Here is a 57,671-nt window from a genome sequence, read left to right as displayed (position 1 = left end):
GCTGCAAGCCCACGAGCACTTCCCGGTCCTGGGCAAACAGCTGCACCGCTTCGCTGACCGTCAGCGCCAGCACATCGGCCACATGCAGGCTGCGGCCGCCGCGTTCGAGCGTGACCTCCAGCACCTCCGGCCGGTAGCGCCGGCCATCGCAATCGGGGCAGCGCAGGTACACGTCGCTGAGGAACTGCATTTCCACGTGCTCGAAGCCCGAGCCGCCACACGTGGGGCAACGCCCGTCGCCGCTGTTGAAGCTGAATTTGGCCGCCGTATAGCCGCGCTGCTGGGCCAAAGGCGTGCTGGCGAACAGGTCGCGAATGGCATCCCACGCACCCACGTAGCTGACCGGGTTGGAGCGGGCCGTCTTACCAATGGGCGATTGATCGACGAACACCACGCCGCTGAGCTGCTCGGCGCCGAGCAGCCGGTCGTGGGCGCCGGGCGTTTCGGTGACCTGCCCGAAATGGCGCATCAAGGCCGGCACCAGCACATCCTGTATCAGCGTGGATTTGCCGGAGCCCGATACCCCGGTAACCACCACCAGCCGCTGCAAGGGGAACGCCACCGTGAGATGGCGCAGATTGTGCTCGCGCGCGCCCTCCAGCACGAGCCGGGGCGTGGCCTCGGTGACCATGCGCTTGAAGCCGAAACCCACCTGCTTGCGCCCGCCCAGGTAGGCGCCGGTGAGGGTATCGGCCTCGCGCAGTTGGGCCACCGTGCCGTCGAACACGATGCGTCCGCCACGCTCGCCGGGGCCGGGGCCCATGTCGATGATGCGGTCGGCCGCCAGCATGACGGCGGGGTCATGCTCGACCACGACCAGGGTGTTGCCAGCGTCGCGCAAGCGATGCATGGCCTGGTTGATGCGGTGCATGTCGCGCGGGTGCAGGCCGATGCTGGGCTCGTCCAGCACGAACAGGGTGTTGACCAGCGAGGTGCCCAGGGCGGTGGTGAGGTTGATGCGCTGCACTTCGCCGCCGCTCAAGGTACGGCTTTGCCGGTCGAGCGTGAGGTAGCCGATGCCCACATCGCACAGGTATTTCAGGCGGGCGGTGATTTCGTCGAACAGCAGCTTGAGGGCTTGGGCTTCGCCGGCTGGTGGGCTGGCTTGGGTACTCGACGGGTGTTTCTCGGTGGGCCTCTGGTGGGGCGACGAGGGTACGGCGGACGCCTCATGCGGCAAGCCAAAATCGTCGCCCGCCGTACCCTCGCCGCCCTGCGTGGCGGCATCGGCGCGCAGTGGGTCAGATACCATGCGTTCGCCCGTACCCGCTGAGGTGGGGGGAGTGCCGGGCACCGATTTTTGGCCGCGCAGCGGACGGCATGAGGTGCTCGGTACTCCCCCCACCTCAGCAGCAAGCGCCAACCAACCGTCGGCCCCCTCGGCCGCTCCTTTCAACAGCGCAAAAAAACGGCGCAACCGCTCGATCGGCAACTGCATCAGGTCGTGCAAGCACAGGCCCGGCAGCGCCTCCAACTGCTCGCGCGTCCATTCCACCCCCACCGGCATGAAGCGCTGGGCAGGTGGCAGCACCGCATCCGCATCGGCCTTGGTGCCTAGGCGCCAGAGCAGGCTCTCGCTCTTGAGCCGCGCCCCCCGGCAATCCGGGCACTCGGTGTAGCTGCGGTACTTCGACAGCAACACCCGAATGTGCATCTTGTACGCCTTGCTCTCCAGATAGTCGAAAAAACGGCGCACCCCATACCACTGCTGGGTCCAGTTGCCGCTCCATTCGGGCGAGCCCTCGATGACCCAGGCCTTTTGCGCCTCGCTCAACTGGTACCACGGCGTATCGCGGGGAATGCCGGCGGCCTCGGCATGGCGCATCAGGTCGTCTTGACACTCCTTCCAGGCGGGCGTCTGCATGGGCTTGATGGCCCCCGCGCGCAGCGTGAGCTTGTCGTTCGGGATGACCAGCCCCATGTCCACCCCGATGACGCGGCCAAAGCCGCGGCACGTCTCGCACGCCCCCACCGGCGAGTTGAAAGAAAACATCGAAGGCACCGGCTCGGCATAGCGCCAATCGCTGTCTGGGCAATGCAGGCCGGCGGAAAATCGCCAGCACTCGGCGCCATCGTCTGGCGCGGCAGGCCCACCCGCATCGCCCGATGCGGCCTGCGCCCCTTCATCACGCAAGGCATAGACCGTGAGTTGCCCATGGCCCCGGTGGAGCGCCAGTTCCAGCGCTTCGATCACGCGGGCGCGCTCGGCGCGGCTGAAGCGAAAGCGATCGGCCACCACGTCCAGCACCCGCACCTGCGCCGGAGCCGCCGACGGAGCCCGGCCGCGCTTGGCGGTTTTGGCGGAGCGGGCCGCCTCGGGGGCCGACGCCCGGGTGACCAGCCGCTCGGCCTGCACCCGGGTAAAGCCGCTGGCCGCCAGCCACTGCTCGATGTCTTGCGGCGTGGCACTGGCGGGCAATTCCACCGGAAAGGTGATCACCAGCCTCGGGTCGCCCGCGGCCTCGGCCCGCTGGCGCAAGGTCTCATAAATGGTGTCGGGGGTATCGTGACGCACCGGCTGCGCGGTGCGCCGGTCGAACAACTGCGCCGCGCGCGCGAACAGCAGCTTGAGGTGGTCGTTGAGTTCGGTCATCGTGCCCACGGTGGAGCGCGATGAACGCACCGGGTTGGTCTGATCGATGGCAATCGCTGGCGGCACCCCCTCCACCTTGTCCACCGCGGGCTTGTCCATGCGGTCGAGGAACTGGCGGGCGTAGGCGCTGAACGTCTCGACATAGCGGCGCTGCCCTTCGGCAAACAGGGTGTCGAACACCAAGCTGGACTTGCCCGAGCCACTGGGGCCGGTGACGACGGTCAACTCGCCGGTGCGGATGTCCAGATCGACGTGCTTGAGGTTGTGCTGGCGCGCGCCACGGATGCGGATGACCCCCTGCCCAGCCGCCGCGGCGGGCAAGGAGGCATCGGTGACGGCGTCGGAGGAAGAAACCGGGTGTTCGGACATGCAAGCCCCTGGCACGATGAGGCCAACATTCTAGGAAGCCCCCGCGCCACGGGCCGCCCGGCCGGGCCAATGCCCTTGCGCCGCGCTGGGCATGGCGCCCAGCGGTTGGCCATGCTCAGGGCTTGACGATGAGCACCGGCACTTTGGCGTGGGTCAGCACTTTTTGGGCCACGCTGCCCAGAATCAGGGCCTGCACGCCTTTGCGGCCGTGCGAGCCCATGACGATGAGGTCGCACCCCTCGGCGTCGGCCGTCTCCAGGATGCCCTCGTAGGTCACATTGCGCTCGATGGTGTCGCCGGCAAAGGTCACGCCACGCGCTTCACAGCACTGGCGGATGTCATTGAGGGCGCGGTCGGCCGCAGCCTGGGCTTCGGCCATGTAGGCCTGCAGGCCGGCGGCGGAAGCGTCGCCGATGCCGATGTAGGGGAAGGGGTCGATCACATACAGCCCCACGACCTGCGCGCCGTGGTGCTTGGCCAGATCGGCGGCGAACTCGGCGGCGCCGTGCGCGAGCTTGGAACCGTCGGAAGGCACGAGAATTTTGTTGAACATGCAAAGCTCCATGGGTAGGGATCGAGCCACCAGGCCGATGGCCTGACGCCATCCTAACAGGGAGTGTGCCGCAGACCCTTGCGCCAGATCAAGCCGCGCCGGCCGGCGCATGCGCAGCGATGCGCACCGCGCAGTATTTCACCTCCGCGATCTTGCCGACCGGGTCCAAAGCCGCAATGGTCAGCAGATTGGCAGCCGCCTCCACATAGGCAAACGGCATGAAGGCCACATGGGGCTGGATGCCCTCGTCGGCGCGCACGCGCACGTGCGCTTCGCCACGGCGGCTGGTGATGCGCGCCCAGGCCCCGGGCTGCAGACCGAGCCGCTCGATGGTCGCCGGGTGCAGGCTGACGGTGGGGGCGGGCTCCAGCGCGTCCAGCACATCGCTGCGCCGGGTCATGGAGCCGGTGTGCCAGTGCTCCAGTTGGCGGCCCGTCACCAGCACGAGGGGGTATTCGGCATCCGGGCGCTCGGCCGGCTCGCGCAGGCCCACGGGCACCAGCCTCGCCTTGCCGCTGGGGGTGGAAAAGCGATCCATGAACACGATGGGCTGGCCGGGGTCGTCTTCGCTGCGCACCGGGTGTGTGACGGCGCCGGCCTGCAGCAGCCGGCGCCACGAGAGTCCGGCAATCGACGGCATGAGAGCGCGCATCTCCTCGTACACCCGGCCGATGCCGCTGTCGGGCTCGGCGCCGCTGCCGTCGGCCGCGATGCCGTAGGCCCAGGGCAGCCCCAGCCGCTGGGCCAACTGCTCGGTGATCCACGCATCGGCGCGGGCCTGGCCGGGCGCGGCCACGGCTTTGCGGCCGAGTTGCACGGTGCGGTCGGTGTTGGTGACGGTGCCGGTCTTTTCAGGCCAGGCGGTGGCAGGCAGCACCACGTCGGCCAGCGCCGCCGTCTCGGTCAGGAAGATGTCCTGCACCACCAGGTGCTCCAGCCGGGCCAGCGCTTCGCGGGCATGGGTGGCGTCGGGGTCGCTCATGGCGGGGTTTTCGCCTTGGATCAGCATGGCGCGGATTTGCCCGTCGTAGGCGGCGTCGATGATTTCGACCACCGTCAGGCCGGGTTGGACATCAAGCGCCCCTGGCGGCAAACCCCACAGGCGTTCGGCCTGCTCGCGGGCGCTGGCGTTGGCCACGCCCTGGTAATCGGGCAGCACCATGGGGATGAGCCCGGCGTCGCTGGCGCCCTGCACGTTGTTCTGGCCGCGCAAGGGGTGCAGCCCGGTGCCGGGGCGGCCGATCTGGCCGGTGACCATGGCCAGCGCGATCAGGCAGCGTGCGTTGTCGGTGCCGTGGGTGTGCTGGCTCACGCCCATGCCCCACAGGATCATGCTGCTTGGGGCGGTGGCGTAGGCGCGGGCCACTTCGCGAATGGTCTCGGCGTCGATGCCGCAGATGGGCGCCATGGCTTCGGGGCGCCAGTCCTCGCCCCCGTGTTCCGGGCCGTTCAGAATGTGGTCGCGCAGCCGCGCATAGTCCTGCGTGCGCTCGGCGATGAAGGCGTCGTCGGTCAACCCCTCGCTGAGGATGACGTAGAGCATGGCGTTGAGCAGCGCCACGTCGCTGCCGGGCTGGAAGGTGAGCGTGCGCCAGGCGTGGCGGGCAAGCTCGGTGCGGCGCGGGTCGGCCAGCACCAGCCGGGCACCGCGCTTGACGGCGTTCTTGATCCAGCTCGCCCCCACCGGGTGGTTGACCGCCGGGTTGGCGCCGATGAGGAAGATGAATTCGGCATGCGCCACGTCGCGCAGCGGATTGCTGACCGCGCCAGAACCGATGCCCTCCATCAGCGCGGCCACGCTGGAGGCGTGGCACAGGCGCGTGCAGTGGTCCACGTTGTGGGTATGGAAGGCGCTGCGGATCAGCTTCTGAAACAGGTAGGCTTCCTCGTTCGTGCCCTTGGCGGAACCGAAACCGGCCACCGCTGCGCCGCGCCCTTTCGCGGGCTGGGCGTCGCGCACCCGCATCAGCCCCTCGGCCGCCAGCGCCAGCGCTTCGTCCCAGGTGGCTTCGCGGAACTGGGCGCGCACGGCGGCCATGTCGGTCCGGCCACCGGGGCCTTGGGTGAGGAGGGCCGGGTTTTTCGGCGCGTCGGCACGGCGCACCAGCGGCACGGTGAGCCGGTCCGGGTGGTGGATGTAATCGAAACCGAAGCGGCCTTTGACGCAGAGCCGCCCGTCGTTCGCCGGACCGGCGCGGCCCTCAACCCGGTCGATGCGCTCGCCTTGCACGTGGTAGGTGAGCTGGCAACCCACGCCGCAGTAGGGGCAGACGGAATCGACCTGCCGTTCGGCCACGCGGGTGTAGGCGCCGTTGGCCGGCGCGATGGCCCCGGTCGGGCAGGCCTGCACGCATTCGCCACAGGCCACGCAGGTGCTCTGGCCCATTGGGTCACCCTGGTCGAAGACGACCTGCGCCTGAGCGCCCCGCAACGACAGGCCCAGCACGTCGTTGCCCTGCACGTCGCGGCAGGCGCGGATGCAGCGCGTGCACTGGATGCATGCATCCAGGCTGACGGTCATGGCCGGATGGCTGGTATCCGGCCCCTGGGCGGCCCTCTGCCGCTGCGACGGCCCGCGTGCCGGGAAGCGCTGGCCATCGGCATGCAGCCGCTCGGCCCATCGCGCCAGCTCGCTGTCGTGCTTCAGGCGGCGGGTGTCGGGCGCATCGGCCTGCAACAGTTCCAGCACGGTGCGCTGGGCGCGTTGCACGCGGGGGGTGTCGGTGCGCACGGCCATGCCGGCCCGAGGGAAGCGGCAGCACGAAGGCGCCAGCACGCGCTCCCCTTCCACCTCCACCACGCAGGCGCGGCAATTGCCCGCCGTGGGCAGACCCGGCTGGTGGCACAGGTGCGGAATGGCCACCCCCAGGCGCTGGGCCACCTGCCACACGCTTTCGCCGGGCAGGGCCTGGGCGGGCGTCCCGTTCAGGGTGAAATCGATCAGGGGCAGATCGGACGCGCTCATGCCTGCACCTCCTGCGGGAAGAAGCGCAGCACGCTGTCGAAAGCGTTGGGCGCGGCCTGGCCGAGCCCGCAGATGGACGCCTCACGCATCACGTGCGACAGGTCGCCCAGGCGCTCCGCGTCCCACAACGGAGCTTGCATCAAGGCCACCGATTGCGTGGTGCCGGCCCGGCAAGGGGTGCACTGGCCGCAGGACTCGTGCTCGAAAAAACGCATGAGGTTCAAGGCCGCGTCGCGCACCCTATCGTGCTGACTCAGCACCACCACCGCCATGGAGCCGACGAAGGCGCCATGTTCGGCCAAGGTGTCAAAGTCCAGCGGCACATCGGTCAGCGCGGCCGGCAGGATGCCGCCCGACGCCCCACCGGGCAGGTAGGCATACAGGGTGTGGCCCGGCGCCATGCCACCCGCGTATTCGTGCAGCAGCTCCTGCAGCGTGATGCCCGCCGGCGCCAGATACACCCCAGGCTTGGCCACCCGCCCCGACACGCTGAAGCGCCGCAGGCCGCTGCGCCCGTGCCGCCCTTGTCGAGCCAGCCAGGCACCGCCGCGCGCCAGCACCGTGGGCAGCCACCACAGCGTCTCGACGTTGTGCGCCAGCGTGGGCCGGCCAAACACCCCATTCAGCGCCACGATGGGCGGCTTGAGGCGAGGCATGCCGCGCTTGCCCTCCACCGATTCAATCAGCGCCGATTCCTCGCCGCAGATGTAGGCTCCCGCGCCGCGCCGCAGTTCCACCTCGGGGAACGTGATGCCTGGGTGCGCCTCCCGCCAGCCCTCGATGCGCTGCGCCAGACGCGCCAGTTCCGCCTGCAAGAGCTGGCGAACGTCGTGGTATTCGTCGCGCAGGTAGATCCAGATGTGCTCGGCGCCCACCACGTGCGCCGCGATCAGCATGCCCTCCAGGAAAGGGCGTGGCTCGTGGGCCAGCACATGCCAGTCCTTGAAGGTGCCCACTTCCCCCTCGTCGATGTTGACCACCATGGCCCGGGGCCCGGGCTGGGCACGCACCGTCTCCCACTTGCGCCAGGCGGGAAAACCGGCGCCGCCCAGGCCACGCAGGCCGGACGCCTTCAGCTCGGCCAGCACCCGCTCGACCGACCATTCCCCGCGCAGCAGGCGCTCGAACTGCGCAAAATCGGCTGGCGCATCCGGGGCCTGGCTGGCGGGCAACGTTCTGGGCCCGATGTCGCCACGGGCCAGCATATCTCGCACCGCCTGGGCATCGGCCGCCCCCATCTGCCGCTGGCCCACACAGACGGCCGGCCCCGCATGGCACTGGCCCATGCACGGCGCCTCCACCACCCGTACGCCGGGCTCGCCGGCCAGCCGATCCCGCAGTTCGCGCCACAGCCTTTCCCCGCCGGCCATCGCACAGGGCAGGCTGGTGCACACCCGCACCGTGTGGCGGGGCAGCACGGCATCGTCCTCCACCACGTCGAAGTGGTGATAGAAGGTTGCCACCTCGTACACCTCGACCTGGCTCAGCCGCAGCCGCTCGGCCAACGCGGCCAAATGCCCCTTGCGCAAACCGCCCTCGGCATCCTGCAACCGGTGCAGGTGCTCGATCAACAGCGCCCGCTGGGGCGGCAGATCGGCACACAGCCGCGCCACCCGTTCCCGATCGTCCGGGCGGACTTGGCGCCCTTTGGGCGTGCTTCGGGCCAGCCGGCCTTGCGCCCGCATCCACGTCACAGACGATGCACTCTGATTCATTGTCTTACAAATGTAATTTGGGTTTATGCACAAAAATGCATATTACTGCATTTCTCGCCCCGCCAACAGCGCACCCAATACGGAGTACAGTGGCATATTGATCATGCCGCTGTTCTTGCTTTCCATCCACCGCTTGTTGAAGCCCTCTGGGGCTGCGCGTCTTGCAGGTCTGCCGGCATGGTTCCTGAAGGGGTGGTGGATGCTGGGACTGCTGACGCTGCTGTGGGCAAACGCAGCACTGGCGCAGGAAACCGTGGTGCTGCAACCACGGGCCGAAGGGGTGTGGCTGCAAGGCCGGGTCGCGGTGCTGGAAGACCGTGAGGGGCACCTCACCCTGGAGGACATTCGGCAATCCACGCCCGGCCAGTCCTGGCAAGTGCCCCCAGGCCCGCTGCGCCTGCACGGCCCGTCGGCGTGGTGGCTGCGCATCCAGATGACCACAGGCACGCGAGACGACCAGTGGGTCCTGACTTTTCCCACCACCGCCATTCGCGACATTGCGTTTCACGGCCCATTCGCCAGCGACGGCTTGAACTGGGGCAGCGGCGCGCAAACCGGTCTGATCCGCCCGTATGCCAGCCGCCCCCTGGGCATGGAGCGCATCACTTACCCCTTTCACCTGCCCTTTGCCGGGGACTATACGCTTTACGTGCGGGTACAGAACACGATTGCGCAGAACATCACCCCTGCCATCTGGGAAATCGGGGATTACGTGAAAAACCGCCAACACAAAAAGCTGTTCGATGGCGTCATCTACGGCGTGTTGCTGGCACTGCTGATCTACAACCTCACGCTGGCCGGGGTGTTTCGTGACGCGGCCTATCTGCACTACGTCCTGACCTGCCTCACCGCGCTGCTGACCATCGCCACCTTCAATGGCCATACCGCGCACTACCTCTGGCCCGGGTCACCGTGGTGGATCGAGCACAGCTATGTGATCTGGCCCGCCTTGTGGCTGGCCAGCAGCGCCGGCTTTGCCAGAGCCTTTCTGTCCACCCGGGTCGTGGGCAGGGCGGCGGACGGGCCGGTGTTGGCGATGGCGGGCGTGGCGCTGGCATCGGCCGCCATCGGTGCCGCAGGCCACACGGCCCTTTCGCAACAACTCAACGAAACCCTTGCCCTGGTCGGTATCGCTGGCATCACGGCCATCGGTCTGTGGATCTGGCGCCGCGGACAGCCGAGCGCGGGCTGGTATTTGCTGGCCAAACTCACCCTGTTTGCCAGCGTCATCGGCGTGGTGGCCGTGGCGCGTGGCTGGTGGCATGCCCCGGTGGTGCTGTCCTACGGGCTCCAGATCGGCATGGCCGCCGAGATGGTGGTCTTTGCCATTGCACTGAGCGCGCGCATCCGCGCCATCCAGCGTGAAAAAACCGTGCTGAGCCTGCGTGCCGCTCACCTGGCCCGCGCCGCCATGACCGATGCGCTCACCGGACTGGCCAACCGCCGCGGCTTGGCCGATGGCACCCAGCGCCTGCTGGCCCAGCCTGGGCGGCATGCAGTGCTGTTGTTCGACCTGGACCGCTTCAAGCCGATCAATGACCGTCACGGCCACGAAGTGGGCGATCAGGTGCTGGTGGAAATCGGGCGCCGCTTGCTGCAACACAGCCGCGACAGCGACATCGCGGCCCGACTGGGAGGCGATGAATTCGTTGTCGTGCTCGGACATTGCCCGGGCCGGCCGGCGCTCGACGCGATGGTGCAGCGTCTGTGCGACGCGGTGGCGGCCCCGATGCAGATCGACGGACTCAGCCACCAGGTCAGCGCCAGCGTGGGCGTGGCGCTGGCGCCAGAGCAGGGCCGAGACCTGCAAACACTGCTGCGCGTGGCGGATCAGGCCATGTATGCGGCCAAGCGCCAGCCATCGCGCATCGCCTTCGCCGAGGTCCCCGCCGTCAGGCCGTGACACCAGCCTCGCGCTGGCGAGCCATGATCCGCTCCCAGCAGGCGGCGCGTTCGGCCTCGTCCATCACACTCCACTGGCGGATTTCGTCGATCGTGCGCCAGCACCCTTCGCACCAGCCCGACCGAGGCGACATGCGACACACATTGACACAGGGGGAAGGAAAAGCCCCTCCCTTGCGCTGGCGGGCATCGGCCAGCGACACGGGAGCGGGAACAGGGGGGCGGACCGGCATGCCCGCACTCTAGCGCACCGTCACGTCGGCCACGGGCGCGCCGGTCAAAGCCCCCAGGTCCTGCGGTGACAAAGGAAAAACCCCATTGGGATGCCCCGCCGCGGCCCAGATGCGCTCGAAGCGAAACAGTTCTTCGTCGATCAGGGTCACGGGCGTCTGGGCATGGGCCACCGGCGAGACGCCGCCAATCGCAAAGCCGGTTTTGTTCCGCACGAATGCGGGCGTCGCCCGGCCCAACGACTGGCCCGGGCCGCACACCAGCGCCTGCACCTTGCGCTCATCGACCCGGCGATCCCCGCTGGTGATGACCAGCACAGCCACTTCATCGGGCTGACGACAAAAAATGATGCTCTTGGCGATCTGGCCCAGCGCCACGCCAAGCGCATCGGCCGCTTCCTGGGCGGTGCGCGCCGCGCTGTCCAGCATCACCGGGGCATGGGGATGGCCCAGCCGCATGAGTGCCGCGGCCACGCGCTGCACGGCCTCGGGCAAGGGTTGAAGTTCGGAACCACACATGGGCGAGGATGATAGCGGGGGCACGGGCGCAGGCGCGGCCGCCCGAGGGCTTCAGGCCGCAGCCCGCTTGACCATGAACAGGCTGGCCCCCATGGCCATGAGCACCCCGCCGAACACCCGGTTCTGCGCCCGGCGCGCGCGGGCCGACGCGAGCCAGCGCTGGGCCCGCGAGGCCAACCAGGCATAACCGTGCATCACCACCAAGTCCACCGCGACGGACGTGACCAGCAGGATGAGCAACTGCAACCACAGCGGCCGATGCGGGCTGATGAACTGTGGCAGCACCGCCACCATGAACACGATGCCCTTGGGGTTGGTGACATTGGTGAACAGGCCCAGGACGAACCGTTGCCGCGCCGACGGCAGCCCCGGCGGCAGCGCGCTGCCCCCCGGTGACGCCTGCGATGAGGCGCTCGGGGCATCGGCAGCGACCGGCGCCACCCATTGCCGCCAGCCCAGCCACAGCAGGTACGCGGCCCCCAGCACCTTGATGACGGTAAACGCCGTGGCCGACGCCACCAGCAAGGCGCCCACCCCCACGCCCGCCACCAGCAGCACGATGGACAGCCCCGCCTGCAAGCCCAGGATGGTGACGCTGGCATGGCGCACGCCATAGGCCAAGCCATGCGTCATCGACAGCACCGCCCCCGAACCGGGGGAAATGGCAATCACCCAAGCCGCGACGAAATAAGCCAACCAGACGTGCAGATCCATAAGGCGTCAGTGTACGCGCTTGGCCAGCAATGCGCGCCCGACGCGAGAGGCGCTCGGCCGCCCGAGCTGCGCGCTGATCCAGGCCCCGGTGTCCACCAGCGCCTCCAGGTCGATGCCCGTGTCGATGCCCAGGCCGTGCAGCAGATAGACCACGTCCTCGGTCGCCACATTGCCGGTCGCGCCTTTGGCGTAAGGGCAGCCGCCCAGCCCCGCGACCGAGGACTGGAAGTTCCACACCCCCATCTGCAGCGCCGCCAGCGTGTTGGCCAGCGCCTGGCCGTAGGTGTCGTGGAAATGGCCGCTGATGTGGTCGATGTCGTAGTGCGCGAGCGTCGCCTCGATGGCGCGCTGCACCTTCAGTGGCGTGCCCACGCCGATGGTGTCGGCCACGTCCACGCGCTGCACGCCGATGTCCTTCATCAACTGGGCCAGCATGCCCACGCGCTCGGGCGCGATGTCGCCCTCATAGGGGCAGCCCACGGTGCAGCTCATGGCGCCGCGCACGGCGATGCCAGCCTTGCGCGCGGCCTCCACCACCGGCGCAAAGCGCTCGATGCTCTCGGCGATGCTGCAATTGATGTTTTTCTGGCTGAACGCTTCGCTGGCCGCGCCGAACACCACGATCTCGTCCGGCCGGTCGGCCAGCGCCGCCTCGAAGCCCTTGAGGTTGGGCGTGAGCACGGAGTAGCGCACGCCCGACTGGCGGGTGATGCCGGCCATGACCTCGTGGTTGTCGGCCATCTGCGGCACCCACTTGGGTGACACATAGCTGGTGACTTCGATCTCCCGCAGGCCCGCGGCCTGCAGGCGGTGCACGAGCTCGATCTTGACGGCCGCGGGCACGGGCTGCTTTTCGTTTTGCAGGCCGTCGCGCGGGCCGACGTCGATGAGACGTACTCGTGGGGGCAAGTGGGTGGTGTTCAAGGTGATGCCTTTCTCAAAAAACTTTTCCGCATGCATGGGCAGACTCGACCCGCCGCGATGCAACGGCTTCATCAATCAGGCCACCGCCTTGCGCGGCCGCCCGCCTTTTGCCCCGTTGGCGCGGGCCGCTGAGGCCTTGGCCGGCGATGAGACGCGGCCCGCCTTGGCTGCCCATTCGCGCATCCAGGCACGGCTGCCAAATGCGCCTGCCAGCAAACCCTCGACGGTCAAGTCCGCGTCGAGTCGCGGCCAGTGCAGGCCCGTTCCCATCGGGCTGATTTCAATGACCGCAAGGTCTGCGGCACTGGCTCCCGCCAAACCTTGTGCCAATGCCGGCGGAAAGGCAAACCAGGTGCCATTGGCCAATTCCACCACCACCCGCTTGCGACGAGCGTCGTAGCGAGCCGCCACGGCACGCAAATCCGGCCGATCGGCGGCAAGACCACGCGCAGCGGCTTCCGGTACGCGCTCCAGTTCGGCACGCACCCAATCGGGCAATGCAGGCTTACTCATGCAAATCCCTCCATCGTTGGCGAAGAGTCCCCAGGTGATCGCTCACCGCCATCAACGCCACCGCAATATCGCCGGTTTTTGCTTTGCCACTGACCGTCATCAATGCAGGGGGGCGGGAAAGCTCGATTCGCAACTCCCAGCCTGGCCCAAGCACGTGGGCATGGGGTGGCGGATGGTCATTCGGATACACCACCAGGCGAAGATGGTTGACACGGATGCTGGACATGCCAGATATTAACCCAACAGGTTGGGTTTTAATAACCCCGCGCCCGATCGACCACGCCGGCAATGGGCTGGCCTTGCTCCAGGGCGCGGATCTTGCGGGCGATCTGGGCGATGCTCTCGTCGCGCAGGGTGCGGGCGGCCGTGTGCGGCGTCACGGTGATGCGGGGGTGGGCCCAGAAAGGATGCTCGGGCGGCAGGGGCTCGGTGCGGAACACATCCAGCGTGGCGCCGGCCAGATGGCCGCTGTCGAGCAGCGCCAGCAGATCCTCCTCCACCAGATGCGCGCCGCGCGCCACGTTGATGAGGTAGCCGCCGGGTTGCAGACGGCTCAGGGTGTCGCGGTTGAGGATGTCGCGCGTCTGTGGCGTCAGCGGCAGCAGGTTGACCAGCACGCGGCTGGCCGCCAGGAAACGGCGCAGGCCGTCCCCTTCGCCGTGGAAGGTGCGCACGCCTTCCAGCGCCTTGGGGCTGCGGCTCCAGCCATGGACCGGAAATTCAAACGCCCGCAACGCCTGCGCCACGCGCGTGCCCAGCACGCCCAGACCCATCACCCCCACGGCAAAATCCTCGCGCCGCTGGGGCTTGCGAAAGGCCCATTCATGGCGGGCCTGCGCTTGCCGGTACGGATCCAGTTCGCGGAAGTGGCGGATGACGGCGTGGCACACGTATTCGGCCATCTGCACGGCCATGCCCGCATCGTCGAGCCGCACCACCGGCAAACCTGGAGGCAGGCGCAAGCGCAACAGGGCATCGACCCCGGCGCCGATGTTGAACAGGGCTTTGAGCCGCGGCTGCGAGTCGATGAACGCCTGCGGCGGGGCCCAGACGACGGCATAGTCGGCGCTGGCCGCCTCGGTCGCGACGCCCAGGGGCTCCGGCACAGGCCGCCAAAGGGTGACCTGCGCTTCGGGCAACGCCGCCTGCAAGCCCTCCAGCCAGGGCTCGGGACGGGTATCGGTGCAGCAAAACACAATGTTCATGGTCAGGGTTGCTTCATGGATCAGCCCATACCATACACGGCTCGCTGCGGCCCTGCCGTCCCCAGGGCGAGCCGGCCGATGGCCATGCGCCCCGGCGGCCGGGTGGGCCGGCGGCGGGGCGCTGGCTCAGGCCGGGGCCAGCTTGAGCAGTTCGGCGCCTTCGGCCACCTGGTCGCCCGGGGCGTACAGGAGTTCGGTGACGGTGCCGTCGGCAGGCGCGGCGATGGTGTGTTCCATCTTCATGGCCTCCATGACGGCCAGCGGCTGGCCTTTCTTGACCACTTCGCCGGCCTGCACCGCGAACGACACAACCTTGCCGGGCATGGGCGCGGTCAACCGCCCGCCTTCGGTCGCGGCATCGCCCGCATGGGCCAGCAGGTCCACCTCCACCACCTGCCGCGCCCCCTGGGGGGTGAACACATGGGCGCGCTCGCCTTGCATGTACACGGTGGCGCGGACGCGCTCGCCGGCAAAGCACAGGTCCAACGCCCAAGGGGGGGCATCGGCCAACGGGCTGGCCGATGCGGCGGGATGCGCGCTGAACACCAACTCGCCGGTCACCGCGTGCGCGCCTTCCCCCACGGTCAGGCGCAGGCCACCCCCATGCCCATAGGCCAAGACGGCGGGGACATGGGCATCGCCGTCCTCGAACGCGAAGCGGCGCTGGAACTGGCCGTGACTGCGCCAGCCGTCGGTTTTGCTGAAGGGGTCGGTGGTTTCGCCGGCGCGTTCCTGCACCAGCGTGTGCGCCACCGCGGCGGCCACGGCCAGCGGCAGGCTCACAGGCTGCTGGTGGAACAAGGCCGCCTGCTCGCGCTGGATCAAGGCCGTGTCCAGCCGCGCCTGGGCAAACGACGCACTGCGCACCGCGTGGCGCAGGAACTGCACATTGGTCGCCAGCCCCACGATGTGGGTCTGCGCCAGGGCATCGTCGAGCCGGGCCAAGGCCTGTTCGCGGCTGTCGCCGTGCACGATCAGCTTGGCCACCATCGAGTCGTAGAAGGGGCTGATGGTGTCGCCTTCGCGCACGCCGTCATCGAAGCGCACCGGCCCGCGCTGGAAGCTGACGTGCGCCGGCTTGCGGTACACGGCCAGCGTGCCCGTGGCGGGCAGGAACTGGTTGTCGGGGTTTTCGGCGCAGATGCGTGCCTCGATGGCATGGCCGTGGATGCGCAGGTCTTCCTGCTTCAGCGGCAAGGACTCACCCGCGGCGACGCGCAATTGCCATTCGACCAGGTCCAGCCCCGTGATGGCCTCGGTGACGGGATGCTCCACCTGCAAGCGGGTGTTCATCTCCATGAAATAAAAGCGCATCTGCTCGGGGTGGTCGTAGCCGGCCGGCTGCTCGACGATGAACTCCACCGTGCCTGCCCCCACATAGCCGACGGCGCGGGCCGCGGCCACGGCGGCTTCGCCCATGCGGGCGCGCAGTTCGGGGGTCATGCCGGGCGCGGGGGCCTCCTCCAGCACTTTCTGATGACGGCGCTGCACGGAGCAGTCGCGCTCGAACAGGTACACGCAGTTCCCATGGGTGTCGCCAAACACCTGGATTTCGATGTGGCGCGGGCGCTGCACGTATTTCTCGATGAGCACCGCGTCGTCGCCAAAGCTGTTGAGGGCTTCGCGCTTGCACGATTGCAGCGCGGCCAGGAAGTCCTCGGGCCGGTCAACCGCGCGCATCCCCTTGCCGCCACCGCCGACACTGGCCTTGATGAGCACAGGGTAGCCGATGCGGTCGGCCTCGCGCTGCAACAGGGCCGGATCCTGGTCCGTGCCGTGGTAGCCGGGCACGAGCGGCACCTGGGCTTGCTCCATCAGCCGCTTGGATTCGGCCTTGAGGCCCATGGCCTGAATAGCAGACGCCGGCGGCCCGATGAACACCAGCCCCGCCTCCGCGCATGCGCGGGCGAAATCTTCGTTTTCGCTCAGAAAGCCGTAGCCCGGGTGAACGGCCTGCGCGCCGGTGGCACGGGCGGCATCGAGAATGGCCTGCCAGCGCAGATAGCTGTCCTTGGGCGCGCTGCCGCCGATATGGGCCGCCTCGTCGCAGGCAGCCACGTGCTTGGCCTGGGCGTCGGCGTCGGAGTACACGGCCACGGTCTTGACGCCCAGGCGCCGGGCGGTGGCGGCCACGCGGCAGGCGATTTCGCCACGGTTAGCGATGAGGATTTTTTTAAACATGGTGCGTCTCCCTCAGCCCAGCCATTGGGGCGGGCGTTTGTGCAGAAAGGACTGGACGCCCTCCTTGCCTTCGGCGCTGGCGCGGATGTCGGCGATGCGCTGCACGGTGGATTCGATCAAGGCGGCATCGATGGGGCGTTCGGCCACGTCCTGCACCAGCCGCTTGCAGGCCCGCACGGCCGCGGGGCCGGCGCTGCTGAGCGCGCGAACCCATTCATCGACCTGGGCATCGAGCCGGTCGGCCGGCACCACTTCGTGCACGAAGCCGATGCGGCGCGCCTCGGCAGCGCTGAAGCGTTCAGCCGTCAGGAAGTAGCGGTGGGCGGCTCGCGGCCCCATGGCGCGAATCACATAAGGGGCGATGGTGGCCGGAATCAGCCCGAGCTTGACTTCGCTCAGGCAAAAGCCGGCCGTCTCGGCACTCACGACCAGGTCGCAACAGGCCACCAACCCCATGCCACCGGCGTACACGTCGCCCTGCACGCGGGCGATGGTGGGCCGGGGGCACTCGTAGAGGGTGCGCAGCATCGCTGCCAAGCGGCCCGCGTCGGCCAGGTTGTCTTGGCGGCTGTAGTCGGCCATGCGGCGCATCCAATTCAAATCGGCCCCGGCACAAAACGCCGGCCCTTCGGCCGCCAGCACGATCACGCGCACGTCGTCGCGCGCGCCGAGTTCGGCAAACGCCGCCGTCAGGTCGGCGATGACTTCGTCGTTGAACGCATTGCGCAGCGCCGGACGGGTCAGCGTCACGGTGGCGCGATGGGCCTGGACGTTCACGGTCAGGTTGCTCATGCCACGCTCCTCACATGCGGAAGACGCCGAAACGGGTGTCGGGGATGGGGGCGTTGAGCGCGGCCGACAGACCCAGCGCCAGCACGCGGCGCGTGTCGGCGGGGTCGATCACGCCATCGTCCCACAGGCGGGCCGTGGCGTAATAGGGGTGCCCTTGCTCCTCATACTGGCGCCGGATCGGGGCTTTGAACGCTTCCTCCTCCTCCATGCTCCAGCTGCCCCCCTTGGCTTCGATGCCATCGCGCTTGACGGTGGCCAGCACGCTGGCGGCCTGCTCGCCGCCCATGACGCTGATGCGCGCGTTCGGCCACATCCACAGAAAGCGCGGGCTGTAGGCACGGCCGCACATGCCGTAGTTGCCCGCGCCGAAGCTGCCCCCGATGATGACGGTGAACTTGGGCACCTGGGCGCAGGCCACGGCCGTGACCATCTTGGCGCCGTTGCGGGCGATGCCTTCGTTTTCGTACTTGCGGCCGACCATGAAGCCGGTGATGTTCTGCAAGAACACCAGCGGGATCTTGCGCTGGCAGCACAGTTCGATGAAGTGCGCCCCCTTGAGCGCCGACTCGGAAAACAGGATGCCGTTGTTGGCGATGATGCCCACGGGCATGCCCTCGATGTGGGCGAAGCCGCACACCAGCGTGGTGCCATAGCGCGGCTTGAATTCGTGCAGTTCGCTGCCATCGACGATGCGGGCGACGATCTCGCGCACGTCAAACGGCTTGCGCGTGTCGGTGGGGATGACGCCGTAGAGCTCTTCGGCGGCATACAGCGGCGCGCGGGGGGCTTGCAACGCCACCTCGGGGCGTTTGGCGCGTTGCAGATGCCGCACCGCCTCGCGCGCCAGGGCCAGCGCGTGCATGTCGTTCTGAGCCAGGTGGTCGGCCACGCCCGACAGACGCGTGTGCACGTCGCCACCGCCCAAATCCTCGGCGCTGACCACCTCCCCGGTGGCGGCCTTCACCAGCGGCGGGCCGCCCAGGAAGATCGTGCCCTGGTTCTTGACGATGATGGTCTCGTCGCTCATGGCCGGCACGTAGGCGCCACCCGCGGTGCACGAGCCCATCACCACCGCGATCTGCGCGATGCCCTGCGCGCTCATGTTGGCCTGGTTGTAGAAGATGCGCCCGAAGTGGTCGCGGTCCGGGAACACCTCGTCTTGGTTGGGCAGGTTGGCGCCACCGGAATCGACCAGGTAGATGCACGGCAAGCGGTTTTGCTGCGCGATTTCTTGCGCCCGCAAGTGCTTTTTCACCGTCATGGGGTAGTACGTGCCGCCTTTGACGGTGGCGTCGTTGCACACGATCATGCAGTCCACGCCGTTGACCCGCCCGATGCCGGCGATCAGCCCGGCGCACGGCGCCTCGTTGCCATACATGTTCAGCGCCGCCAGCGGCGCGATCTCCAGAAACGGCGTGCCGGGGTCGAGCAACATTTCGACGCGCTGGCGCGGCAGCAGCTTGCCGCGGGCGGTGTGCTTGGCGCGGGCGGCCTCGCCGCCGCCCTGAGCCACCTTGTCGATGTGGGCACGCAAATCGTCCACCAGCGCGCGCATGGCTTGGGCGTTGTGCTGGAAATCGGTGGACCGGGGGTTGAGCTGTGTCTCCAAAACCGTCATGACTGGTTTTCCTCGTGGCCGGAACGATGGAGCCGGCATGCACGAGCGATTGTGCGGCAGCCCGCGCCATCCGACCAGTGCGGCGTGGCGTCAAAAAGGGTGCAAATCACGCCACTCGATCGGTATTTTTTGGCACACTCCGGCCATGCCGTCCCGCGCCGTCACGCCGCCCCCCGCCGCCCGCCGCCGCCCCCCCAGGGCGCACACGCCCATGGCCTTCGCGCGCGCCATCGTCTGGGCCTACACCCAACGGCGCATGGACCCCTCGGGCGCGTTGGCGCAGGCACAGATCGCGCCGGAACAACTGGCAGACCCGACCGCCCGAATCACGGCCACCCAGATGGAGCGCCTGTCGGGGTACGCGATGCGTGAGCTCGACGACGAGGCGCTGGGCTGGTTTTCACGCCGCCTGCCCTGGGGCAGCTATGGCATGCTGGCACGCGCTTCCATCAGCGCCCCCACCTTGGGCGTGGCCCTCAAGCGCTGGTGCCGCCACCACGGGCTGCTGACCGACGACATCACCCTGCGGCTGGACAGCCATGACGGGCTGGTGGATGTCGTGATCGACGAGCACCGCGACCTGGGGCCGGTGCGTGAGTTTTGCCTGGTGTCGATGCTGCGCAACATCATGGGCCTGGGCAGCTGGTTGATCGATTCACGCATCCCTTTGCTCGCGGCCGCCTTCGCCCATGCGCCGCCCCCTTACCGGCCGGCCTATGCCCTGCTTTTCCCCACGCCGGAGCCGGCACACTTCCACGCGCCCGCCACACGGCTGCGTTTCGATGCCCGCTACCTGCAACAACCCCTGCGCCGCGACGAACAGGCGCTGACCCACATGCTGCAACACGCCCTGCCGCTGATGGTGCAGCCCTACCGACGCGACCGGCTGCTGGTCGAACGCGCGCGGCAATGGCTGCTCACCCGGCCACAGCACACCCACAGCGCCGAGGGCCTGGCGGCCCTGTTGCACATGTCGGCACGCACCCTGCACCGTCAGCTGCACGAACAGGGCACGACGCTGCAACACCTCAAAGACACCGTGCGCCGCGAACGCGCCAGCGAGCTGCTGCTGCGCACCCACAAACCCGTCAAGCAAGTGGCCGAAGCGGTCGGGTTTCAGAACGAAAAAAGCTTCATCCGCGCCTTCCGCCATTGGACCGGGCTGACCCCGGCGGCCTACCGTCGCCAAGGCGTCAACCCTGCCCGGGGCTGAACGGGCTTGTGCCACAATGCTTATTGCCCATCATGACAGGGCATGGCCGAGGAAACCATGCACATGAATGAGACCCTGCCCTCACCCACCGCCCACCTGGCTCGCGCCGTGATCGATTGCGCGGACACGAGGCCGGTCACGGCCCGGGAAGCCATCTACAACACCCAGGGCATGAAGGTGCTGGACAAAGGGGCCGCCATCCATGCCGGCCTGTACGACCGGCTGATGGCCCATCAGCTCAGCCGCCCGCTGGAGGATTCGCTGGCCATCGAGGGCATGGTGGACGGTCGGGCGATTCGCCAGGGCATCGAAATGTTGCTGGCCTTCGAGGCGTTCTACGCTCGGCTGGTGCCAGAGTCAACGAAACTGGACCGCCTGCTCGACATCATCGAAAGCATCCCTCTGCCCCAGGCGATTGCGCTGCAGTTGACCATCGCGCGCGAAGCCCGACCTGCGCTCTACGAACATGCCTTGCGCAGCGCCTGGCTCATGGCCTGGATGGCCGACGAACCCCTGCGCCCCCAATTCGACATCGCGATGGCCGCCGCCGCCGGCCTGCTGCACGACCTGGGGATGCTGCACCTCAACCCGGTGCTCACGCAGCCCAAGATCGAACTCACCCGGGAACAACGGCGCGAGCTCTACAGCCACCCCCTCGTCAGCCGACTGCTGGTGGAGCGCCACCACGTCTATCCCCAGGAGGTGGTGCGTGCGGTAATGGAGCATCACGAATACCTCAATGGCTCGGGTTATCCGCGTGGGCTGCGCGGCCGCCAGATCAGCCTCATGGGGCAGCAACTGGCCCTGGCCGACTTGGTGGTGGCCATGATCAGCGGCCACGACGACGGTGGCGAATTGCGGCTGAGTGTATTGCTGCGCATGAACATGCACCGCTATGCCCGCCCGCTGATCCAGCGCGTGCTCGCCGTGCTGGACCCAGCCCAAGACCCTCGCAGCGACAGCGTGCCGGTGCTGGAACGCCCGGACGCCGTGCTGCAAGATGCACACCGCGTCCTGCAACAATGGCCACGCGGCTGTCCTTCGTGTACCGACTTGACCCCGGCCCGTCAAGAGGGCCTGGTCGCGGTCAGTGGGCTGATCGACGAACTGCTGCGCACGCTGGCCGAGGCTGGGGCCACCCCAGAACAGCTCGCCCACCTGGACGCCGTGGACGCCGATCCGCTGCTGCACAAGGAGTTGTCGCTGCTGGCCCGAGAAGCCGTCTGGCAGTTGCGAGCCATCTCGCGCCAGGCTCGCCGGCGCTGGGCGGCTGGACGGCAGGGGCAATACCCCGATGCGCTGCAAACCTGGCTGGATCAAGTCGAGGCCTTGCACCAGCGGGTTCATGGGCACCTTGCCGGCTCCACCCCCGCCGACCCGATGCCCGCCCACCATTGAGGCGAGGGGGGACGGGTTCAGGCCGCGAGCGAGCCCGCCCAGATTTCATCCAATCCGCTGATGCGCCACTTGGCCGGATCTTCCCGCTTGACGATCGTGTGGCGGCAGCTCGGGCTCGACAAGTCGATCAACTCCGGCACCACCCGCTCATAACTGTTGACGGAAAACACCGTCTTGACGATCGGCTTGAGCAACGAACCGCGGGACTGGTCCACCACCACCGCCAACTTGCCATTGCTCAGCAGCACCAAAGACCCGACAGGATACACCCCCAGGCTGCGCACGAACGCTTGGAACACCCGGCCATCCAGGTGGCTGTTGACCCATTGGGCCATGCGCGCGAGCGACTCCGCCGGGTCCCACCCCGCTTTGTAGGGGCGGTTCGAGGTGATCGCGTCGTACACGTCACAAACCGCGCCCATGCGCGCCATCAGGCTGACCTGCGGGCCGGCGAGCCGGTGCGGATAGCCCGTGCCGTCCAGCTTTTCGTGGTGGTGCAGACACACCTCCAGCGCCTGTTCGTGGTGAATGCCGGCGGCCAGCAGGCGCTCGTGGCCCTTGGCCGGGTGCTGGCGCACCAGCTCGAACTCCTCGTCGGTGAGCCGCCCGGGTTTGTTGAGGACTTCCAGCGGCACATCCATCTTGCCCAGATCGTGCAGCAGCCCGGCAAACCCCGCCGCCCGCACCTCCTCATCCGGCAGACCCAGCCGCCGGGCCAACGCCACCATGAGGGCACACACGGCCACCGAATGCATATAGGTGTAGTCGTCCGCCGTCTTCAGGCGCGCCAGGCTGATGAGAGCATTGCCATTGCGGATGACCGAATCGGCGATGTCTTCGGCCACCTGGCGCGCCACGGCCTGATCGATCGCCTTGCCCATGCGGGCATCGGTGAACATCGAGGTGATGGCGTGCTTGGCACTCTTGCAGATGGCTGCCGCCCGCATCAGCTCCGATGCAGTGGACGTGGGTTCCAGCGACCGCTCGACGGCGCGGTCTTGGCGCAACGCCTCCTCCACCTGCTCGGCAGAGGCCACCTGCGCCACCGGCATGGCCTCGGCCGCCGCATCCGCCCCCTTGCTCACATCGATCCAGACCTCGCGCACCGCGCTTTGCCGCACCAGTTGCAGATCGGCCGGGTCTTCGAGCAGGAATTTGGAGCGCCAGAAAGGGTGATCGAGCCAGGAGCCGGCAAAGGCGTGGATGTACATGCCCAGGCGCACATCCTGCACGGCGATTTTTTTCAACATGGTGGCACCCAACGCTTCCTTGCGGAGTCTCAAGCCATTCTATGCGACTACCCTGGGTGGCATAACAGGGCAAATCCTTGGGTCTGTGCCGCTGAGACACTCGCCCGAGCCGCCCGACGCAGACGCCTCGCGTGCCTGCGCCTTGCCGCCTGCAACCGCCAAGGGCGCACGACCGGCCCTTGTGACACACCGGGCGCTGGGCTGCCCCTGGCCCAGTTCCCCCGACGCCACCTGCCCTCAAGCAGCGGCTGAGCGCGGCCACGCCTCGATGACGCGGCTCATGGCCCGCTCCAACGCGCTGCGGCTGGCACTTTCCACGAACACGCAAGGCTTGCCCTGGCGCTTGCAATGGTCTTTCACCCGCCAATAAGCATTGTGGCTCACGCACCCCACCTGGCAAATCACCAAGTCCGCGGCGGCCAGTGTGGCAGGCAATTGGTTGATGCTGTCCTCATCGCCGCCGTCATGGTGCAACAACTCCAAGCCATGGGCCTCCACCACCGCTCGATATGCCGGCAACTGAGCCGCCCTCCCCCCCACGCATGCGACGCGCTTCGGCACCCCCTGCACGACTTGCGGGCCCATGATCACCCATCCCTGCCTCAACGGTTCGGCCTCGTCGGCCGAAGGTACTTCAATCGGTTCCGCCTCGCGCTCCGGCGCTTCTTTGGCTTGCTGTCTTTCTGCGGCCCGGAGCATGCGTCTTAGGCTCTGGTTCTCCTCCCTCAACTGCCGCACCTCGGCCTGCAAGCGCTCACTGGCTTGCACATCCAGGCAGCCTCCCTGCTGCAAGCGCTGCTGCAAGGCCACGCACTGGGCTTGGAGCGCAGCCACTTGGCCGCGCAACGCCAGCTCCTCTTTCTGCGCAAGCTCCAGCCGGCGCTGCGCTTCGCGCTGGGCCTCCTGCCAGCGGGCCTGCCAATGCTTCGCTTCGGCCTGACTGCGCTCCAACTTGTGTTGCAGCGCCTCCCAGCGTTGCTGCTCCACCCGGGTCACCATGCCCACTTGGTGCTGCATCATGTGCACATCGCCCAACACCTCGTTTTCCAGCGGAAGGCGACAAGCCGAGTGCGTGAGCACCGCCCACATCGTGGCCGGCCAGCCCGGCCCCTGGCGCGCCTGCCGCCAGCGCTGCGTGAGCTCGCCCTCGTCCTGCACCGCTTTCAAGCGCCGCACGACACTGCCAAAACGCTCATCCAGCCAGCGCTCCACGTGCTCGGCCAGCGCCGATCGACGCCGGCACTCGGTCACCGCGATTTGATGGACCTCATACTCGCTGCGGTCTTGCACATCGATCCCGCATTTGGACATCAAGCGGCGCTGAACGTCCAGTGGCAGGCACACCCCCAACACTGGGCAGGCCGCACTGGGGCTGAGCTCCCACAAACGGCGGCGACGCTTGGGGGCTTCGCTGGTCGGTGTTACGGCGCTCACGTCGATGGCCAGAGGCCGCTCTGGCGGCTCAAACCAGGCCGCCGGGAACACCGCCGTTGGCTTACGCGGCAGACACATTGGCCGTCACCGTCAACTCATGCTTGACCACACGTTCGCAGGGCGTGCCGTGGCGGCGGCAGGAGCCGTCGTCTTGCAGCCAGACATGGGCATGCCCGACGCAGCCCGTCTGGCAAACCACCTGCTCGGCCTCGCGCCATGGCGACACCGCATGCTTGGCCCCAGCCCGCTGAGGGGCGCTTGGCCGCCGCGGCCATCCACCGCCGCCCCAGCCCGGCAGCCCCCACGCCCAGGCGGTGCGCGCCAACACGCATTGCGCCCGCAAACGCACCACTTCCTGCTCCAACTTCTCGATGCGCGCGGCCATGGCGCCGACGGCGTGCGTCATGCGCTGCTGCACGCGCCCAAGGTGTCTGGCCAGCACCAGGTTCTCGTCCATCGCTTGCCTCATTTCAGTGCAAGGGATGAGACCGACCGCCCCAAGGCGCTTCCCTTTCGACAGTGTCGGGCGCCAGGCCATCGCACACACTGGGCGCAGCATCGACATCGGCCTCGGCCAGCGCGCGCCACAAGCCGTGCATCCGCGCCATGACCGCGCGAAAGTTGTCGCTCATCACCGGGTGACGGGACAGAAAGAACAAGTGAGACGTCACCTTCTTCGCCATCAAAGCGCGATGCCGATGGCACCCGCTCTGGGCATGCCCCGTCATCAATGCCAGGGTGGCGGCCAGCATGGCCTCCGCACACGGCATGTCGTAACCGTCGTGATCGTCATGGGGATGGGGCAAAGAGGGCATGGGTATCTCCTGAGTGACACCCAAATCATAAATGAGAATCGTTTTTATTCAAAGGCAGGGAGATTGAATATCGCAACCCCAACCCCGCTCCGGATTGATATTTCGGATCGACACACGCGGCACCGCTATCCAGCGGCAACTTGGCGGCCCCAATCCTTACGCCATGCGCGTGGCGGGCTCCGGATTGACGATGGACAAGGTGTTTTCCCGATCCGGCTCGCCGGCGTACACCACCAGCAGGTTGGCTTTCGGGAAGGTGTCGGCCAAGTCCTCGGGCAGGCGGGTCATCACCGGCTTCCAGGCCAGGCCGCCCTGGCGGGCGCCCAGCAGGACGATCAGGTCGCCGTCGCGGTAGTGCTCTTGCAGCACACGGCGCAACCCCGCCCAGCGCGGCAGCTTGCCGGGCACCAGATCGCAGTCGGGCTTGATGGCGCGCAGCCGCTTGAAGATGCGCTGCGCCCCCTCCTCTTCGGTCAACACCATGACCGGCGCGCTGAGCTGATGCGACAGCCGCTTGATGAGCCCGACCCCGGCCTGAAAGCCAGGCTCCAGATCCGCCTCCGGCGGGATGGCGAGCAACAGGCGGCGCGTCGTGTTCAAGGGCTCGCGCGGGCGCAGCACCACCAAGGAGAAATCGCGATCCCGCAGCAGGTTCTCCATCAGCGAACCGAAGAAGAACTCGGGCGCCCGGCTCTGCTCGCTCCAGCCCATCACCACTTCGGTGGCGTTGAGCTCCCGCCGCGCCTTCAAGATGCCAGAGGCCAGGTTGAGGTCGATGCGGGTCAGGGGCGAGGCTGGCACCTCGGCCTGCGACAGGTAGCTGACCGCGTCGCTGAGCACCTGCTCGGCCCCGGCCACCTGGGGCGTGGTGTTGCCGTTGTCCTGCACCACGGTGATCGGGTAGATCGGCTGCTCATGGTCGGGCTTGCGCAGCATCAGCGCCAGATCGAGCAAGTGGCGCGAAGGCGAGCGTTCCGACAGGGCCGTCAGGATGCGCTGTCGCTCCGTGGGCGCCAGCACGGGCGCGTCGGCACTGTCCTGCGCCACCAGGCGTCCATAACGGTCCACCTGCCAGGGCGCGATCACGCAAGTCACCAAAATCATGACGATGGCGCCGTTGACCACCGCATCATCGAACAGGCCGATCTCGTAGCCCACCACGGTGGCCGCCAGCGTGGCCGCGGCCTGCGCCACGCTCAAGCCAAACACCACCCGGGCTTGCGCCGGGCTATACCCCAGCAGCAAACTGCTCAGCCGGGCAGCCAGCCATTTGCTCACCGTCACCGTCGCCACCATGGCCGTGGTGATGAGCAAGGCCCGCCCATCCGCCAGAAACACGCGAACGTCCAGCAACATGCCCACCGACAGCAGAAAGAACGGCACGAAAATCGCCTCGCCGGTGAACTGGATGCGGTTCATCAGCGTGCTGTTGTGGGGAATGAGGCGGTTCAGCGCCAAGCCGGCCAAGAAGGCCCCCACGATGGGCTCGGAGCCCGCCGCGTGCGACAGGCTGGCGCAGCCGAACACCACCGCAAGCACGAACACGAACTCGGTGACCCCGTCGCGCCCGACGTGCCGGAAAAACCAGCGCGCCAGCTTGGGCAGCCCGTAGAGGATGGCAAACACATACAACCCGAGGCTGGCCCCCAGCCGGTACCAGAAGTATTCGTCCACCTCCCCCCGTGTCAGCCCGGCAATCACCGCCAGCACCAGCAGCGCCAGCGTGTCGGTGATGATGGTGCCGCCCACCGCCGTGGTGACCGCGGTATTGCGCGCAATGCCCAGACGGCTGGCAATCGGATAGGCCAGCAAGGTGTGTGAGGCAAACAGCGAGGCCAGCAAAATCGCCGCCGGCCAGGAAAAGCCGAGCACGTAATGTCCCACCAGCGTGCCCAAGCCTTGAGGAATGGCAAAGGTACACAGCCCGAACACGATGCTGTGGAACTTGGAACGCTTGAGCACCACCATGTCGATTTCGAGCGCGGCGGTGAACATGATGTACAGCAGCCCCACGGTGCCGAACAGCACGAAGGACTGATCGCGCGCGAGCACGCCCAGCCCGTTGGGCCCAAGCACGGCCCCGGCGAGCAACAGGCCGATCGTGCCGGGCAGTTGCCAGCGGCCCATCACGATGGGCGCCAGCAAGATCAGGAAGGCCACCAGCGCGAAAACCGCGACGGGGTCTGAAATCTGTAAGACGTCAAGCATGCTGCAATGCACCAAATCCGGTGGATGGCATCATACTGTCAGTGGCCCCCAGCGTCAGGGAACAGGTATCTGGGAACGACCCACACGTAAAACACCATCCCAAACAGTTCCACCAGCGACTGCGCGACGATGACCACCGCCGCCACCTCCCAGCCGCCGGGCAGCGTCAGGGCAATGGGCAGCACGACGAAGGAGTTGCGCGTCCCCAGGCTGAAGGCCAGGGTTCGGCCCTGCGCTGGGGGGAGGCAGTACCAGCGGGCCAGCCCCCAGGCCAGCCCCAGCATCAGCGCCAGGAATGCCACGAACAACAGCACCGCCGCAGACACGTCCTGCCAGGCGCCGCTGACAGCGCCCACCTGCGCGCCGGCGATCAAAAAAACCACCAGCGTCAACAAAGGCACGGGCCACCAGGCGGCCTTTTCGCGCCAGTGCCCGCGGGCAGGCCGGCGCTCCACCCAGCGTTCGGCCAAGGCGGCCAGCGCCAGCGGGCCCAGCACCAACAGCAGGGCGGCCAACAGATCACCGACACGCCAGCGCGCCAGACTGCCTGTATCCGCCATGAGCCACAGGTACACCGGCAGCAGCAGCAATTGCAGCACCAGATTCAACGGCGTGACGGCAATGGCACGCGGCACGTCACCGCGGCCCAGTTGGCTGAACGTGATGAACCAGTCGGTGCAAGGCACCAGCAACACCAGCAGCACGCCCAGCTGCACGGGGCCTTCGAGCCCCCAACCCACCACCAGCGCCCACACCAGCAGCGGCACACCCACGAAATTGCCCACCAGCACCGCCTGGGCAAACCGCCCATCGCGCCAAGCGGCACGCAAATGCAGCAGCGGGATTTGAAAAAAAGTGGCAAACAGCAGCAGGCCGATGACTGGCCACAGCCAGGCTTCCATCACCCCGGCGGCGCCGGGCCATGCCGTCCCGACCGCGAGGCCGGCGGCAATGCCCAACAGGTAACACCAGACCTGGTGACGTTCCAGCGCCAGGCGCGACATGCCCCTCATCGCCTCCAGAAATGCCCCGTGAACAGCACCAGCACCGTCAGCAGTTCCAGCCGCCCGAGCAGCATGGCAAAGCTCAGCACCGACAACTGAAAGGCATTGAGGCTGCCATAGTTGCTCGACGGCCCCACTTCGCCCAAGCCTGGGCCGATGTTGTTGACGGTGGCCACCACCGAGGAAAACGCCGTGACGATGTCCAGCCCCGAAAGCAGCATCAGAAAGGTCAAGCCCATGGTGGCCGCGCCGTAGATGAGCATGAAGCCGAGCACGGTCGTCATGGTGGAAGGCGCGATCGTCTGCCCTCCCATGGTCACGGGGTTGACCACGCGCGGGTGGATGATACGCACCAGTTCGCGCCGCGCCTGCTTGATGAGCAATACCATGCGCACCATCTTGATCCCGCCGCCCGTGGACCCGGCGCACGAGACAAAACACCCCAGAAACATCAGGTAGACCGGGACGAACACCGGCCACTGGGCATAGTCAGCCGACGCATAACCCGTGGTGGTGGCCAGCGAGAGCACATGAAACGCACTGGTGCGCAAGGCCACCAGCCAGTCTTCCTCCACGCGGTGCCAGGCCAGCATCAGGGTGACGAGAGCGATCGAGCCAGCCAGCACGAAGAAGTAGGAGCGGATTTCCCGATCACCGGTGATAGGCCGCAGCGACAGGGAACGCAGCACCACGAAGTAGCGCAAGAAGCTGATGCCCGCCAGCGTCATGAAAACGATGGCCACGGTCTCGATCTGCGCGGAGTTCCAGTACCCAAAGCTGGCATCGTGCGAGGAAAAACCGCCCAAGCCCATGGTGGTGCACATGTGCATGAAGGCATCGGCCCAACTCATGCCGGCCCAACGGTAAGCCAGCAGGCAGGCCGCGGAAAACAGAAAATACACGCCCCACAAGCCACGGGCCGTCTCGGAAATGCGGGGGGTGAACTTGGCGTCTTTCATGGGCCCCGGGGTTTCGGCCTTGTAGAGTTGCACCCCACCCAGCCCCAGCAACGGCAAAATCGCCACCACCAGCAGCACGATGCCCAGGCCACCAATGAGCTGCAGAAAACAGCGCCAGATATTCACCGACACCGGCAGATGGTCCAAGCCGGACAACGCCGTCGCCCCCGTGGCCGTCAACGCGCTCATCGTCTCGAAAAACGCCTTGCTCCAGGTGATATCGGGCACGGTGAACATCAGCGGCAGGGCCGAATACGCCGTCAGCACCAGCCACACCAGATTGACCAGCAAAAAGCCATCCCGCGCCATGAGCTCCCGGTTGTGGGCGCGGGTCAGCAACCACAGCAGCCAGCCGCTGCCGAACGTGAAGCCAAACGAGGCGCCCCAGACGGCGCGCAAGGCCTCGTCGTCCTCGAACCAGGCCCAGCCCAGCGGCACCAGATTGGCAAACGCAAACGCCATCATGATGCGCGACAGCAGCGCCAGCGCGGGACCGAACAGATGCATCATCATCCAAAGAAGGTGGCGCTGACCTGGAACAGTTTTTCGACTTCCCGCACCAGCCGTTTGTTGGGGATGAAGATGACGATGTGATCGTCGGCTTCGATGAGGGTGTCGTGGTGGGGCATGAGCACCTGGGCGGCGCGCCCTTCACCGCGGACGATGGCGCCGATCCGGGCGCCCTTAGGCAACTTGATTTCCTCGATCCGCCGCCCCACCAGGCGCGAGGTCTTCACATCCCCGCGGGCAATGCCCTCCAGAGCCTCCGCAGCACCACGCCGCAGGCTGTGCACCGCCACCACATCGCCACGCCGGATGTGCGCCAGCAACTCGCCAATCACGGTTTGCGCCGGGGAAATCGCGATGTCGATGGTGCTGCCCTGCATCATGTCGGCATAGGCGCGGCGGTTGATGAGCGACATGACGCGCCGCGCCCCCAACCGCTTGGCCAGCATGGCCGCCATGATGTTGTCCTCGTCGGCGTTGGTCACGGCGACGAACAGGTCCATCTCGGCAACGTTTTCCTCCATCAGCAGGTCTTCGTCCACCGCGTCGCCATTGAGCACCAGCACGCTGGAGGGCAGCTGGCTGGCCAGGTATTCGCACCGCTTGGCGTTGTGCTCGATGAGCTTCACATGGCACTGGCCCACCAGGCTGCGCGCCAAGCGCAAGCCCACCCGGCCGCCGCCGGCAATCATCACCCGCTGCACGGGCTTGTCGATGTTGTGGATGGCGGCCAGCACATGGCGGATGCGATCGCTGGCCGCCAGCACGAACACCTCATCGCCCGGGAGGATGCGGGTGTTCTTGGTCGCCTCCATCTCGGTGTCGAGCCGGTACAGCGCCACCACGCGCATTTCGGCATGCGGCAGCAACTCGCGGAATTCGCCAATGGTGTGCCCCACCAGCGCGCCGCCAGCGGCCGCCCGCACCGCAATCAGGCACACGCGCCCCTCGGCGAATTCCAGCACCTGCAAGGCCTCGGGGTAGTCGATGAGCTGATGGATGTAGCGCATCACCGACTCCTCGGGGCAGATCACCCGATCGACCGCGAAGCCGTTCTTGGACATGAGCTCGTCGCCCTCGACGAATTCCGGGGAACGGATGCGAGCGATGGTGGTCGGCACGTTGAACACGTCGTGCGCCACCTTGCACACCACCAGGTTGGACTCGTCGGCCGCCGCGCAGGCAATCACCATGTCGGCGTCTTTGGCGCCGGCCTCGCGCAGCACCGAAGGCTGGATGCCGTTGCCGACCACGCCACGCAGGTCCAGCCGCTCCTCCAGCGCGCGCAGACGTGTCGGGTCTTGATCGATGACGGTGATGTCGTTCTGCTCCGACACCAGGCTTTCGGCCACGCTCTCGCCCACGCGGCCAGCGCCCAGAATGATGATGTTCATGTGTTACCTGAGAGCGCCAAACACTTTTTGCAGGATCTGGCTGCCGGTGCCCACCGGGTCGCGCCGGATCTTGCGTTCTTCCTCGCCAATCACCAGGTACAGGCCATCGAGCGTCTTGCCCGTGACGTACTGGGGCAAATCCGCATCCTGCGGCGGCAACAGCCCCAGACGCGACGCCCGGCCGGCCAGGTCGTTGTATTTCTGCGCCAACGCCACCCGCTCGGTGGCCTGGCGCACCAGTGGCAGGAAGCGCTCGGTCAGCGACGCGCGGGTGCGCCCGGCAAAGAAATCGGTCACCGCCGTGTCGCCACCCGTCAGGATGTTTCGGGCATCGGTCAGCGTCATGGTGCGCACGGCGTTGAGGAGGATGTCTCGGCCCTGCGGCACGGCCAGCTCCGCCGCCCGGTTCATGGCCGTGACGAGTTCGTCCACGCGCCGGCCCTGCCCCACATTGCGCAGCAGCGGGGCTGCATCTTCCAAAAAACCCGGCAAGGGGATTCGCACCTTCGGATTGCCCAGGAACCCATCGGGCCGACCCAGCAGGTCCACCGCCACCGCCGCCCCTCGCTCCAGGGCCGTGCGCATGCCAGCCGCGGCATCGGCGGCACTCAGGCTGGCCAGCCCCTGGGCACGTGCAGGGTGCCCGTACCACGCCCCAACGGCCCCGGCGGCAACCAGCCACGCCAAAGCCGTTCGGCGATGCCGGTCAAGGGGGGCGACGGTGCAGGAGCCGATCCTGTGAGACATAGCCCGAATTATGCGCCCGTCGATGCGCAGCAGGGCGCCATTGGCCATGCACGGCGCGGAGCCGCTTGCTACAGGCTGCGCTGAATCAGGATCTTCTGCACGTCACTGGTACCTTCGTAAATCTGGCACACACGCACGTCGCGGTAGATGCGCTCGACCGGGAAGTCAGTCACCACACCATAGCCGCCCAGGGTCTGGATGGCGGCGGAGCAGACTTTCTCGGCCACCTCGCTGGCAAAGAGCTTGGCCATGGCCGCTTCTTTCAGACAGGGCCGACCCGCATCGCGCAGGCTGGCGGCGTGCCAGATGAGTTGCCGCGCCGCTTCCAACTGCGTTGCGCATTCGGCCAGGCGGAAACCGACGGCCTGGTGGTTGAAGATCGGCTGACCAAAGCTTTCGCGTTCCTTGGCATAGGCAATGGCCACCTCCAGCGCGCTGCGGGCCATGCCCACGCTCTGCGCCGCAATGCCGATGCGCCCCCCTTCCAGGGCGCTGAGCGCGATCTTGTAGCCTTCGCCTTCCTCGCCAATCCGGTTGTCGGCCGGGATGCGGCACTGATCGAACTGGATTTGCGCCGTGTCGCTGCTGTGCTGGCCCAGCTTATCTTCCAGCCGCGCCACCACATAGCCCGGTGTGTCGGTGGGCACGATGAAGGCGCTGATGCCTTTTTTGCCCGCGGCTTTGTCGGTGACGGCAATGACGATCATCACATCGCCGTGCTTGCCGCTGGTGATGAACTGCTTGACGCCGTTGAGCACGTAGTGATCGCCCTCGCGCACGGCGGTGGTGCGCAAGGCCGATGCGTCCGAGCCCACATGGGGCTCCGTCAGGCAAAAGCCTCCGAGCAGTTCCCCTTTGGCCAGCGGAACCAGCCAGCGCCGTTTTTGCGCCTCCGTCCCATAGCGCAACAAAATGGCATTGACCGGGCAGTTGGTCACGCTGATGGTGGTGCTCACCCCGCCGTCGCCTGCGGCGATTTCCTCCAGCACGACGGCCAGCGTCAGATAGTCCAGCCCCGCGCCGCCGTACTGCTCGGGCACGCAAATGCCATAACAGCCCAGGGCCGCCAGGCCACGGTGGGCGTCTTTGGGAAAGTGGTGTTCCTTGTCCCAACGGGCGGCGTGGGGCCACAGTTCTTCCTGGGCGAAGGCGCGTACCGCATCGCGGATCATTTCCTGGTCTTGGGTCAGCAACATGGGCTATCCGGTTTCTAGAGTTTGAAGGCGCTCACCAACTGATTGAGGTGTTGGGCCTGCTCGCGCAGGCTCAGAGCCGCGGCGGTGGACTCCTCCACCAGCGCGGCATTTTGCTGGGTCATCTGGTCGAGTTGTTCGACCGTCCCGTTGACGTTGCCGATGTCAGCGCTTTGCTCGGTCATGGCAGCCGACACTTCGCCAATCAGGTCGGCCACCTGGCGCACCGAGTGCACGATCTGCTCCATGGTCTGGCCGGCATGCACCACCAGCGAAGACCCGGCTTCCACCCGTTCAACGCTGGCCCCGATCAGGGCCTTGATCTCGCGGGCGGCCTCGGCGCTGCGTCCGGCCAGCGCCCGCACTTCCGTGGCCACCACGGCGAAACCGCGGCCCTGCTCGCCCGCCCGGGCCGCCTCCACCGCTGCGTTGAGGGCCAGGATATTGGTCTGAAAGGCGATGCTGTCGATCACGCCGATGATGTGGGCAATCTTCTGGGAACTGGACTGGATCTCGTTCATGGTGGAAACCACCTGCCCCACCTCCTCGCCCCCACGGGCCGCCAGATCGGCCGCCGAGACGGCCAACTGATTGGCCTGACGCGACGCATCGGCCGACTGGCGCACCATGCCGGTGAGTTGGGTGATGGAGGCGGCCGCTTCCTCCAGATTGGCAGCCGTCCGCTCCGTGCGCTGGCTCAAATCCTGGCTGCCGACCGCGATCTCCTCGCTGGCGCTGGTGATACTGTCGGTCGAATGCCGCACCTCGCCCACCAACCGGCGCAGCGCCTGCTGCATCCGGTCCAGGGCGCCCAATAGGCTGTCGGGGTGGGCGTCGTGCGTCGGCACTTGGGCCAGATCGCCATCGGCAATGCGGGCCAGCGCATGACGCGCCTCGGCCGGATCGCCACCGAGTTCCCGCTTGAGCGTGCGCAGCAGGTAGAGCGTGAACCCCACAGCCACGAGCACGGCCACCGCCGCAGCCAGCACGGCCAGGGTCACGAGCCGGTCCACGTGGCGATGGACCGAGTCATAGACCTCGTCAGACGCCACGCCCGCTTGCTCGATGAGTTGCAGCAACTCGGCGCGCAACGCGCGCCAGGCCGGCGTCTCCACCCCGCTGAGGGTGGCCGTCGTGTCGTCGGCCTGCTGCCGCACCTTGGTCAGCACGGCTTCCTGGGCCTGGGCATGGGTTTGACGCAGTGCCGCCAAGCCTCGCACCGGTTGCTCGAAAGGCGTGCCCTGCGCCACGCGCAACGCGCTGTCGTAAGCCCGGTCGTAGGCGGCGCGTGCATTGGCAAGGTTGTCCATGGCGCGCTGGTCGGCCGGGTTGAGCACCACGTTGCGCAGGGCCTGCCCCATCTGCAGACCTTGGGCATATATCTCGGACAGGTCGGTGCGTATCCGTTGCTCGTTGTCCACGTAGCTGCCAAACTGCTGCTGGGTGTACATCAACCCCGCGATGCTGGCCATGAGGCCCAGCATGAACAGCGCGGCCGGCACCACGGCCGACAGAAGGATTCGGGTATCAAATCGCATGGACACGGCTCCCTGCCCGGCACCACGCCGGGTTTCAGCCTGCCATCATAGGAGTTCCAGCGCCACGGCGGTAGCCTCGCCGCCGCCGATGCACAAGGTGGCCACGCCGCGCTTGAGGCCGCGGGCCTGCAGCGCGTGGATGAGGGTGACCATGATGCGCGCGCCGCTGGCCCCGATGGGGTGCCCGAGCGCGCAGGCGCCGCCGTTGACGTTGACCTTGTCGTGCGGCACTTTCAGGTCGTGCATCAGGGCCATGGGCACCACGGCAAAGGCCTCGTTGACCTCCCACAAGTCCACATCGGCCACCGTCCAGCCGGCCTTGGTCAGCACCTTCTCGGTCGCGCCGACCGGCGCGGTCGAGAACCACTCGGGGGCCTGGGCGTGGGTGGCGTGGGCCACGATGCGCGCCAGCGGCCGGCTGCCGAGCTTGGCCGCGGTGGAAGCCTTCATCATCACCAGCGCGGCCGCGCCGTCGTTGATGCTGGAACTCGACGCCGCGGTGATGGTGCCGTCCTTCTTGAAGGCGGGCTTGAGCGCCGGGATTTTGTCGAGCTTGATCTTGCCCGGCCCTTCGTCGGTGCCAATCACCCGATCGCCAGCGCGGTCCTTCACGGTCACCGGGGCGATTTCCGCGGCAAAGCTGCCATCGGCCGTGGCGCGCTGGGCGCGTCGCACGCTTTCGGTGGCAAAGGCGTCCTGCTGCTCGCGGCTGAACTGGTATTTGGCCGCGCAGTCTTCCCCAAACGTGCCCATGCTGCGGCCGGGCTGGTAGGCGTCTTCCAGGCCGTCGAGCATCATGTGGTCGAAGATGCGGTCGTGCCCGATGCGGTAGCCCCCGCGGGCCTTGGGCAGCAAGTAGGGCGCGTTGGTCATGCTCTCCATGCCGCCGGCCACCAGCACCTCGTGGCTGCCGGCCAGCAGCATGTCGTGCGCGAACATGGCCGCGCGCATGCCGGAGCCGCACATCTTGCTCATGGTGACGGCGCCGGCGCTTTGGGGCAGGCCGGCCTTGAGCGCCGCCTGTCGCGCGGGGGCCTGCCCCTGGCCTGCCATGAGGCAGTTGCCGAAGATGACCTCGGTGACGAGATCGGGCGCGATGCCGGCGCGCTGCACGGCCGCGGCGATGGCCACCGCTCCCAGGTCGTGAGCGGCCAGGCTGGCAAAGTCGCCCTGGAAGCTGCCCATGGGGGTGCGAGCGGCACCGGTGATGACGATGGAATCGGGGGTCAGGCTCATGAAGGTCTCCGTTGGTGGACAAAGCGCCTTTCGCGCTCATAGGGAAAAACGTCGTGCACGTGGCCGGCCAGGATGCGTTCTTTGTGGCTCTGCCAGAAGTCCACGTCCAGCAGATCGGCATGGTGGCGCATGAACACTTCGCGCACCCGGTGATTGCCGAGCAAGAAGGGGCCGAAGGTTTCGGGGAACACGTCGTGCGGGCCGACGCTGTACCACACCTCGCCGCTCATTTCGTCGTCCTCGTCGCGCGGCGGCGGCACGCGGCGGAAGTTGCAGTCGGTGATGTATTCGATCTCGTCGTAGTCGTAGAACACCACCTTGCCGTGGCGCGTGATGCCGAAGTTCTTCCACAGCATGTCGCCGGGGAAGATGTTGGCCGCCACCAAATCCTTGATGGCGTTGCCGTATTCGATGACGGCGTGCTCGATCTGTTGCCGCGCCTGGGCGTTGTCGGGGTCTTTCTGCAGGGCGTCAAAGCACTCTTGCAGGTAGATGTTGAGCGGGATCATGCGCCGCTCGATGTACACGTGCTTGAGGAAGACCTCGATGTTGCCGTCGCCGTTGCGGTCGCCGATTTCGATCTGGCTGGGCGCGAACTTCTGGATTTCCTCGATCAGCTCGTCACTGAAACGCTCCCGCGGAAACCCCACGCCGCTGAATTCCAGGGTATCGGCCATGCGGCCCACTCGGTCGTGCTGCTTGACCAACAGGTACTTGTTGCGGATCTGCTCGCGCGTGGTGTCTTTCTGGGGCGGGTAATAGTCCTTGATGACCTTGAACACGAACGGGAAGCTCGGCAGGTCGAACACCAGCATCACCATGCCTTTGATGCCGGGGGCGATGCGGAATTTGTCCGTGCTGTGCCGCATGTGGTAGAGGAAGTCGCGGTAGAACAGCGTCTTGCCCTGCTTGGCCAGGCCGAGCGCGTTGTAGAACTCGGCTCGGGGCTTGCGCGGCATGAGGCTGCGCAGGAACTGCACGTAGGCGCTGGGCACCTCCATGTCCACCATGAAATAGGCCCGCGCGAAGCTGAAGATCATGAGCAGATCGTCCTCGCCGTGCAGCAACGCATCGATGCGCAGCAGCCCTTCCCGGCTGTGCAGGATGGGCAGGGCAAACGGCACCTCCTGAAAGCCGTTGATGAGCTTGCCCACCGCATAAGCGCCCTTGTTGCGGAAGAACAGGCTGTGCAACACCTGGATCTGGAAATTGGCGCGCAGCTTGTGGTGGTCGAACAGCGGCAGCAGGGCCTCGTGCACGCACGCGATGTCGCGCGCCAAATCTTCGAAGGGCACGCGCAGCCCGAAATCCTCCACCATGCGGCGCAGGGTGGGCTGCAACTCGTCCAGTGTTTGTGGGTAGTAGCTCCGGTAGGTGGTGTGTGACTGCGGGTCCTCCGGCTCGATGTATTCGGTGCTGATGGCCGGCCGCACGAAGATGAAGTCGTTCTGGAAGTAGCTGCGGTGCAGGATTTTGGTGGTCACCGAGTTGAAGAACGTCTCGGCCAGTTCGGGCTGACGGTGGTCCACCAGCATGCCCACATAGAACAGCTTGACCTGCTGCCACACCTCCATGGGCTGCCGCGACGCCTTGAATTCGCGCTCCAACCGCGTCACGCATTCCTTGACGCGCAAGTCGTAAAACTCGATGCGCTCGCGCTGGGCCCGCTGCTGGCCGTGCCAGTCCTGCGTTTCGAAGCGGTGCTTGGCCCGCGCGGATTCGGTGCGGAACAGCCGGTAATGGCGGTTGAAGCCGTCGATCATCGCGCGGGCGATGTCGTGTGCCAGCGTGGAGTCCAGGCGCTGTGGCAGCATGGCCGGGTTTACATCGTCTCGGCGAACAGTTCGCGGCCAATCAGCATGCGGCGGATTTCGCTGGTGCCGGCGCCGATCTCATAGAGCTTGGCGTCGCGCCAGAGGCGGCCGAGCGGGTATTCGTTGATGTAGCCGTTGCCGCCGAACAGTTGGATGCCGTCGCCGGCCATCTTGGTGGCCTGCTCGGCACACCACAGGATGACGCTGGCGCAGTCCTTGCGCACCTGGCGCACGTGCTCGGCACCCAGCCGGTCCAGGTTCTTGCCGATGGTGTAGAGGAAAGCGCGCCCGGCCTGCAGCACGGTGTACATGTCGGCCACCTTGCCCTGCACGAGCTGGAATTCGCCGATGCTCTGGCCAAACTGCTTGCGGTCGTGGATGTAGGGAATGACGTTGTCCATCACCGCCTGCATGATGCCGATGGGGCCGGCGGCGAGCACCGCGCGCTCGTAGTCCAACCCACTCATGAGCACCTTGGCGCCGTTGTTGAGGCCACCGAGGATGTTCTCGGCCGGCACCTCGACGTTCTGGAACACCAGCTCACCGGTGTGGCTGCCGCGCATGCCCAGCTTGTCGAGTTTTTGCGCCACCGAGAAGCCCTTCATGCCCTTTTCGATCAGGAAGGCGGTGATGCCACGCGCGCCCAACTCGGGCTCGGTCTTGGCATAGACCACCAGCGTGTCGGCATCCGGGCCGTTGGTGATCCACATCTTGCTGCCGTTGAGCAGGTAGTAGCCGCCCTTGTCCTCGGCGCGCAGCTTCATGCTCACCACGTCGGAGCCAGCGCCGGGCTCGCTCATCGCCAGGGCGCCCACGTGCTCGCCACTGATGAGCTTGGGCAGGTATTTTTGCTTTTGCGCCTCGGTGCCATTGCGCTTGATCTGGTTGACGCACAGGTTGGAGTGCGCGCCGTAGCTCAGGCCCACGCTGGCCGAGGCGCGCGAGATTTCCTCCATCGCAATCATGTGCGCCAGATAGCCCATGTTGGCACCGCCGTACGCCTCGGGCACGGTGATGCCCAGCACGCCCAGATCACCCATCTTGCGCCACAGGTCCATCGGGAACTGGTCGGTGCGGTCGATCTCGGCCGCGCGGGGGGCGATTTCGGCCTGGGCAAAGTCGCGCACGGCATCGCGCAGGGCGTTGATGTCGTCGCCCAGCATGAAATCGAGGCCGGGCAGTTGGGGCAGTGTGCTCATGGGGGTCTCCTGGGTATGGAAGGGTGTGGAAAAGGGGGGGCGATGTCAATACGTTTTCGGCACCGGCACGATGGTTTGCTGCATCACGGCGCAGTCGGCGCGGCGTCCATCGGGGGCCACGTGCTCGACCGTGGCGGCCGTCACGATGATGCGCCTGCCCGCTCGGAGCACGCGGCCACGGGCCTGCAGCTCCCCGTCATGAAAAGCGGCCAGAAAATTGATTTTGTACTCCACGGTGGTGACCTCCATGCCCTCGGGAGCCACGGTGAGCGCGGCATAGCCGCCGGCAATATCGGCCAGCGCCCCCATGGCACCCCCATGGAAGCCGCCTTGCTGCTGCGTGACCCGCTCGCCATACGGCAGGGCCAATACCACTTCCCCGGGCGCCACCGACACCAAGCGCACGCCCAGGTGCCGCATCATGCCCTGCCGGGCCAGGCTGGCCTGCACCCGGGTCCAGAGGGCTTCGGGGTCGGGCGTCGGCATGGTGTTCATGGGGGGTCTCCGCTGTTATTGACGTTTACGTAAACGTCAATTATGACGCAAACGGCCGACCACCTGCCGGGTGGCGGCTCACGCCTTGTCAAGCCGCGCCAACAGGGCCTTGGCCTCTTTCTCGTGCACTTTGATTTCGTCCAGCGTGGCCTGCAGGTCGGCCATCTGCTCCTCGATCTGGCGCCGGTGCTCGGCCAGCACGTCCAGGAATTTGCGCAGCTGCGGCCCAGTGTCGCGCGGGCTGTCGTACATGTCGATCAGGTCTTTGGCTTCCGTCAGGCTCAGGCCCAGGCGTTTGGCCCGCAGCGTCAGTTTCAGGCGCGTGCGGTCCCGCGCGGAATAGACCCGGTTGCGCCCGCCCGGGCCTTCGCGCTGGGGCTGCAACAAGCCCATGTCCTCATAGAAACGGATGGCCCGGGTGGTGAGGTCGAATTCCTTGGCGAGGTCGCGGATGGTGTAGCGCTGGGGATGGGCCATGGCGAATGCGGTTCGGGAATGGGGCGATGGTGCCGCCGATTGACGTTTACGTCAACGTCAACAATGTTACCCGACGCAGGGCCTGGCGGCGCTGCGCCTGATCGGGCAGCACCTGCTCCACCAGGCGCCAGAAGGCCGGGCCATGGTTCATCTCGCGCAGATGGCACAACTCATGAACGACCACGTAGTCGATGAGGTCGGGCGCGAGCTGGATCAACCGCCAGTGCAAGGCGATGGAGCCGTCGGCCTTGGCGCTGCCCCAGCGGGTGGTGGCGCGCGACAGTCGCAGCCGGCTCCAGCGCACGCCCACCTGGGGCGCGAAATGGTCCAGCCGCCGAACGAACCAGGCCTGCGCCTGGGCCTGCAGCCAGGCGTGCACCGCTTCGCGCAGGCGTTCGGCCCCACAGTCTTGGGGCAAAGCCACGCACAGGCGCTGCCCCACCTGGGCCGCGCCGGCGCCCTCGAAGCGGTGCGAAGGGTCGAGAGACAGGGTCAACGGCTGACCGAGAAAATCGACCACCGCGCCATCGCGCCAGACCATCGCCGGCGCGGGGCGGCTGGCCTGCTGGCGCAGCTTGTCCAGCACCCAGGCCGATTTGCTGAGCAGGAAGCGCAGCACCTCCGCTTCCGGCACCCATGCCGGCGCCCGCACGCTCAAGCCTTGGGCATTGACCACCAGCCCAATGGTTCGACGCCGGGCGCGGCGGAATTCGTAGGCCACCACCGCATTCTCCAGACAGCACTCCCGGTTGGCGCGGGGGTGGCGCCAGGCGGCCGGGCGGCCCGCCCGCGCCGCTGGCGCATGCCCCGCGTCGTCGAACAGGGCCAGCTGCGCGGCCATGGCTTCAGGCGCGGGTGGCGGGGTGGTCGGCATAGGCCTGCGGATCGAGTCGGCGCATTTCGGCCTCGATCCAGGCTTCGACTTCCTGCATCAGCTCATCCGGGTCGCGGCCGGCGCTGGGGATCGGCTTCCCGATGGAGAACTCCACCACCCCAGGCCGCTTGACGATGGCGCGGCGCGGCCAGCATTTGCCCGAGGTGATGGCAATGGGGATGACGGGCACCCCCGTCTGGACGGCCAGCCGGGCCCCGCCGGTTTTGTACGTGCCCTGCTGCCCGCGGGGGATGCGGGTGCCTTCGGGAAACATGATGACCCAGGTGCCCTGATCGAGCAGGCGCTGGCCCTGCTGAACGACCTTGGCAAAGGCTTGGGCCCGTTTGGCGCGGTCGATGTGAATCATGTCGAGCCGGCCCAACGCCCAGCCGAACAGGGGCACGTACAGCAACTCCTTCTTGAACACGAAGGCCAGCGGGTGCGGCATGAGCACGGGCAAGCAGAACGTCTCCCAGGTGGACTGGTGCTTGGCCAGCAAAATGGCGGGCGCGCGGGTGCCCGTGGGCAGGTTTTCGTAGCCGATGACGCGGTTGCGGATGCCCAGCATCCAGCCTGCCGCCCAGACCACCAGCCGCACCCACCCGACGCAAAGCCAGTACAGCCGCTCGCCGCGCATGAACAGCGAAGCCACCAAGGCCGTCAGGGCCCAAGGCACGAGCGTGACGCCCATGAAAAGCAGGTGCAGCCAGGAACGCAAAAGATTCATGGTTGATGATGACTCGAGACGGGAAGGTCGCCACCCGTCAGCGCGTCGGCAAACGCCGACAGATCGGCATGCACGGTCACGCCCGCCGGCAGCCCGGCCGGCAGGGGGCCATGGCGATACCGCAGGGACTTGCCGGTGAGCACCAGGTGCGTTTCGCACCCGGCAGCGGCGGCCGCCTGGGCGTCGTGCACGGAATCGCCCACCGCCACCAGGTGCGTGGCGGGCACGCCGAACCGCTGCGCGATTTGCAAAAACAGGCCGGGGGCGGGCTTGCGGCAATCGCACGCGTCCTCAGGGGCATGCGGACAGAAGAACACCGCCTCCACCCGGGCCCCGGCCAGGGTGAGCTCGCGGTGCATGCGGGCATGGATGTCGTTGAGGGTGGCCACGTCGAACAACCCCCGGCCCAGCCCGGACTGGTTGGAGGCGATGACCACCCGCCAGCCGGCATGGTTGAGCCGCGCCACCGCCTCCAGCGCCCCGGGCAGCGGCCGCCAGTCGTCGGGACCGCGCAGAAAGTCTTCCGGCTCCTCGTTGAGGGTGCCGTCGCGGTCCAGCACGACGAGTTTGAGTTCGCGGCCGTAGGGCATGGCTTTAGGCGGCCAGGCGCGAGAGATCCGCCACCCGGTTCATGGCCCGGTGCAGCGTTGCCAGCAAGCCCAGGCGATTGGCCTTGAGGGCCGGGTCGTCGGCATTGACCATAACCTGATCGAAAAAGGCATCGACAGGGGCTTTGAGCGCCGCCAGCGCCCGGAGGTTGCCCGTGTAATCGCCGGCCGTCCAGGCGGCATCGGCCTGGGGCGAGAGCTGGGCCAGCGCGTCGTGCAAGGCACGCTCGGCCGGCTCGACCAAACGCTCCAAGGCCACCTGGGGGCGCACATCGCCTTCGGCTTTCTTGAGGATGTTGCCCACGCGCTTGTTGGCCGCGGCCAAGGCCGGCGCTTCAGGCAAGGCGGCAAACGCGCGCACCGCAGCCAGGCGACGCGGCACTTCGCTGAGGCGCTGCGGGCGCAGGGCGAGCACGGCGTCCACTTCCTGGGCGCTGTAGCCCTGATCGCGCAGGCTGCCGGCCAGGCGGTCATAGATGAAGTCGGTCAGCGCGGCTGAGGGATCGGTGACCTTGTCGCCAAACACGGGTACGGCCAGCGCCAGCAGGGCCGGCAGGTCCAGCGGCAGGTCTTTCTCGATCAGCATGCGCACCACGCCCAGGGCGTGGCGACGCAGGGCGTAGGGGTCTTTGTCGCCGCTGGGCAGGTTGCCAATGCCGAACATGCCCACCAGGGTTTCGAGCTTGTCGGCCAGCGCCACGCACAGGCCCACCGGGTTGCGCGGCAGCTCGTCGCCTGCAAAGCGCGGCTTGTAGTGGTCTTCGATCGCTTCGGCGATGTCGTTGCCCAGGCCATCGTGGCGGGCGTAGTAGCCGCCCATGATGCCTTGCAGCTCGGGGAACTCGCCGACCATGTCGGTCAGCAGGTCGGCCTTGGCCAGCAGCGCGGCCTGGTCAGCCTGGCGCGCCAGCGCATCGCCGCCCAGCTGCTGCGCAATGCCGCGCGCAATAGCGCTGACGCGCTCCACGCGCTCGCCCTGCGAGCCCAGCTTGTTGTGGTACACCACCTTGGCCAGACCCTCGACGCGGCTCTCCAGCGTCTTTTTGCGGTCCTGGTCGAAGAAGAACTTGGCATCGGCCAGGCGCGGGCGCACCACGCGCTCGTTGCCGCCAATCACCGCGCTCGGGTCGTCCGGGCGGATGTTGCTCACCACCAGGAACTGGTTGGTCAGCTTGCCTTGCGCGTCCAGCAGCGGGAAGTACTTCTGGTTGGCCTTCATCGTCAGAATCAGGCACTCCTGCGGCACTTCCAGGAATTCGGGCTCGAACCGGCACACCAGCACGTTGGGGCGCTCCACCAGCGCGGTCACTTCGTCCAGCAGGGCATCGTCCTCGATCGGACGGCAGCCGCCGCCCACCTCGGCGGCGCGGGCGGCCAGCTGGCGCGCGATTTCGGCACGGCGCTCGGCAAAGCTGGCGATCACCGCGCCGTCGTCGCGCAGCGTGGCCGCGTAGGCGTCGGCGTGAGCGATCACCACAGGCGACTTGGCCGCTTCGAAACGGTGGCCCTGCGTGGTGTTGCCCGCCGTCAGGCCCAGGGCCTTCACCGGCACCACGGTCTCGCCATGCAGGGCAACGAGGCCATGCGCGGGGCGCACGAAGTGCACGCTGCTCCAGCCGGGCAGCTCGCAGTCGGTCTCCAGCTGGTAGGTCATCACCTTGGGGATGGGCAGCTGGCGCAAGGCGTCGTCGAGCGCCTTCTGCAAGCCCGCCACCAGTGTGGCCCCGGGCACGACGCTGTCCCAGTACAGGGCTTCGGCCTTGCCTTCGCCCTGGCGCTTGAGGCGGCCCAGGACGGCGGCCGCATCGCTGACGTCGGCACCCAGGGCGGCCAGTTTCTTGAGCAGCGCCGGCGTGGGCTGTCCATCCGCGCCCAGCCCGACCGAGACGGGCATGAGTTTTTGCTGCACGGTCTGATCGGGTGCCTTGGACCGCACCGCCGTGACGTGCGCCGCGAGCCGGCGCGGCGAGGCAAAGGGCGTGACGACGGCGCCTTCGCCCGTCAATCCTTGCGCTTTGAGCTGCTCGAACAGGACGCCGGCAAACGCTTCGCCCAGTTTCTTCAGGGCCTTGGGGGGCAACTCCTCCACGAAGAGTTCCACCAACAGATTTTTCGTGGTCATGGGCAGATTCCTCAGGCGGCTTTCGTGTCGGTCTGCGCCGCAAGCTGTGCGACCCACTCACGCGGCGCCATGGGAAAGCCCAGGCGCTCGCGGCTTTCGTAATAGCTCTGCGCCACGCTGCGCGCCAGGTTGCGAATGCGGCCGATGTAGGCGGCGCGCTCGGTCACGCTGATGGCGCCGCGCGCGTCCAGCAGGTTGAAGGTGTGCGCGGCTTTGAGCACCTGCTCATACGCGGGCAGCGCCAACCGGTGCTCCATGAGGTGACGGGCCTGCTTTTCGTGCGCGGCAAAGGCAGCAAACAGGAAGTCCACGTCGGAGTGCTCAAAGTTGTAGGTGGATTGCTCCACCTCGTTCTGGTGGAACACGTCGCCGTAGGTCAGGCCAGGGGCGTAGGTCAGGTCGTAGACGTTTTCCACGCCCTGCAGGTACATGGCCAGACGCTCCAGGCCGTAGGTGATCTCGCCCGTGATGGGCTTGCAGTCGATGCCGCCGACCTGCTGGAAGTAGGTGAACTGCGTCACCTCCATGCCGTTGAGCCAGACCTCCCAGCCCAGTCCCCAGGCGCCCAGCGTGGGGTTCTCCCAATCGTCTTCGACGAAGCGGATGTCGTTCTTCTTCAGGTCGAAGCCCAAGGCTTCGAGAGAGCCCAGGTACAGCTCCAGGATGTTGCTGGGCGCGGGCTTGAGCACCACCTGGTACTGGTAGTAGTGTTGCAGGCGGTTGGGGTTCTCGCCGTAGCGACCGTCCTTGGGGCGGCGGCTGGGCTGCACGTAGGCGGCTTTCCAGGGCTCCGGGCCGATGGCGCGCAGGAAGGTGGCGGTGTGGCTGGTGCCCGCGCCCACCTCCATGTCGTAGGGTTGCAGCAGCGCGCAGCCCTGGGCGTCCCAGTAGGCCTGGAGTTTGAGGATGATTTGTTGAAAGGTCAGCATGGGCTTGAGATCCATGAGGCGTAACCCTTCATTTTAGTGGCCGCCATGAGGGCGAAGGCTCAGCGCGGGCGGCGCGCGCCCACCAGCACGAGCAGCGCCAGCCCCACCAGCGGCCATTGCCCCCAGCGGCCGGCCCAGCGGGCGTAAGGGGTCAGCCCTTGACGCCCCTGCACCGTGGCTTCGAGGCGGCCGCGCGTCAGGCGCGGCAACTCCGCCTGCACCCGCCCCAGGTGATCGATGACCACGGTGGCCCCGGTGTTGGTGGCCCGCAGCATGGGGCGCTGCAATTCCAAGGCACGCAACCGGGAAATGTGCCGGTGCTGGTCGATGGCCACCGTGTCCCCGAACCAGGCGATGTTGCTCACATTGACCAGCACCGTGGGAGCCCCTGAGGCGTCATGGAAGGCCACCGCCAGCTCTTCGCCGAACAGGTCCTCATAGCAAACGTTGGGCGCGATGCGCTGCCCATTCCACTCAAACGGCGGCTGCCCCAGCGGCCCACGCCGAAAATCCCCCAGCGGGATGTCCATCATCGCCACGAACCAGCGAAACAGCGGGGGAACGAACTCGCCGAAAGGCACCAGATGGTGCTTGTCGTAGCGGTACATCTCGCGCGAGGCCGCCCACCCGGCCACCGAGTTGGTGTAGCCCTCGGTCCAGCTGCCCAGCGGCAAGCCGAGCAGCACGGCCGAACGGCTGTCGGCGATGCGCGCCAGCCAGCGCGCCCACCAGGCCGGGTCCATATCCTGAGGCAGCAGGGGAATGGCCGTCTCGGGCGCCACCACCAGCCCCCCGCCTCGGGCATCGAGCTGGCGCAGCGCCTCGGCCACCTGCGTTTCGTACCAGTCCAGCGCCAGCGGCACGCCCACGCCGGGGGTGAATTTCTCGTCCTGAGGGATGTTGCCCTGCAACAGCGCCACCGGCATGTCGCCAGCCGGCGCGGTCCAGGCCGGCAGGCGCTCGGCCAGCCAAACCCCACCCGACGGCCACCACAGCACCGGCCCCAATGCCAGCACCACCACCCCAGCCGCGATGCGCGCGCCCCATGCCGCGCCGACCAAGCGGCCCTGGGGCGACGTGGCCTCACGGCCCAGCCGTCCCAGCCCCCAGGCCACCAGCCCCGCGGCCAGCCCGGCGCTCAGCGCCCCCATGCCATACACCCCCACCCAGGGCGCCCAGGCGGCATAGGCATCGACCAAGGCATAGCCGGCCGCCCCCCACGGAAAGCCGGTCAGCCAGGTGCCGCGCGCCCATTCGGCCAGCGTCCAGCCTGCGGCAAAGACCAGCGCGTAACGCCACGGCCCGCTGCGGCGCCAGCGCCACAGCAGCGCCGCCATCCCTGCCGTGTACAGCCCCAGAAAGGCCGCCAGCGCCAGCACCGCCAGCGCCGCCAAGGGGGCCGCCAGGCCACCGTACACATGCATGGAAATGAACAGCCACCAGAAGGTCGCGGCCAGCCATGCCGTGGCAAAGCCCCAGCCACGCCAGAAAGCCGCCGCCCGCGACGGCGCCCGCCGCACGCCCGCGGCCAGCACGCACAGGGCCAGCCATTGCAGCCACGGCAGAGGCTGCCCCGCCACAGGGCCAGGCAATGGCCAAGCCAGCGCCGCGGCATGGGCCACACCCGCGGCCAGCAGGGCCCAGGCCCAACGCCCGGGCATCACGCGCCGCCGCCCGCGCGCGTGACCTTGAACCACGTCACCGCGCCGCCCTTGGTGTGCTGCACCAGAAAACGCAGCCCCCCCAGCTCGTGCTGCTCGCCGCGCTTGGGCACATGCCCCATGTCGTGCGACACCAGGCCGCCGATGGTGTCGAGCTCATCGTCGGGCAGCGCGGCGCCAAACCATTCATTGACGCGCTCGATCGGCGTGTCGCCGCTGACGCGCCAGGAGCCGTCGGCCAGCGCGAAGATGTCGCCGTCGTCCTCGGCCTCGTCGAACTCGTCCTCGATTTCGCCGACGATCTCCTCCAGCACGTCCTCGATGGTGATGAGGCCGGCCACGCGCCCAAATTCGTCGATGACGATGGCCAAATGGTTGCGGTTGCCCCGAAATTCGCGCAGCAAATCGTTGAGGCCCTTGCTCTCGGGCACGAACACGGCCGGCCGCAGCAGCGTGCGCAAATTCAGCTCAGGCGCGCGATAGAGCTTGAGCAAATCCTTGGCCATCAGGATGCCGATGATGTTCTCGCGATCGCCGTCGTACACGGGAAAGCGCGAGTGCGCCGTCTCGATGACGGTGTTCAGAATCTCCTGAAACGGCGCGTTGATGTCGATGGCATCCATGCGCGGGGCCGCCACCATCACATCGCCAGCGGTCATGTCGGCGATGCGTATCACCCCTTCGAGCATCACGCGCGACTCCGCGTCGATGATCTCGTTGTCCTCGGCGTCGGCCAAGGTCTCGATCAGCTCGTCCTTGGAGTCGGGTCCGGGGTGGATGAATTCGGCCAGCTTTTGCAGAAAGCCGCGTTTGTCTTCGGGCCGCACCGGGCGGTGCGGCGACGGACTGGGATAGGGTTCGGCCACTGACGTAGGGCGTAGTTGCGATGGCTCAAGGATACAACAGCCGCATGACAGCCCACAACCGGGCCGCGCCATCGGCCGCAAACGCCGCGTGGGTCAGACCCGCGAGCGGCCGCGCCGCATCAACCGGCCACCCCAGCCGGCCAGCCGGCGCCAGCCCTGGCGCAACCGGTGCCGACCCAGCTTGACCCAATACTGGGAACGCGCCACCTGCTCTTCCAGCAGTTCCGTCACGTTGGATTCGAAGTCCGCCGGGGGCAGCTCCAGATGGGCCTGGCTTTCCGAGCCGTCGCGCACGACCGTGGCCCCGCCCTTGCGGGCAATCGCCAGCATGGCGGCGTTCTCGCTCAAGGCGTGGATGATGAGGCGCGTCACGCCCTCGTTGCGCGCATGCCGCACGGCGCGTGCGAACAACTGCTCGCCATAGCCGCGCCCGCGGGCATGGGGCGCCACGCTGACGCCGAACTCCGCGCTGTGCCGCCCCTGCCCCTCGACCATATAGGCCAGATGCGCCATGGCGATGAGTTGCATCCGCCAGTTGAAGATGCCAAACACCTCGTCGCAATCGAAGCGCAGCCGCTCGACATAGCGACGGATGTGCTCGTCGGTGGCGGCATAGCCGAAACGCAGGTAGCGGTCGCGCTCGCCCAGGGCGAGCAAGTGCTTCAGAATGGCCGGGCGATGCTCCACCCCGAGGGTGCGGATGGGCGCCCTGACGTGCCGGGAAACAGAAGAATCGCGTGCCATGGGCGAAATATAAGGGTTTTCCCTAGATTCGGCAGCCGCCAACCGGGAAAAACACGACAAACGGCCAGGGTTTGCGCCCTGGGCGGCCGCTTGGTCGGCCACTTGGTCGGCCTGCCACAGATGGGCCTGCACCGCCTGCCACACCTCGGAGGCCTCGATCAGGCCCAGATGCCCGACCGCGTCCACGCGCCGATGCGGGGCCCCATCCAGCTCGGCCACCCCGGGGGGATAGACCACCCCATCGCAAGCCGCTGACCAGCACTCGATCCGCTGGCGCTGCGCAGGCGGCTCATCGGCCGACAGCGCCTGCAACCAGCGGCTGCCCATGCGCATCTGCCGGCCATTGGCGGTGTGGCTGAACCGCGCCAGCCAGGTGCCTTGGTGCGGCGTGCCCAGCGTGACGATGCCACACACCCGATCGGCCAAAGCCGGCACAGGCTCGCCCGCTTGCACGCAGGCTTGGCGCCAGGCCCGCCACCAGGCCCGCGCCGCCAAACCACCCATGCTGTGGCCCACCAACAAGGGCCGGCACCCGGTGTGGGCCGTCATCGCTTGCACCGCCCGCTCGATGGCCGGTGCATAGGCGTCGATATCGCCAAACACCGGCTCCAGCGTCACCGCCACGACGGGGCGGCCTTCGGCGCGAAAACGGCGCAGCCAATCCGTCCACAAAGCCCGGTTGCACAGATAGCCATGCACCAGCACGACGCCGGTGCGCCCAGGCACGCCAGCCGGCGCGCCCAAGCCGTCCGGCACGGCGGCGGCGCGAAAGGGCTGCCACCACGCAAACACCCGCAGCGCCAGCCACGATTCGCGCCACCAGGCCAGGCACCAAGCGCGCCAAGTGGGCGTCGGCCAGCCGGGCGGCCGCGGCGCCCCGCGCCCCACCCAGGCGGCCAGCAGGCTGTGCGCGGCCTGCGCCCACCACATGCCCGCACCGATCACGCACAGCCCCGCGAGCACGCCCAGCGGCGACGAGCGCCAGACCCACAGCCAGCCCACCAGCGCCAGCACCGCTGCCCCCACCCCCAGGCGTTGCCAAGCCGCCACCGTCATGACCGATTCCCCAAGTGTGCCCCGCGCGACAGTTTCTAGGGGCTTGCCCTGAGACGGGCCGCATGCCCCCCAGCCCACAATCCTGCCACGCCGACGCCTCATTTGCACAACGACCTCCCTTCTCCCATGGACAAAATCTGGCTCCGGAGCTATCCGCCAGGGGTGCCCCACGACGTGGACCCCTCCCAATACCGCTCGCTCAACGAACTGTTCGAAGCCTCGTTCCGGCAAAACGCCCGCGAGCCGGTGACCGTGTGCATGAACGAGTGGATGACCTATGGCCAGCTCGACCGGCTCAGCCAGGCACTGGGCGCCTACCTTCAATCCCTCGGGCTGAGCACGGGCGCGCGGGTGGCCATCATGTTGCCCAACCTGCCGCAGTTTCCGGTCACCATGGCCGGGGTGCTGCGGGCGGGCTACACCTGCGTCAACGTCAACCCGCTGTACACCGCCCGCGAGCTGGAGCACCAGCTCAAAGACTCGGGCGCCGAGGCCATCGTCATCCTGGAAAACTTCGCCCACACCCTGGAAGCGGTGATCGAACGCACCCAGATCCAGCACGTGGTGCTGGCCAGCATGGGCGATCTGCTGGGCTTTTGGTATGGGCACTGGATCACCTTCGCCGTGCGGCACCTGGCCAAGATGGTGCCCAGCTTCAAGCTGCCGCTCGATGGCCGTACCGTCGTGAGCTTCACGCACGCCATCGATCAGGGGCAGGCCCTCAGCCTCAAGCCGGCCGACGTGCACCACGACTCGATCGCCTTTCTCCAGTACACCGGCGGCACCACCGGGCTGTCCAAAGGCGCCATCCTGACCCATGGCAACGTAATCGCCGCCACCTTGCAGGCCGAAGCGTGGTTCACCCCGGCACTGGACAAGATCGGCGACGTGCGCAGCGCCAACCACATCATGGCGCTGCCGCTGTACCACATCTTCGCGCTGACGCTGATGCTGCTGGTCATCCGCCACGGGGCGCACGCCACCCTCATCCCCAACCCGCGCGACATCCCCAAATTCGTCGAAACGCTCAAGAGCCGCCCGTTTCACATGCTGCCGGCCGTCAACACCCTGTTCAACGGCCTGCTGAACAACCCGCGCTTCCGCCAGCTGGACTTCTCCACCCTGGTGCTCTCCCAAGCCGGCGGCATGGCGGCCTCCGAAGGCACCGCCCGGCAGTGGCAAAAGGTCACGGGCTGCGCCATGATCGAAGGCTGGGGCATGAGCGAGACCTGCGCCATCGGCACCAATAACCCAGTCACCAACACCGAGTTCACCGGCACCATCGGCCTGCCGCTGCCAAGCATCGACATCGCCATCAAAGACGACGACGGTCACAGCCTGCCGTTAGGCAGCACGGGCGAAATCTGCATCAAAGGCCCGAACGTGATGAAGGGCTACTACAACAAGCCCGAAGAAAACGCCAAGACCTTCACGGCCGACGGCTACATGCGCACGGGCGACGTCGGCATCATGGATGAGCGCGGCTACATCCGCATCGTGGACCGCAAGAAGGACATGATCATCGTCTCTGGCTTCAACGTCTATCCGACCGAGCTCGACAACGTCATCTCCCTGTGCCCGGGCGTGCTGGAATGCGCCACCGTGGGCGTGCCCGACGAGCATTCGGGCGAAGCCATCAAGGTGTATGTGGTGCGCAGCGACCCGACGCTGACCGAAGAGGCCGTGCTGCGCTACTGCCACGACAACCTCACCGGCTACAAGCGGCCCAAGTACATCGAGTTCCGCGACGAATTGCCCAAGAGCGCCGTGGGCAAGATTCTGCGCCGGGAGTTGCGTCAGAAGTGAGGTGGCTGCGGCGGCCCGGTTCTCCAACGGCTACACTGAGGGCGATTCCATGTTGCCATCAGACGCATTGTGAACGAACTCGACCTGCGCGCCGTCGTGCTGCTTTTGGGGGCGATCGGCGTCTTGACTGCCGTGGTGCTGCTTCATTTGTGGCGGCAGAACCGTTCCCTGTTGGAGGCGGCCGCCTGGTGGGGCGCCGGCCCTTTGAGCATATTCGCCGGCACCGTGCTACTGGGTCTGCGTGGGCTCATCGGTGCCCCGGTCAGCATCGTGCTGGGCAACGGCTTCATCCTTGCTGGCGCCATCGCGATGTACTTGGGCTCGTGCCGATTCTGGAACCAGCCCTTGCCACGATGGCTCTGGGTATGGCTGGCGCTGGTCGCACTGCTCGCGCTCAGCACGGTTTGGCCGCACTACCCGCTGCGGCTGACCATCGTCCCTGGCCTGATGGCCGTCGTTCAACTGGCCCATTGGCGTTTGATCTGGCGGCATGACCGGCACAGCTTCGGCGGGCGGTTCCTGATCGGCTGGTTGGCCTTCTGTACCTTGGCCCTGGCCTTCCGCGTCGCCACCGCCCACCTGGAGCGCGTCGACGCCGACCTGTTCACCCCCTCGATCTGGCAGAACATTTACCTTGCCAGTTACGCCTTTTCTTTGCTCGGCGAAACCATTGGCTTGGTGCTGTTGGGGCAGCAGCGGCTACACGCGCACATCCGTGAGTTGGCGACACAAGACAGTCTGACGGGTATCCCAACACGCACGGCCTTCTGGGAAGCCGCTGTTCATGAGTTGCAGCGCCAGCAGCGCACGGTCAAGCCAGCCGCCTTGCTCATGCTGGATCTGGATCACTTCAAACGCATCAATGACACCTATGGCCACCAGACAGGGGACGCTGTGCTACGCGATTTTGGGCAGCGTCTGAAGCGTGTTTTGCGCGCCACCGACCGGTTGGGTCGGTATGGGGGCGAGGAATTCATCGCCCTCTTGCCAGAAACGCCGGTCACCGAAGCCCTTGCCATCGCTGAACGCATCCGCACGTTTCCCGCATCGGACGGCATTCCACCTTACACCGTCAGCATTGGCCTGACCGCGATACCACCGACCGCGGCGAGCAGTTCCATGGACTCCCGCTTGGAAAGCGCCATTGGACGGGCCGATGCCGCCCTGTATCAAGCCAAAGCACTGGGGCGCGACCAGACCGTGCAAGCTGCTCTGTCACCCGCATGACCCTCCCGCACGACTCCCCAGCCCTGCCCGAAGGCCTCCAGGTCTGGGAGCGCGGCTGGCTGTCGTCCAACAGCGTGCTGATTGACGGCCCGCCTGGGCCCACCCTCATCGACTCCGGCTACTGCACCCATGCCGATCAGACGCTGGCCCTGGTGTCTGCCGCCCTGGGACAGCGGCCACTGGCCGGTCTCATCAACACCCATCTGCACAGCGACCACTGCGGCGGCAACGCCGCCTTGCAGGCCCGCTACCCCGGCTTGCGCACCTGGATTCCACCGGGACACGCCGATGCCGTGGCCCGCTGGGACATGGACACCCTGACCTACCAAGCCACCGGCCAGCACTGCCCGCGTTTCCGGCATGACGCGGTGCTGACCCCAGGCACGGCCGTGTCGCTGGGTGGGCGGGGCTGGGTCATCCATGCCGCCCCGGGCCATGACCCCCATGCGGTCTTGCTCCACGAGCCGGACAGTGGGGTGCTGATCTCGGGCGACGCGCTGTGGGAAAACGGCTTTGGCGTGGTGTTCCCGGAACTGGACGGCGAATCCGCGTTCGACGAAGTGGGTGCCACGCTGGACCTGATCGAGTCTTTGCAGCCACGGCTGGTCATCCCGGGGCACGGACGCCCCTTCGGTGGGCCAGCCGCCGTGGCCGGTGCGCTGGCACGCGCCCGCAGCCGGCTGCGGCAATTCATCGACGACCCGCAGCGCCACACGCGCTATGCCCTGAAGGTGCTGCTGAAATTCAAGCTGCTGGAGTGGCAGCGCGCACCCTACGACGCCTTCATGGCCTGGGCGCGGCAAACCCCTTACCTGGTGCAGCAGCACCGCCGTCATGCCGGCGGCGAGGCGATCGACGACTGGCTCGCCCAAATCCTGCAAGACCTGGCCACCTCGGGCGCGGCCCGGCTGGAACCCGGCTGGGTGATCGACGCCTGAGCAGGCGCGTCACACCCCCAGCATCAAGCGCAGGTTCTGCACCGCCGCGCCGCTGGCGCCTTTGCCCAGGTTGTCCAGCCGGGCCACCAACACCGCGTGGCGGTGCGTCTCGTTGGCAAAAACGCGCAGCTCCAGCCGGTCGCTGCCGGCCAGCGCCACGGCATCGAGCTTGCCGTCCTCGGTGGGCGGCAACACCGACACCACGGCACTGCCGGCGTAGTGCGCCGCCAGCGCCTCGTGCAGATCGGCGCCACGCACCTGCGCAGGCAGCATGTCCAGGTGCAAAGGCAACTGCACCAGCATCCCTTGCGGAAAGTTGCCCACCGACGGCACGAACAGCGGGCGCCGGGTCAGACCGGTGCAGGCCATGATCTCGGGGATGTGCTTGTGACTCAGGCCCAGGGCATACAGTTCGAAGGGGGCGGCGCTGCCCGCCTCGTACGCCTCGATCATGGCGCGCCCGCCCCCGGTGTAGCCGCTGACGCTGGGCAGGGTCAAGGGAAAGTCCTTCGGCATGAGCCCGGCATCGATCAGCGGGCGAATGAGCGCAATGGCCCCCGTGGCGTAGCACCCGGGATTGGCCACCCGTTCGGCGGTGCGCACCGCTTCGGCCTGCCCGGCGCACAATTCGGCAAACCCATACACCCACCCGGGCGCCACCCGGTGCGCGGTGGAGGCGTCGATGATGCGCGGCGCGCGCCCGCTTTCGGCCTTGATGGCGTCGATCATGGCCACCGATTCGCGGGCCGCGTCGTCGTGCAGGCAGAGGATGACCAGATCGGCCTGCGCCATCAACTCACGCTTGGCGGCCGGGTCTTTGCGGCGCTGCGGGTCGATGCTGAGCATTTGCACCGCGGGCACGCCGGCCAGCCGCTCGCGGATCTGCAGGCCGGTGGTGCCGGCTTCGCCATCGATGAAAACCTGAGGCATGGGCTATTCTCCTTGGGGTATGCGGCCAGTCCTGCGTCCTATCATCCGCGTGAAGGTGGTGTCAGGTTGGCAAAAGGTTTTGTGCATGGCAGCATGATACAGTTCAGGCTTCGTGTGTCCTTAGGCCTGTTGCACCGTAATCGTGGCCGTACATGCCCACGCTACCTTGCCCTCAGGGCGGACGTGTTGTGTTTGACTCTTTCAGAGAGCGATTTTCATGAAGATTCACGAATACCAAGGCAAGGAAATCTTGCGTCAGTTCGGCGTGCCGGTCCCGCGCGGCATCCCCGCGTTCACGGTGCAGGAAGCGGTCGAAGCGGCCCAAAAGCTGGGCGGCCCGGTCTGGGTGGTCAAGGCGCAGATCCATGCGGGCGGCCGAGGCAAGGGCGGTGGCGTGAAAGTGGCCAAATCCATCGATCAGGTCAAGGAACTCGCCGGCCAGATTCTGGGCATGCAGCTCGTCACGCACCAGACCGGCCCTGAAGGCCAGAAGGTACGTCGCCTCTATATCGAAGACGGCGCCGACATCCAGAAAGAGTATTACCTGTCCGTGGTGACCGACCGCGCCACGCAGAAGGTGGCCTTCATCGCTTCCAGCGAAGGCGGCATGGACATCGAAGAGGTGGCCGCCCACTCGCCCGAGAAGATCGTCAAGGTGTTCATCGATCCGCTGGTCGGCCTGACCGACGCCCAGGCCCAGGAACTCGCCGCAGGCGTGCAAATGCCTGCCGACTCCGTGGCCCAGTTCGTGGACGTGTGCCAGAAACTCTACAAGTGCTACATGGACACCGATGCCTCGCTGGTCGAGATCAACCCACTCAACCGCGACAGCAAGGGCAACATCATCGCGCTGGACGCGAAGTTCAACTTTGACAGCAACGCCTTGTTCCGCCACCCCGAAATCGTGGCGCTGCGGGACCTGGACGAAGAAGATCCGGCCGAGATCGAGGCCTCCAAGTTCGACCTGGCCTACATCAGCCTGGACGGCAACATCGGCTGCCTGGTCAATGGCGCCGGCCTGGCCATGGCCACCATGGACACCATCAAGTTGTTCGGCGCCGAGCCGGCCAACTTCCTCGACGTGGGCGGCGGCGCCACCCCTGAGAAGGTCACCGAAGCCTTCAAGATCATGCTCAAGAACCCGAAGGTCAAGGCCATCCTGGTCAATATCTTCGGCGGCATCATGCGCTGCGACACCATCGCCACCGGCGTCATCACCGCCTGCAAGGCCGTGAACCTGAACGTGCCGCTGGTGGTGCGCATGAAGGGCACCAACGAGGAACTGGGCAAGAAGATGCTGGCCGAGTCAGGCCTGCCCATCATCAGCGCCGACACCATGGCCGAGGCCGCCCAGAAGGTGGTGGCCGCCGTCCAAGCCTGAGCCCGGAAAGGAAAACGAACATGTCCATCCTCATCAACAAAGACACCAAGGTCATCACCCAGGGCATCACCGGCAAGACGGGCCAGTTCCACACCGAGAAGTGCCAGGAATACGCCAACGGCAAAAACTGCTTCGTCGCCGGGGTCAACCCCAAGAAAGCCGGCGAGAAGATCTTTGACATCCCCATCTACGCCAGCGTCAAGGAAGCCGCTGCCGAGACCGGCGCCACCGTCAGCGTCATCTACGTGCCGCCGGCCGGCGCAGCCGACGCCATCTGGGAAGCCGTGGAGGCCGACCTGGACTTGGTGATCTGCATCACCGAGGGCATCCCCGTGCGCGACATGCTGATGGTCCGCAACAAGATGAAGGCCAAGGAAGCGGCCGGAGGCAAGAAGACCCTGCTGCTGGGCCCCAACTGCCCGGGCCTGATCACGCCCGAGGAAATCAAGATCGGCATCATGCCGGGCCATATCCACAAAAAAGGCCGCGTGGGCGTAGTCAGCCGCTCCGGCACGCTGACCTATGAAGCCGTGGCCCAACTGACCGAGCTTGGCATCGGCCAATCGTCGGCCGTGGGCATCGGCGGCGACCCGATCAACGGCTTGAAGCACATCGACGTGATGCGCATGTTCAACGACGATCCGGACACCGACGCGGTGATCATGATCGGCGAGATCGGTGGCCCGGACGAGGCCGAGGCGGCCCGCTGGTGTAAGGAACACATGAAAAAGCCCGTCGTCGGCTTCATCGCCGGCGTGACCGCCCCGCCCGGCAAGCGCATGGGCCATGCCGGCGCGCTCATCAGCGGCGGCGCCGACACCGCCGACGCCAAGCTGGCCATCATGGAAGAGTGCGGCTTCAAGGTCACGCGCAACCCCTCTGAGATGGGGCGTCTGCTGAAGTCCCTGCTCTGAGGGTTGGTGCCCATCACACCCGAGGCGGCCGCTGGCCGCCTTTTTTGTGGACTTGACCACCTGGCGCCAGGCCCTCCCGTGCCCCCGTGGCGCTGGCTTCGGGGGAGGAATTGAGAGGGGTCAGTTCGGATGGGCCTCGGCCACCACGGGCTGGGGCTTGATGCGCACGGCCCACAGCACGCCGAGCACCAAGGCGGCCATGCCGCCCCAGGTCAGCATGGCGGGCCATTGCCCGCGCCAGAGGTAGGCATAACACAGGGCGGCCAGGGTTTCAAACACGATGAGTTGCCCGGCCAACGCCGTCGGCAGACGCTGGCTGGACTCGTTCCAGCACAGGGTGCCGAGCCACGAGGCCAGCAGACCCACCGCAACCATCAACGTCACGAAGAACAGCGGATCGGGGCCCAGGGGCATCTGAAAAGCCGCTCCGGTCGCCCCCATCCAGGCCCACAGCAGCAGGTAGCCCAGCAACGCCAGCGGCAAGGTGGCCAGCCCTTGGGCGGTGGCCCAGGCACGCGGGCTGCGCCCCGGATGCGCCCGCAGCCAGTCGGCGTTGCGCAAGGGGTACCAAGTCCAGCACACCACCGCCCCCACGGCCAAGACGGCACCCAAGGCATAGCGGCTCAGGGAGGCGTCATCGCTGGCCCGCACGGCGCCCATTTCCACATGATTGACCATGCCGATGCCCAACAGCATCAGCCCCAGCGGCCAGACCAGCCGCGCCCAGGGCAGGCGGCCATCGCGTCGGGCATTGCGCAGATTGGCTGCCACGGCGATCACCACCGGCAGGGTGCCGATCATCATCGTCGTCAGCGGCCCTCCGGTGCGCTGGATGGAACTGGCCAAAAACGTGTAGTAGAGCAGGTTGCCGACGGCGGCGAGTTTGAGGGCTTCGAGCCAGTCGCCTCGTGTCAGACCGCGGAGTTGGCGCCGGTCCACCCAGGCCAGCGGCAGGCACAGCAGGCCGAAAGCCAGATACCGGCCCACCGCTTGTAGGGCAGCCGGGTAGTCGGGCAGCATGAGGGGGGCAACGAATACCAGCCCCCACAACAAACCTGCTGCCAACGCAAATGCGACCCCGACCGCCATGGCCTCCCCCTTCGATGCCCGAAAAATTTAGGGTATACGGATTTAATGGTTGATGGGGCACCTTCACCCCATCAATCTGATACCACCCTCAGATGGTTGATAGATCGACTCCGTAGTTGAGTTCC

General features: G+C 67.1%; 47 protein-coding genes and 1 pseudogene (1 of these 48 running past the window's edge). 8 read left to right on the top strand and 40 right to left on the bottom strand.

Translation table 11 applies throughout. The features are described from left to right. The 4 genes and pseudogenes from DFR43_RS13975 to DFR43_RS09885 all read right to left on the bottom strand — a co-directional run. Positions 1-2,962 (bottom strand): annotated as a pseudogene (locus DFR43_RS13975) (excinuclease ABC subunit UvrA); its annotated part reaches 464 nt to the left of the window's first position; the annotation flags it as partial. A 115-nt stretch (positions 2,963-3,077) separates the two neighbouring features. After that, positions 3,078-3,515 carry a universal stress protein gene (locus DFR43_RS09895; RefSeq protein WP_164499727.1) on the bottom strand — a complete coding sequence of 146 codons (438 nt, stop codon included), beginning with the start codon at positions 3,513-3,515 and terminating at the stop codon, positions 3,078-3,080. Positions 3,516-3,603: 88 nt separating this feature from the next. Beyond that, entirely contained in the window at positions 3,604-6,480 is a 2,877-nt protein-coding gene (locus DFR43_RS09890; RefSeq protein WP_133598175.1) for a molybdopterin-dependent oxidoreductase, read from the bottom strand. Next, positions 6,477-8,165, bottom strand: coding sequence for an NAD(P)H-dependent oxidoreductase subunit E (locus tag DFR43_RS09885; RefSeq protein ID WP_245988896.1), 1,689 nt, complete (start codon positions 8,163-8,165; stop codon positions 6,477-6,479). Before DFR43_RS09885 ends, DFR43_RS09890 begins: the two co-directional genes overlap by 4 nt. A 229-nt stretch (positions 8,166-8,394) precedes the next feature. On the opposite strand from DFR43_RS09885, the gene DFR43_RS09880 reads away from it, so the two are divergent. Beyond that, positions 8,395-10,098: a diguanylate cyclase gene (locus DFR43_RS09880; protein ID WP_133598171.1), complete on the top strand. Its 1,704-nt coding sequence runs from the start codon at positions 8,395-8,397 to the stop codon at positions 10,096-10,098. Here DFR43_RS09880 and DFR43_RS13915 read toward each other — a convergent pair. The 10 genes from DFR43_RS13915 to DFR43_RS09830 all read right to left on the bottom strand — a co-directional run bounded on the left by DFR43_RS13915 (position 10,088) and on the right by DFR43_RS09830 (position 18,793). After that, positions 10,088-10,330, bottom strand: coding sequence for a DUF1289 domain-containing protein (locus DFR43_RS13915; RefSeq protein WP_133598169.1), 243 nt, complete (start codon positions 10,328-10,330; stop codon positions 10,088-10,090). The two genes, DFR43_RS09880 and DFR43_RS13915, sit on opposite strands and share 11 nt — an antisense overlap. 9 nt (positions 10,331-10,339) lie before the next feature. Then, complete coding sequence (locus tag DFR43_RS09870; protein WP_133598167.1) at positions 10,340-10,846, bottom strand: YbaK/EbsC family protein; 507 nt, start codon at positions 10,844-10,846, stop codon at positions 10,340-10,342. A 51-nt stretch (positions 10,847-10,897) separates the two neighbouring features. Beyond that, the gene (locus tag DFR43_RS09865; protein ID WP_133598165.1) at positions 10,898-11,560 is read right to left on the bottom strand and encodes a LysE family transporter; all 663 of its coding nucleotides are present in this window, start codon (positions 11,558-11,560) and stop codon (positions 10,898-10,900) included. A 6-nt stretch (positions 11,561-11,566) separates the two neighbouring features. Next, positions 11,567-12,484, bottom strand: coding sequence for a hydroxymethylglutaryl-CoA lyase (locus DFR43_RS09860; RefSeq protein ID WP_245988894.1), 918 nt, complete (start codon positions 12,482-12,484; stop codon positions 11,567-11,569). Positions 12,485-12,559: 75 nt separating this feature from the next. Continuing rightward, a complete protein-coding gene (locus tag DFR43_RS09855; RefSeq protein ID WP_133598161.1) occupies positions 12,560-12,997 on the bottom strand; it encodes a DUF2442 domain-containing protein in 438 nt (145 codons plus the stop codon). Further along, positions 12,990-13,223, bottom strand: a complete 234-nt coding sequence (locus DFR43_RS09850; RefSeq protein ID WP_133598159.1) for a DUF4160 domain-containing protein — start codon at positions 13,221-13,223, stop codon at positions 12,990-12,992. The genes DFR43_RS09855 and DFR43_RS09850 overlap by 8 nt, the downstream gene beginning before the upstream one ends. Positions 13,224-13,251: 28 nt before the next feature. Continuing rightward, positions 13,252-14,202 carry a 2-hydroxyacid dehydrogenase gene (locus tag DFR43_RS09845; RefSeq protein WP_133598157.1) on the bottom strand — a complete coding sequence of 317 codons (951 nt, stop codon included), beginning with the start codon at positions 14,200-14,202 and terminating at the stop codon, positions 13,252-13,254. Between the two features lie 126 nt (positions 14,203-14,328). Further along, complete coding sequence (locus DFR43_RS09840) at positions 14,329-16,383, bottom strand: acetyl-CoA carboxylase biotin carboxylase subunit (RefSeq protein ID WP_133598155.1); 2,055 nt, start codon at positions 16,381-16,383, stop codon at positions 14,329-14,331. Positions 16,384-16,395: 12 nt separating this feature from the next. Then, a complete protein-coding gene (locus DFR43_RS09835) occupies positions 16,396-17,175 on the bottom strand; it encodes an enoyl-CoA hydratase/isomerase family protein (RefSeq protein WP_133598153.1) in 780 nt (259 codons plus the stop codon). Between the two features lie 10 nt (positions 17,176-17,185). Beyond that, a complete protein-coding gene (locus tag DFR43_RS09830; protein ID WP_133598151.1) occupies positions 17,186-18,793 on the bottom strand; it encodes a carboxyl transferase domain-containing protein in 1,608 nt (535 codons plus the stop codon). 145 nt (positions 18,794-18,938) lie between these two features. Between DFR43_RS09830 and DFR43_RS09825 the strand changes: the two genes are divergently transcribed. Continuing rightward, the gene (locus DFR43_RS09825; RefSeq protein ID WP_133598149.1) at positions 18,939-20,006 is read left to right on the top strand and encodes an AraC family transcriptional regulator; all 1,068 of its coding nucleotides are present in this window, start codon (positions 18,939-18,941) and stop codon (positions 20,004-20,006) included. A 63-nt stretch (positions 20,007-20,069) separates the two neighbouring features. Next, positions 20,070-21,404: an HD-GYP domain-containing protein gene (locus tag DFR43_RS09820; protein WP_164499726.1), complete on the top strand. Its 1,335-nt coding sequence runs from the start codon at positions 20,070-20,072 to the stop codon at positions 21,402-21,404. Positions 21,405-21,421: 17 nt separating this feature from the next. Here DFR43_RS09820 and DFR43_RS09815 read toward each other — a convergent pair whose 3' ends face one another. The 24 genes from DFR43_RS09815 to DFR43_RS13970 form a co-directional block, all read right to left on the bottom strand. Next, the gene (locus tag DFR43_RS09815) at positions 21,422-22,654 is read right to left on the bottom strand and encodes an HD-GYP domain-containing protein (protein WP_133598145.1); all 1,233 of its coding nucleotides are present in this window, start codon (positions 22,652-22,654) and stop codon (positions 21,422-21,424) included. Between the two features lie 237 nt (positions 22,655-22,891). Beyond that, a complete protein-coding gene (locus tag DFR43_RS09810; protein ID WP_133598143.1) occupies positions 22,892-24,166 on the bottom strand; it encodes a DUF2325 domain-containing protein in 1,275 nt (424 codons plus the stop codon). Continuing rightward, positions 24,150-24,545 (bottom strand): hypothetical protein, encoded by a 396-nt coding sequence (locus DFR43_RS09805; protein ID WP_133598141.1) that lies wholly within the window; start codon positions 24,543-24,545, stop codon positions 24,150-24,152. The genes DFR43_RS09810 and DFR43_RS09805 overlap by 17 nt, the downstream gene beginning before the upstream one ends. 13 nt (positions 24,546-24,558) lie before the next feature. Beyond that, positions 24,559-24,903, bottom strand: a complete 345-nt coding sequence (locus DFR43_RS09800; RefSeq protein WP_133598139.1) for a hypothetical protein — start codon at positions 24,901-24,903, stop codon at positions 24,559-24,561. Positions 24,904-25,059: 156 nt separating this feature from the next. Next, a complete protein-coding gene (locus DFR43_RS09795) occupies positions 25,060-27,111 on the bottom strand; it encodes a cation:proton antiporter (protein ID WP_133598137.1) in 2,052 nt (683 codons plus the stop codon). 38 nt (positions 27,112-27,149) lie between these two features. After that, the gene (locus DFR43_RS09790; RefSeq protein WP_133598135.1) at positions 27,150-28,115 is read right to left on the bottom strand and encodes a bile acid:sodium symporter; all 966 of its coding nucleotides are present in this window, start codon (positions 28,113-28,115) and stop codon (positions 27,150-27,152) included. A gap of 5 nt (positions 28,116-28,120) precedes the next feature. Next, positions 28,121-29,581 carry a TrkH family potassium uptake protein gene (locus DFR43_RS09785; RefSeq protein WP_425471089.1) on the bottom strand — a complete coding sequence of 487 codons (1,461 nt, stop codon included), beginning with the start codon at positions 29,579-29,581 and terminating at the stop codon, positions 28,121-28,123. Between the two features lie 2 nt (positions 29,582-29,583). Continuing rightward, positions 29,584-30,975 (bottom strand): Trk system potassium transporter TrkA, encoded by a 1,392-nt coding sequence (gene trkA / locus DFR43_RS09780; RefSeq protein WP_133598133.1) that lies wholly within the window; start codon positions 30,973-30,975, stop codon positions 29,584-29,586. A gap of 3 nt (positions 30,976-30,978) precedes the next feature. Next, positions 30,979-31,722 (bottom strand): DUF4197 domain-containing protein, encoded by a 744-nt coding sequence (locus DFR43_RS09775; RefSeq protein WP_133598130.1) that lies wholly within the window; start codon positions 31,720-31,722, stop codon positions 30,979-30,981. 68 nt (positions 31,723-31,790) lie between these two features. Then, positions 31,791-32,918 carry an acyl-CoA dehydrogenase family protein gene (locus DFR43_RS09770; RefSeq protein ID WP_133598128.1) on the bottom strand — a complete coding sequence of 376 codons (1,128 nt, stop codon included), beginning with the start codon at positions 32,916-32,918 and terminating at the stop codon, positions 31,791-31,793. A 14-nt stretch (positions 32,919-32,932) separates the two neighbouring features. Continuing rightward, a complete protein-coding gene (locus DFR43_RS13910) occupies positions 32,933-34,453 on the bottom strand; it encodes a methyl-accepting chemotaxis protein (protein ID WP_133598126.1) in 1,521 nt (506 codons plus the stop codon). Positions 34,454-34,498: 45 nt separating this feature from the next. Next, positions 34,499-35,689, bottom strand: a complete 1,191-nt coding sequence (locus DFR43_RS09760) for an acetyl-CoA C-acyltransferase (protein ID WP_133598124.1) — start codon at positions 35,687-35,689, stop codon at positions 34,499-34,501. Beyond that, positions 35,686-37,503: a bifunctional isocitrate dehydrogenase kinase/phosphatase gene (aceK, locus tag DFR43_RS09755; protein WP_133598122.1), complete on the bottom strand. Its 1,818-nt coding sequence runs from the start codon at positions 37,501-37,503 to the stop codon at positions 35,686-35,688. The genes DFR43_RS09760 and aceK overlap by 4 nt, the downstream gene beginning before the upstream one ends. An 8-nt stretch (positions 37,504-37,511) precedes the next feature. Further along, entirely contained in the window at positions 37,512-38,702 is a 1,191-nt protein-coding gene (locus DFR43_RS09750) for an isovaleryl-CoA dehydrogenase (protein ID WP_133598120.1), read from the bottom strand. A gap of 45 nt (positions 38,703-38,747) precedes the next feature. After that, positions 38,748-39,197 (bottom strand): PaaI family thioesterase, encoded by a 450-nt coding sequence (locus DFR43_RS09745; RefSeq protein WP_425471087.1) that lies wholly within the window; start codon positions 39,195-39,197, stop codon positions 38,748-38,750. 78 nt (positions 39,198-39,275) lie between these two features. After that, complete coding sequence (locus DFR43_RS09740) at positions 39,276-39,674, bottom strand: MerR family transcriptional regulator (protein WP_133598118.1); 399 nt, start codon at positions 39,672-39,674, stop codon at positions 39,276-39,278. 46 nt (positions 39,675-39,720) lie between these two features. Continuing rightward, complete coding sequence (locus DFR43_RS09735) at positions 39,721-40,515, bottom strand: M48 family metallopeptidase (RefSeq protein ID WP_164499725.1); 795 nt, start codon at positions 40,513-40,515, stop codon at positions 39,721-39,723. Between the two features lie 4 nt (positions 40,516-40,519). Beyond that, on the bottom strand, positions 40,520-41,275 hold the full coding sequence (locus DFR43_RS09730) for a lysophospholipid acyltransferase family protein (protein WP_133598116.1): 756 nt from the start codon (positions 41,273-41,275) through the stop codon (positions 40,520-40,522). Beyond that, positions 41,272-41,865 carry a D-glycero-beta-D-manno-heptose 1,7-bisphosphate 7-phosphatase gene (gene gmhB, locus DFR43_RS09725; protein ID WP_133598114.1) on the bottom strand — a complete coding sequence of 198 codons (594 nt, stop codon included), beginning with the start codon at positions 41,863-41,865 and terminating at the stop codon, positions 41,272-41,274. Before gmhB ends, DFR43_RS09730 begins: the two co-directional genes overlap by 4 nt. Before the next feature lie 4 nt (positions 41,866-41,869). Next, entirely contained in the window at positions 41,870-44,005 is a 2,136-nt protein-coding gene (glyS, locus tag DFR43_RS09720) for a glycine--tRNA ligase subunit beta (protein WP_133598112.1), read from the bottom strand. 11 nt (positions 44,006-44,016) lie between these two features. After that, a complete protein-coding gene (glyQ, locus tag DFR43_RS09715; protein WP_133598110.1) occupies positions 44,017-44,934 on the bottom strand; it encodes a glycine--tRNA ligase subunit alpha in 918 nt (305 codons plus the stop codon). A 59-nt stretch (positions 44,935-44,993) separates the two neighbouring features. Continuing rightward, positions 44,994-46,595, bottom strand: coding sequence for an apolipoprotein N-acyltransferase (lnt, locus tag DFR43_RS09710; protein WP_133598108.1), 1,602 nt, complete (start codon positions 46,593-46,595; stop codon positions 44,994-44,996). Continuing rightward, positions 46,595-47,461 (bottom strand): CorC family transporter, encoded by an 867-nt coding sequence (locus tag DFR43_RS09705; RefSeq protein WP_245988893.1) that lies wholly within the window; start codon positions 47,459-47,461, stop codon positions 46,595-46,597. The genes lnt and DFR43_RS09705 overlap by 1 nt, the downstream gene beginning before the upstream one ends. A gap of 93 nt (positions 47,462-47,554) precedes the next feature. Then, positions 47,555-49,261, bottom strand: a complete 1,707-nt coding sequence (locus DFR43_RS13970; protein ID WP_425471086.1) for a GNAT family N-acetyltransferase — start codon at positions 49,259-49,261, stop codon at positions 47,555-47,557. Positions 49,262-49,387: 126 nt separating this feature from the next. Between DFR43_RS13970 and DFR43_RS09690 the strand changes: the two genes are divergently transcribed. The 3 genes from DFR43_RS09690 (at position 49,388) to DFR43_RS09680 (ending at position 53,232) form a co-directional block, all read left to right on the top strand. Next, on the top strand, positions 49,388-51,067 hold the full coding sequence (locus DFR43_RS09690; protein ID WP_133598104.1) for an AMP-binding protein: 1,680 nt from the start codon (positions 49,388-49,390) through the stop codon (positions 51,065-51,067). 69 nt (positions 51,068-51,136) lie between these two features. Then, entirely contained in the window at positions 51,137-52,294 is a 1,158-nt protein-coding gene (locus DFR43_RS09685) for a GGDEF domain-containing protein (RefSeq protein WP_133598102.1), read from the top strand. Then, on the top strand, positions 52,291-53,232 hold the full coding sequence (locus DFR43_RS09680; RefSeq protein ID WP_133598100.1) for an MBL fold metallo-hydrolase: 942 nt from the start codon (positions 52,291-52,293) through the stop codon (positions 53,230-53,232). The genes DFR43_RS09685 and DFR43_RS09680 overlap by 4 nt, the downstream gene beginning before the upstream one ends. Positions 53,233-53,241: 9 nt before the next feature. Here the strand turns inward: DFR43_RS09680 and argC are convergent, their stop codons facing one another. Continuing rightward, a complete protein-coding gene (gene argC, locus DFR43_RS09675) occupies positions 53,242-54,162 on the bottom strand; it encodes an N-acetyl-gamma-glutamyl-phosphate reductase (protein ID WP_133598098.1) in 921 nt (306 codons plus the stop codon). Positions 54,163-54,379: 217 nt separating this feature from the next. Here argC and sucC point away from each other — a divergent pair, with 217 nt between their 5' ends. Next, complete coding sequence (gene sucC / locus DFR43_RS09670; RefSeq protein ID WP_133598096.1) at positions 54,380-55,543, top strand: ADP-forming succinate--CoA ligase subunit beta; 1,164 nt, start codon at positions 54,380-54,382, stop codon at positions 55,541-55,543. Between the two features lie 20 nt (positions 55,544-55,563). Next, the gene (sucD, locus tag DFR43_RS09665) at positions 55,564-56,457 is read left to right on the top strand and encodes a succinate--CoA ligase subunit alpha (RefSeq protein WP_133598093.1); all 894 of its coding nucleotides are present in this window, start codon (positions 55,564-55,566) and stop codon (positions 56,455-56,457) included. A 120-nt stretch (positions 56,458-56,577) separates the two neighbouring features. On the opposite strand, the gene DFR43_RS09660 is transcribed toward sucD, so the two are convergent. Beyond that, positions 56,578-57,546, bottom strand: coding sequence for a DMT family transporter (locus DFR43_RS09660; protein ID WP_133598090.1), 969 nt, complete (start codon positions 57,544-57,546; stop codon positions 56,578-56,580). Positions 57,547-57,671: the final 125 nt, after the last annotated feature.

Source organism: Tepidicella xavieri (assembly GCF_004363315.1).
GTDB classification, from domain to species: domain Bacteria; phylum Pseudomonadota; class Gammaproteobacteria; order Burkholderiales; family Burkholderiaceae_C; genus Tepidicella; species Tepidicella xavieri.
The sequence above is the reverse complement of the archived record's forward strand: the minus strand, read 5'-3'. Positions and strand labels throughout refer to the sequence as shown.

Excerpts from the sequence above, each read along its gene's own strand:
- DFR43_RS09800 (WP_133598139.1), bottom strand. The coding sequence starts at position 24,903 with ATGCCCTCTTTGCCCCATCCCCATGACGATCACGACGGTTACGACATG.
- DFR43_RS09890 (WP_133598175.1), bottom strand. The coding sequence starts at position 6,480 with ATGAGCGCGTCCGATCTGCCCCTGATCGATTTCACCCTGAACGGGACG.
- DFR43_RS09740 (WP_133598118.1), bottom strand. The coding sequence starts at position 39,674 with ATGGCCCATCCCCAGCGCTACACCATCCGCGACCTCGCCAAGGAATTC.
- DFR43_RS09760 (WP_133598124.1), bottom strand. The coding sequence starts at position 35,689 with ATGAGCCTGACCCCCGATTCCATCGTCATCACCGGTGCCGCTCGCACC.
- DFR43_RS09770 (WP_133598128.1), bottom strand. The coding sequence starts at position 32,918 with ATGTTGCTGACCCAAGACCAGGAAATGATCCGCGATGCGGTACGCGCC.
- DFR43_RS09690 (WP_133598104.1), top strand. The coding sequence starts at position 49,388 with ATGGACAAAATCTGGCTCCGGAGCTATCCGCCAGGGGTGCCCCACGAC.
- DFR43_RS09735 (WP_164499725.1), bottom strand. The coding sequence starts at position 40,515 with ATGGCCGCGCAGCTGGCCCTGTTCGACGACGCGGGGCATGCGCCAGCG.
- DFR43_RS09850 (WP_133598159.1), bottom strand. The coding sequence starts at position 13,223 with ATGTCCAGCATCCGTGTCAACCATCTTCGCCTGGTGGTGTATCCGAAT.
- aceK (WP_133598122.1), bottom strand. The coding sequence starts at position 37,503 with ATGCTGCCACAGCGCCTGGACTCCACGCTGGCACACGACATCGCCCGC.
- glyQ (WP_133598110.1), bottom strand. The coding sequence starts at position 44,934 with ATGCTGACCTTTCAACAAATCATCCTCAAACTCCAGGCCTACTGGGAC.
- DFR43_RS09775 (WP_133598130.1), bottom strand. The coding sequence starts at position 31,722 with ATGTCTCACAGGATCGGCTCCTGCACCGTCGCCCCCCTTGACCGGCAT.
- DFR43_RS09660 (WP_133598090.1), bottom strand. The coding sequence starts at position 57,546 with ATGGCGGTCGGGGTCGCATTTGCGTTGGCAGCAGGTTTGTTGTGGGGG.
- glyS (WP_133598112.1), bottom strand. The coding sequence starts at position 44,005 with ATGACCACGAAAAATCTGTTGGTGGAACTCTTCGTGGAGGAGTTGCCC.
- DFR43_RS09835 (WP_133598153.1), bottom strand. The coding sequence starts at position 17,175 with ATGAGCAACCTGACCGTGAACGTCCAGGCCCATCGCGCCACCGTGACG.
- DFR43_RS13910 (WP_133598126.1), bottom strand. The coding sequence starts at position 34,453 with ATGCGATTTGATACCCGAATCCTTCTGTCGGCCGTGGTGCCGGCCGCG.
- DFR43_RS09785 (WP_425471089.1), bottom strand. The coding sequence starts at position 29,581 with ATGCATCTGTTCGGTCCCGCGCTGGCGCTGCTGTCGCGCATCATGATG.
- DFR43_RS09795 (WP_133598137.1), bottom strand. The coding sequence starts at position 27,111 with ATGCTTGACGTCTTACAGATTTCAGACCCCGTCGCGGTTTTCGCGCTG.
- DFR43_RS09815 (WP_133598145.1), bottom strand. The coding sequence starts at position 22,654 with ATGTTGAAAAAAATCGCCGTGCAGGATGTGCGCCTGGGCATGTACATC.
- DFR43_RS09880 (WP_133598171.1), top strand. The coding sequence starts at position 8,395 with ATGCTGGGACTGCTGACGCTGCTGTGGGCAAACGCAGCACTGGCGCAG.
- DFR43_RS09870 (WP_133598167.1), bottom strand. The coding sequence starts at position 10,846 with ATGTGTGGTTCCGAACTTCAACCCTTGCCCGAGGCCGTGCAGCGCGTG.
- DFR43_RS09805 (WP_133598141.1), bottom strand. The coding sequence starts at position 24,545 with ATGGACGAGAACCTGGTGCTGGCCAGACACCTTGGGCGCGTGCAGCAG.
- DFR43_RS09825 (WP_133598149.1), top strand. The coding sequence starts at position 18,939 with ATGCCGTCCCGCGCCGTCACGCCGCCCCCCGCCGCCCGCCGCCGCCCC.
- DFR43_RS09855 (WP_133598161.1), bottom strand. The coding sequence starts at position 12,997 with ATGAGTAAGCCTGCATTGCCCGATTGGGTGCGTGCCGAACTGGAGCGC.
- sucC (WP_133598096.1), top strand. The coding sequence starts at position 54,380 with ATGAAGATTCACGAATACCAAGGCAAGGAAATCTTGCGTCAGTTCGGC.
- argC (WP_133598098.1), bottom strand. The coding sequence starts at position 54,162 with ATGCCTCAGGTTTTCATCGATGGCGAAGCCGGCACCACCGGCCTGCAG.
- DFR43_RS09830 (WP_133598151.1), bottom strand. The coding sequence starts at position 18,793 with ATGACGGTTTTGGAGACACAGCTCAACCCCCGGTCCACCGATTTCCAG.
- DFR43_RS09750 (WP_133598120.1), bottom strand. The coding sequence starts at position 38,702 with ATGAGCACACTGCCCCAACTGCCCGGCCTCGATTTCATGCTGGGCGAC.
- trkA (WP_133598133.1), bottom strand. The coding sequence starts at position 30,975 with ATGAACATCATCATTCTGGGCGCTGGCCGCGTGGGCGAGAGCGTGGCC.
- DFR43_RS09810 (WP_133598143.1), bottom strand. The coding sequence starts at position 24,166 with ATGTGTCTGCCGCGTAAGCCAACGGCGGTGTTCCCGGCGGCCTGGTTT.
- DFR43_RS09730 (WP_133598116.1), bottom strand. The coding sequence starts at position 41,275 with ATGAATCTTTTGCGTTCCTGGCTGCACCTGCTTTTCATGGGCGTCACG.
- DFR43_RS09885 (WP_245988896.1), bottom strand. The coding sequence starts at position 8,165 with ATGCGGGCGCAAGGCCGGCTGGCCCGAAGCACGCCCAAAGGGCGCCAA.
- DFR43_RS09745 (WP_425471087.1), bottom strand. The coding sequence starts at position 39,197 with ATGAACACCATGCCGACGCCCGACCCCGAAGCCCTCTGGACCCGGGTG.
- gmhB (WP_133598114.1), bottom strand. The coding sequence starts at position 41,865 with ATGCCCTACGGCCGCGAACTCAAACTCGTCGTGCTGGACCGCGACGGC.
- lnt (WP_133598108.1), bottom strand. The coding sequence starts at position 46,595 with ATGCCCGGGCGTTGGGCCTGGGCCCTGCTGGCCGCGGGTGTGGCCCAT.
- DFR43_RS09845 (WP_133598157.1), bottom strand. The coding sequence starts at position 14,202 with ATGAACATTGTGTTTTGCTGCACCGATACCCGTCCCGAGCCCTGGCTG.
- sucD (WP_133598093.1), top strand. The coding sequence starts at position 55,564 with ATGTCCATCCTCATCAACAAAGACACCAAGGTCATCACCCAGGGCATC.
- DFR43_RS09865 (WP_133598165.1), bottom strand. The coding sequence starts at position 11,560 with ATGGATCTGCACGTCTGGTTGGCTTATTTCGTCGCGGCTTGGGTGATT.
- DFR43_RS09840 (WP_133598155.1), bottom strand. The coding sequence starts at position 16,383 with ATGTTTAAAAAAATCCTCATCGCTAACCGTGGCGAAATCGCCTGCCGC.
- DFR43_RS09820 (WP_164499726.1), top strand. The coding sequence starts at position 20,070 with ATGAATGAGACCCTGCCCTCACCCACCGCCCACCTGGCTCGCGCCGTG.
- DFR43_RS13970 (WP_425471086.1), bottom strand. The coding sequence starts at position 49,261 with ATGACGGTGGCGGCTTGGCAACGCCTGGGGGTGGGGGCAGCGGTGCTG.
- DFR43_RS09790 (WP_133598135.1), bottom strand. The coding sequence starts at position 28,115 with ATGTCGCGCCTGGCGCTGGAACGTCACCAGGTCTGGTGTTACCTGTTG.
- DFR43_RS09680 (WP_133598100.1), top strand. The coding sequence starts at position 52,291 with ATGACCCTCCCGCACGACTCCCCAGCCCTGCCCGAAGGCCTCCAGGTC.
- DFR43_RS09895 (WP_164499727.1), bottom strand. The coding sequence starts at position 3,515 with ATGTTCAACAAAATTCTCGTGCCTTCCGACGGTTCCAAGCTCGCGCAC.
- DFR43_RS13915 (WP_133598169.1), bottom strand. The coding sequence starts at position 10,330 with ATGCCGGTCCGCCCCCCTGTTCCCGCTCCCGTGTCGCTGGCCGATGCC.